Source organism: Pseudomonas sp. Sample_23 (genome assembly GCF_004307595.1).
Taxonomy (GTDB): domain Bacteria; phylum Pseudomonadota; class Gammaproteobacteria; order Pseudomonadales; family Pseudomonadaceae; genus Aquipseudomonas; species Aquipseudomonas atacamensis.
Genome location: NZ_RCNX01000039.1, coordinates 1 through 57,671, shown reverse-complemented (window position 1 = coordinate 57,671; position 57,671 = coordinate 1). Strand labels below are relative to the sequence as shown.

The 57,671-nt window shown below is 57.6% G+C and carries 52 protein-coding genes (1 of these 52 running past the window's edge); 42 read left to right on the top strand and 10 right to left on the bottom strand.

Going from position 1 to position 57,671, the window contains the following annotated elements; all coding sequences use genetic code 11:
* From gyrA to fabF, 28 genes are all read left to right on the top strand, one after another.
* On the top strand, positions 1–976 hold the end of the coding sequence (gene gyrA / locus D8U82_RS10255) for a DNA gyrase subunit A (protein WP_125926377.1). 1,679 nt of this gene lie to the left of the window's left edge; only the last 976 of its 2,655 coding nucleotides appear in the window; its start codon lies off the left edge, out of view; its stop codon occupies positions 974–976.
* A gap of 231 nt (positions 977–1,207) precedes the next feature.
* Positions 1,208–2,293 carry a 3-phosphoserine/phosphohydroxythreonine transaminase gene (serC, locus tag D8U82_RS10250; RefSeq protein WP_038860448.1) on the top strand — a complete coding sequence of 362 codons (1,086 nt, stop codon included), beginning with the start codon at positions 1,208–1,210 and terminating at the stop codon, positions 2,291–2,293.
* Positions 2,293–3,387, top strand: coding sequence for a prephenate dehydratase (gene pheA / locus D8U82_RS10245; RefSeq protein WP_016770924.1), 1,095 nt, complete (start codon positions 2,293–2,295; stop codon positions 3,385–3,387). The genes serC and pheA overlap by 1 nt, the downstream gene beginning before the upstream one ends.
* Before the next feature lie 13 nt (positions 3,388–3,400).
* Positions 3,401–4,513, top strand: a complete 1,113-nt coding sequence (gene hisC, locus D8U82_RS10240) for a histidinol-phosphate transaminase (protein ID WP_016770923.1) — start codon at positions 3,401–3,403, stop codon at positions 4,511–4,513.
* A 28-nt stretch (positions 4,514–4,541) separates the two neighbouring features.
* The gene (locus D8U82_RS10235) at positions 4,542–6,749 is read left to right on the top strand and encodes a bifunctional prephenate dehydrogenase/3-phosphoshikimate 1-carboxyvinyltransferase (protein WP_241668054.1); all 2,208 of its coding nucleotides are present in this window, start codon (positions 4,542–4,544) and stop codon (positions 6,747–6,749) included.
* Positions 6,746–7,435 (top strand): (d)CMP kinase, encoded by a 690-nt coding sequence (gene cmk, locus D8U82_RS10230; protein ID WP_024013869.1) that lies wholly within the window; start codon positions 6,746–6,748, stop codon positions 7,433–7,435. Before D8U82_RS10235 ends, cmk begins: the two co-directional genes overlap by 4 nt.
* A 119-nt stretch (positions 7,436–7,554) precedes the next feature.
* Complete coding sequence (gene rpsA, locus D8U82_RS10225; protein WP_016770920.1) at positions 7,555–9,240, top strand: 30S ribosomal protein S1; 1,686 nt, start codon at positions 7,555–7,557, stop codon at positions 9,238–9,240.
* A gap of 192 nt (positions 9,241–9,432) precedes the next feature.
* Positions 9,433–9,711, top strand: a complete 279-nt coding sequence (locus D8U82_RS10220) for a hypothetical protein (RefSeq protein WP_110646032.1) — start codon at positions 9,433–9,435, stop codon at positions 9,709–9,711.
* Positions 9,712–9,864: 153 nt separating this feature from the next.
* A complete protein-coding gene (ihfB, locus tag D8U82_RS10215; RefSeq protein ID WP_007950920.1) occupies positions 9,865–10,161 on the top strand; it encodes an integration host factor subunit beta in 297 nt (98 codons plus the stop codon).
* Between the two features lie 30 nt (positions 10,162–10,191).
* Positions 10,192–10,431: a LapA family protein gene (locus tag D8U82_RS10210; RefSeq protein ID WP_125926375.1), complete on the top strand. Its 240-nt coding sequence runs from the start codon at positions 10,192–10,194 to the stop codon at positions 10,429–10,431.
* 222 nt (positions 10,432–10,653) lie between these two features.
* On the top strand, positions 10,654–11,730 hold the full coding sequence (rfbB, locus tag D8U82_RS10205) for a dTDP-glucose 4,6-dehydratase (protein WP_125926374.1): 1,077 nt from the start codon (positions 10,654–10,656) through the stop codon (positions 11,728–11,730).
* Positions 11,727–12,620, top strand: a complete 894-nt coding sequence (rfbD, locus tag D8U82_RS10200; protein WP_125926373.1) for a dTDP-4-dehydrorhamnose reductase — start codon at positions 11,727–11,729, stop codon at positions 12,618–12,620. The genes rfbB and rfbD overlap by 4 nt, the downstream gene beginning before the upstream one ends.
* The gene (gene rfbA, locus D8U82_RS10195; protein WP_125926372.1) at positions 12,617–13,507 is read left to right on the top strand and encodes a glucose-1-phosphate thymidylyltransferase RfbA; all 891 of its coding nucleotides are present in this window, start codon (positions 12,617–12,619) and stop codon (positions 13,505–13,507) included. The genes rfbD and rfbA overlap by 4 nt, the downstream gene beginning before the upstream one ends.
* A 391-nt stretch (positions 13,508–13,898) precedes the next feature.
* Positions 13,899–15,341, top strand: coding sequence for a mannose-1-phosphate guanylyltransferase/mannose-6-phosphate isomerase (locus D8U82_RS10190; RefSeq protein WP_125926371.1), 1,443 nt, complete (start codon positions 13,899–13,901; stop codon positions 15,339–15,341).
* A 150-nt stretch (positions 15,342–15,491) separates the two neighbouring features.
* Positions 15,492–16,865, top strand: a complete 1,374-nt coding sequence (locus D8U82_RS10185) for a phosphomannomutase (RefSeq protein WP_125926370.1) — start codon at positions 15,492–15,494, stop codon at positions 16,863–16,865.
* 101 nt (positions 16,866–16,966) lie between these two features.
* On the top strand, positions 16,967–18,061 hold the full coding sequence (gene gmd, locus D8U82_RS10180; protein WP_125926369.1) for a GDP-mannose 4,6-dehydratase: 1,095 nt from the start codon (positions 16,967–16,969) through the stop codon (positions 18,059–18,061).
* Positions 18,062–18,071: 10 nt separating this feature from the next.
* A complete protein-coding gene (locus D8U82_RS10175; protein WP_125926368.1) occupies positions 18,072–19,157 on the top strand; it encodes a DegT/DnrJ/EryC1/StrS aminotransferase family protein in 1,086 nt (361 codons plus the stop codon).
* A gap of 107 nt (positions 19,158–19,264) precedes the next feature.
* Positions 19,265–20,047, top strand: a complete 783-nt coding sequence (locus D8U82_RS10170; RefSeq protein WP_125926367.1) for an ABC transporter permease — start codon at positions 19,265–19,267, stop codon at positions 20,045–20,047.
* Positions 20,044–20,796: an ABC transporter ATP-binding protein gene (locus tag D8U82_RS10165; protein ID WP_125926366.1), complete on the top strand. Its 753-nt coding sequence runs from the start codon at positions 20,044–20,046 to the stop codon at positions 20,794–20,796. Before D8U82_RS10170 ends, D8U82_RS10165 begins: the two co-directional genes overlap by 4 nt.
* 26 nt (positions 20,797–20,822) lie before the next feature.
* On the top strand, positions 20,823–23,078 hold the full coding sequence (locus D8U82_RS10160; protein ID WP_241663647.1) for a glycosytransferase: 2,256 nt from the start codon (positions 20,823–20,825) through the stop codon (positions 23,076–23,078).
* Positions 23,075–24,703 carry a glycosyltransferase gene (locus D8U82_RS10155; protein ID WP_232245539.1) on the top strand — a complete coding sequence of 543 codons (1,629 nt, stop codon included), beginning with the start codon at positions 23,075–23,077 and terminating at the stop codon, positions 24,701–24,703. The genes D8U82_RS10160 and D8U82_RS10155 overlap by 4 nt, the downstream gene beginning before the upstream one ends.
* A gap of 14 nt (positions 24,704–24,717) precedes the next feature.
* Positions 24,718–25,353, top strand: coding sequence for an acetyltransferase (locus D8U82_RS10150; RefSeq protein WP_125926364.1), 636 nt, complete (start codon positions 24,718–24,720; stop codon positions 25,351–25,353).
* Positions 25,350–26,459, top strand: a complete 1,110-nt coding sequence (locus D8U82_RS10145) for a glycosyltransferase family 4 protein (RefSeq protein ID WP_130902150.1) — start codon at positions 25,350–25,352, stop codon at positions 26,457–26,459. Before D8U82_RS10150 ends, D8U82_RS10145 begins: the two co-directional genes overlap by 4 nt.
* Before the next feature lie 97 nt (positions 26,460–26,556).
* Positions 26,557–27,525 carry an SDR family oxidoreductase gene (locus tag D8U82_RS10140; RefSeq protein ID WP_130902149.1) on the top strand — a complete coding sequence of 323 codons (969 nt, stop codon included), beginning with the start codon at positions 26,557–26,559 and terminating at the stop codon, positions 27,523–27,525.
* On the top strand, positions 27,522–28,544 hold the full coding sequence (locus D8U82_RS10135) for a glycosyltransferase family 4 protein (RefSeq protein WP_130902148.1): 1,023 nt from the start codon (positions 27,522–27,524) through the stop codon (positions 28,542–28,544). The genes D8U82_RS10140 and D8U82_RS10135 overlap by 4 nt, the downstream gene beginning before the upstream one ends.
* A gap of 109 nt (positions 28,545–28,653) precedes the next feature.
* Complete coding sequence (locus tag D8U82_RS10130; protein ID WP_125926421.1) at positions 28,654–30,648, top strand: nucleoside-diphosphate sugar epimerase/dehydratase; 1,995 nt, start codon at positions 28,654–28,656, stop codon at positions 30,646–30,648.
* Positions 30,649–30,758: 110 nt separating this feature from the next.
* A complete protein-coding gene (locus tag D8U82_RS10125; protein ID WP_056788395.1) occupies positions 30,759–31,094 on the top strand; it encodes a helix-hairpin-helix domain-containing protein in 336 nt (111 codons plus the stop codon).
* Between the two features lie 205 nt (positions 31,095–31,299).
* Positions 31,300–32,574, top strand: a complete 1,275-nt coding sequence (gene fabF / locus D8U82_RS10120) for a beta-ketoacyl-ACP synthase II (protein WP_130902147.1) — start codon at positions 31,300–31,302, stop codon at positions 32,572–32,574.
* On the opposite strand, the gene D8U82_RS10115 is transcribed toward fabF, so the two are convergent.
* From D8U82_RS10115 to eat, 3 genes are all read right to left on the bottom strand, one after another.
* On the bottom strand, positions 32,571–33,128 hold the full coding sequence (locus D8U82_RS10115; RefSeq protein ID WP_130902146.1) for a TetR/AcrR family transcriptional regulator: 558 nt from the start codon (positions 33,126–33,128) through the stop codon (positions 32,571–32,573). The genes fabF and D8U82_RS10115 overlap by 4 nt on opposite strands.
* Before the next feature lie 137 nt (positions 33,129–33,265).
* Positions 33,266–33,433, bottom strand: coding sequence for a DUF2897 family protein (locus tag D8U82_RS10110; RefSeq protein WP_016770901.1), 168 nt, complete (start codon positions 33,431–33,433; stop codon positions 33,266–33,268).
* A gap of 129 nt (positions 33,434–33,562) precedes the next feature.
* Complete coding sequence (eat, locus tag D8U82_RS10105) at positions 33,563–34,927, bottom strand: ethanolamine permease (RefSeq protein ID WP_130902145.1); 1,365 nt, start codon at positions 34,925–34,927, stop codon at positions 33,563–33,565.
* Positions 34,928–35,350: 423 nt separating this feature from the next.
* Between eat and kdpF the strand changes: the two genes are divergently transcribed.
* The 6 genes from kdpF to D8U82_RS10075 all read left to right on the top strand — a co-directional run bounded on the left by kdpF (position 35,351) and on the right by D8U82_RS10075 (position 43,518).
* A complete protein-coding gene (gene kdpF / locus D8U82_RS10100) occupies positions 35,351–35,440 on the top strand; it encodes a K(+)-transporting ATPase subunit F (RefSeq protein WP_007899818.1) in 90 nt (29 codons plus the stop codon).
* 8 nt (positions 35,441–35,448) lie between these two features.
* Positions 35,449–37,143 (top strand): potassium-transporting ATPase subunit KdpA, encoded by a 1,695-nt coding sequence (kdpA, locus tag D8U82_RS10095; protein ID WP_130902144.1) that lies wholly within the window; start codon positions 35,449–35,451, stop codon positions 37,141–37,143.
* 10 nt (positions 37,144–37,153) lie between these two features.
* Positions 37,154–39,211 carry a potassium-transporting ATPase subunit KdpB gene (gene kdpB, locus D8U82_RS10090; RefSeq protein ID WP_130902143.1) on the top strand — a complete coding sequence of 686 codons (2,058 nt, stop codon included), beginning with the start codon at positions 37,154–37,156 and terminating at the stop codon, positions 39,209–39,211.
* A gap of 230 nt (positions 39,212–39,441) precedes the next feature.
* Positions 39,442–39,987, top strand: coding sequence for a potassium-transporting ATPase subunit KdpC (gene kdpC, locus D8U82_RS10085; protein ID WP_041478316.1), 546 nt, complete (start codon positions 39,442–39,444; stop codon positions 39,985–39,987).
* Between the two features lie 144 nt (positions 39,988–40,131).
* Complete coding sequence (locus D8U82_RS10080; RefSeq protein ID WP_076563740.1) at positions 40,132–42,783, top strand: sensor histidine kinase KdpD; 2,652 nt, start codon at positions 40,132–40,134, stop codon at positions 42,781–42,783.
* A gap of 48 nt (positions 42,784–42,831) precedes the next feature.
* Positions 42,832–43,518 carry a response regulator gene (locus D8U82_RS10075; protein WP_130902142.1) on the top strand — a complete coding sequence of 229 codons (687 nt, stop codon included), beginning with the start codon at positions 42,832–42,834 and terminating at the stop codon, positions 43,516–43,518.
* A gap of 118 nt (positions 43,519–43,636) precedes the next feature.
* On the opposite strand, the gene D8U82_RS10070 is transcribed toward D8U82_RS10075, so the two are convergent.
* Entirely contained in the window at positions 43,637–44,674 is a 1,038-nt protein-coding gene (locus D8U82_RS10070; protein WP_039759961.1) for a patatin-like phospholipase family protein, read from the bottom strand.
* Between the two features lie 214 nt (positions 44,675–44,888).
* Here D8U82_RS10070 and D8U82_RS10065 point away from each other — a divergent pair, with 214 nt between their 5' ends.
* From D8U82_RS10065 to D8U82_RS10055, 3 genes are all read left to right on the top strand, one after another.
* Complete coding sequence (locus D8U82_RS10065; RefSeq protein WP_016770894.1) at positions 44,889–45,167, top strand: hypothetical protein; 279 nt, start codon at positions 44,889–44,891, stop codon at positions 45,165–45,167.
* A gap of 105 nt (positions 45,168–45,272) precedes the next feature.
* Entirely contained in the window at positions 45,273–46,034 is a 762-nt protein-coding gene (locus D8U82_RS10060) for a CHAD domain-containing protein (protein WP_130888503.1), read from the top strand.
* A gap of 236 nt (positions 46,035–46,270) precedes the next feature.
* Entirely contained in the window at positions 46,271–47,065 is a 795-nt protein-coding gene (locus tag D8U82_RS10055) for an acyl-CoA thioesterase domain-containing protein (RefSeq protein WP_073472411.1), read from the top strand.
* Position 47,066: 1 nt separating this feature from the next.
* On the opposite strand, the gene D8U82_RS10050 is transcribed toward D8U82_RS10055, so the two are convergent.
* The 3 genes from D8U82_RS10050 to D8U82_RS10040 form a co-directional block, all read right to left on the bottom strand.
* Positions 47,067–47,432 carry an Mpo1-like protein gene (locus D8U82_RS10050; RefSeq protein ID WP_016770891.1) on the bottom strand — a complete coding sequence of 122 codons (366 nt, stop codon included), beginning with the start codon at positions 47,430–47,432 and terminating at the stop codon, positions 47,067–47,069.
* A 202-nt stretch (positions 47,433–47,634) separates the two neighbouring features.
* On the bottom strand, positions 47,635–49,116 hold the full coding sequence (locus tag D8U82_RS10045; protein WP_130902141.1) for a methyl-accepting chemotaxis protein: 1,482 nt from the start codon (positions 49,114–49,116) through the stop codon (positions 47,635–47,637).
* Positions 49,117–49,323: 207 nt separating this feature from the next.
* A complete protein-coding gene (locus D8U82_RS10040; protein WP_130902140.1) occupies positions 49,324–50,130 on the bottom strand; it encodes a TatD family hydrolase in 807 nt (268 codons plus the stop codon).
* A gap of 234 nt (positions 50,131–50,364) precedes the next feature.
* Between D8U82_RS10040 and D8U82_RS10035 the strand changes: the two genes are divergently transcribed.
* The 3 genes from D8U82_RS10035 to D8U82_RS10025 all read left to right on the top strand — a co-directional run bounded on the left by D8U82_RS10035 (position 50,365) and on the right by D8U82_RS10025 (position 52,892).
* A complete protein-coding gene (locus D8U82_RS10035; RefSeq protein WP_125926352.1) occupies positions 50,365–51,786 on the top strand; it encodes a transglycosylase SLT domain-containing protein in 1,422 nt (473 codons plus the stop codon).
* Between the two features lie 113 nt (positions 51,787–51,899).
* A complete protein-coding gene (locus D8U82_RS10030; RefSeq protein ID WP_125926351.1) occupies positions 51,900–52,334 on the top strand; it encodes a DoxX family protein in 435 nt (144 codons plus the stop codon).
* A gap of 249 nt (positions 52,335–52,583) precedes the next feature.
* Complete coding sequence (locus D8U82_RS10025) at positions 52,584–52,892, top strand: class I SAM-dependent methyltransferase (RefSeq protein ID WP_130902139.1); 309 nt, start codon at positions 52,584–52,586, stop codon at positions 52,890–52,892.
* 6 nt (positions 52,893–52,898) lie between these two features.
* Here D8U82_RS10025 and greB read toward each other — a convergent pair whose 3' ends face one another.
* From greB to D8U82_RS10010, 3 genes are read right to left on the bottom strand one after another with little or no spacing between them, the layout of a single operon-like run.
* The gene (gene greB / locus D8U82_RS10020; protein ID WP_130902138.1) at positions 52,899–53,396 is read right to left on the bottom strand and encodes a transcription elongation factor GreB; all 498 of its coding nucleotides are present in this window, start codon (positions 53,394–53,396) and stop codon (positions 52,899–52,901) included.
* 34 nt (positions 53,397–53,430) lie between these two features.
* A complete protein-coding gene (locus tag D8U82_RS10015; RefSeq protein WP_130902137.1) occupies positions 53,431–55,935 on the bottom strand; it encodes an ABC transporter permease in 2,505 nt (834 codons plus the stop codon).
* Positions 55,935–56,618 (bottom strand): ABC transporter ATP-binding protein, encoded by a 684-nt coding sequence (locus tag D8U82_RS10010; protein ID WP_130888508.1) that lies wholly within the window; start codon positions 56,616–56,618, stop codon positions 55,935–55,937. Before D8U82_RS10010 ends, D8U82_RS10015 begins: the two co-directional genes overlap by 1 nt.
* A 10-nt stretch (positions 56,619–56,628) precedes the next feature.
* On the opposite strand from D8U82_RS10010, the gene D8U82_RS10005 reads away from it, so the two are divergent.
* Complete coding sequence (locus D8U82_RS10005) at positions 56,629–57,234, top strand: arylesterase (protein WP_177434126.1); 606 nt, start codon at positions 56,629–56,631, stop codon at positions 57,232–57,234.
* A 57-nt stretch (positions 57,235–57,291) separates the two neighbouring features.
* Positions 57,292–57,585, top strand: coding sequence for a hypothetical protein (locus tag D8U82_RS10000; protein ID WP_016770881.1), 294 nt, complete (start codon positions 57,292–57,294; stop codon positions 57,583–57,585).
* Positions 57,586–57,671 lie beyond the last annotated feature (86 nt).

The window sequence follows — 57,671 nt, the reverse complement described above, 5'->3', positions numbered from 1 at the left end:
TCAGCGTCGTGGCGGCAAAGGCAAATCGGCTACCGGCGTCAAGGACGAGGACTACATCGCTCACCTGCTGGTTGCCAACAGCCACACCACGCTGCTGCTGTTCTCCAGCAAGGGCAAGGTGTACTGGCTCAAGACCTACGAAATTCCGGAAGCATCCCGCGCGGCCCGTGGTCGTCCGCTGGTCAACCTGTTGCCGCTGGATGATGGTGAATACATCACCACCATGCTGCCGGTCGAGGAATACACCGAAGGTCACTACATCTTCATGGCCACCGCCAACGGCACCGTGAAGAAGACCCCGCTGGAATCCTTCAGTCGTCAGCGCAGCGTCGGTCTGATCGCGCTGGAGCTGGACGAAGGCGACGTGCTGATCTCTGCAGCCATCACCGATGGCGAGCGCGAAGTGATGCTGTTCTCCGATGGCGGCAAGGTCACCCGTTTCAAAGAGTCCGACGTGCGTGCCATGGGCCGTACCGCTCGCGGCGTGCGCGGCATGCGTCTGCCGGAAGGGCAGAAGCTGATTTCCATGCTGATCCCGGAAGAAGGCAGCCAGATCCTCACCGCTTCCGAGCGTGGTTATGGCAAGCGCACCGCGATCACCGAGTTCCCTGAGTACAAGCGTGGCGGTCAGGGCGTGATCGCCATGGTCAGCAACGAGCGTAACGGCCGTCTGGTCGGCGCGGTACAGGTACTCGACGGCGAAGAAATCATGCTGATCTCCGATCAGGGCACCCTGGTGCGTACCCGTGTCGACGAAGTGTCGAGCCTGGGTCGTAACACTCAGGGCGTGACGCTAATCAAGCTGGCCAAGGATGAAACCCTGGTCGGCCTGGAGCGGGTTCAGGAGCCTTCGGAAATCGAAGGCGAAGAACTCGACGGTGAAGAGGGCGAGGAAATCGCAGGCAGCGTCGGTATCGACGAAGCGGGTGAAGACCAGCAACTCGACGCCGCAGCAGACGAAGAGCCGCAGGAATAAGCGGATAAACGAGGGGGCGGATGAGAATTCGCCCCCTTGTTATTTGTCCGGTATGAATTTTCGACATCATGGAGATCCCCTGTGGGAGCGAGCCTGCTCGCGAAAGCAGGCGCTGCGGTACCTCTGAAGCACCGCGGTGATGCATTCGCGAGCAGGCTCGCTCCCACAGGACCATGTTGATCGGTAGTGTGATTTATTGCGTGATACCACCAAATCAGAGCGAGATTGGATGTGAGCAAGCGAGCCTATAACTTCTGCGCCGGTCCGGCGGCGCTGCCTGAAGCTGTCCTGCAGCGCGCCCAGGGTGAACTCCTTGATTGGCACGGCAAGGGTCTGTCGGTCATGGAAATGAGCCATCGCAGCGATGAGTTCGTGTCCATCGCTACCCAGGCCGAGCAGGATCTGCGTGACCTGCTGAATATCCCGTCGAACTACAAAGTGCTGTTTTTGCAGGGCGGCGCGAGCCAGCAGTTCGCACAGATCCCGCTGAACCTGTTGCCTGAAGGCGGCTCGGCCGACTACATCGACACCGGTATCTGGTCGCAGAAAGCCATCGAAGAAGCCTCGCGCTACGGCCACGTCAACGTTGCTGCCACTGCCAAGCCTTACGACTATTTCGCCATCCCAGGCCAGAACGAGTGGAACCTGTCGAAAGACGCCGCGTACGTTCACTACGCGCCGAACGAAACCATCGGCGGTCTGGAATTCCAGTGGATCCCGCAAACCGGTGACGTACCGCTGGTGGCGGACATGTCTTCGGACATCCTCTCGCGCCCGGTCGATATTTCGCGTTTCGGCATGATCTACGCCGGCGCGCAGAAGAACATCGGCCCGAGCGGCATCGTCGTCAACATCATCCGCGAAGACTTGCTCGGCAAGGCCCGCTCGCTGTGCCCGACCATGCTCAACTACAAGGTCGCGGCTGATAACGGCTCGATGTACAACACCCCGCCGACGCTGGCCTGGTACCTGTCCGGTCTGGTGTTCCAATGGCTGAAAGAGCAGGGCGGCGTCGAAGCGATCGCCAAGCTCAACGACGTCAAGCAGCGCACCCTGTACGACTTCATCGACGCCAGCGGTCTCTACAGCAACCCGATCAACAAGTCGGATCGCTCGTGGATGAACGTGCCGTTCCGTCTCGCTGACGATCGTCTGGACAAGCCGTTCCTCGCCGGTGCCGACGAGCGCGGTCTGCTCAACCTCAAGGGGCACCGTTCGGTGGGCGGTATGCGCGCCTCCATCTACAACGCCGTCGACATCACCGCAGTTAACGCGCTGGTGGCCTACATGGCGGAATTCGAGAAGGAACACGGCTGATGTCCGAGCAAGAACTCAAGGCACTGCGCGTTCGCATCGACGCTCTGGACACCAAAGTCCTGGAGTTGATCAGTGAGCGTGCGCGTTGCGCCCAGGAAGTCGCCCGCGTGAAGATGGCCTCGCTGGCCGAAGGCGAAGTGCCGGTGTTCTATCGTCCCGAGCGCGAAGCTCAGGTGCTCAAGCGTGTGATGGAGCGCAATCAGGGGCCGCTGGGCAACGAAGAAATGGCGCGGCTGTTCCGCGAGATCATGTCGTCGTGCCTGGCGCTGGAGCAGCCACTGAAAGTGGCGTACCTCGGCCCTGAAGGTACCTTCACCCAAGCGGCGGCGATGAAGCACTTCGGCCACGCAGTGATCAGCAAGCCGATGGCGGCGATCGACGAAGTGTTCCGTGAAGTCGCCGCCGGTGCGGTGAATTTCGGCGTGGTGCCGGTGGAAAACTCCACCGAAGGCGCGGTCAATCACACGCTGGACAGCTTCCTCGAACACGACATGGTGATCTGTGGCGAAGTCGAGCTGCGCATCCACCATCATTTGCTGGTCGGCGAAAATACCAAGACCGACAGCATCAGCCGCATCTATTCCCACGCGCAGTCGCTGGCCCAGTGCCGCAAGTGGCTGGACGCGCATTACCCGAATGTCGAACGCGTCGCGGTATCGAGCAACGCCGAAGCGGCCAAGCGGGTCAAGGGTGAGTGGAATTCGGCGGCGATCGCTGGCGACATGGCGGCAGGGCTGTACGGCCTGACGCGTCTAGCCGAGAAGATCGAAGATCGCCCTGACAACTCGACGCGCTTCCTGATGATCGGTAACCAGGAAGTGCCGCCTACCGGCGACGACAAGACCTCGATCATCGTGTCGATGAGCAACAAGCCCGGCGCGCTCCATGAGCTGCTGGTGCCGTTCCACGACAATGGCATCGACCTGACCCGCATCGAAACCCGTCCGTCGCGCAGCGGCAAATGGACCTACGTGTTCTTCATCGACTTCGTCGGCCACCACCGTGATCCGTTGATCAAAGGTGTGCTGGAAAAGATCAGTCAGGAAGCAGTAGCACTCAAAGTGCTGGGTTCCTACCCGAAAGCAGTTCTCTAAGGGGCGGTAGCAAATGAGTGGCAACTTCCTCGCTCTGGCACAGCCGGGCGTGCAACAACTTTCGCCGTACGTTCCGGGCAAGCCTGTGGACGAACTGGCGCGCGAGCTGGATCTGGATCCGGCAAAAATCGTCAAACTGGCGAGCAACGAAAACCCGTTGGGCGCCAGCCCGAAGGCATTGGCGGCGATTCGCGAAGAGCTGGCCGAGCTGACCCGCTACCCGGACGGCAATGGCTTCGCCCTGAAATCGCTGCTCGCCGAGCAGTGCCGTGTCGAGCTGAATCAGGTCACGCTGGGCAATGGCTCCAACGACATTCTTGAGCTGGTTGCGCGTGCCTATCTGGCGCCGGGCCTGAATGCGGTGTTCAGTGAGCACGCCTTCGCGGTGTATCCGATCGCGACTCAAGCAGTTGGCGCTCAGGCCAAAGTAGTTCCGGCCAAAGACTGGGGCCATGACCTGCCGGCCATGCTCGCAGCCATCGATGCCAACACTCGCGTGGTGTTTATCGCCAACCCGAACAACCCGACCGGCACCTGGTTCGGCGCCGAAGCGCTGGACGAATTCCTGCAGGACGTTCCCGAGCATGTGCTGGTAGTCCTCGACGAGGCTTACATCGAGTACGCCGAAGGCAGTGATTTGCCGGACGGTCTCGACTTCCTCGCTGCGTACCCGAACCTGCTGGTTTCGCGCACCTTCTCCAAGGCCTATGGCTTGGCTGCGCTGCGCGTCGGTTATGGCTTGTCGACGCCTGTGGTGGCGGACGTGCTGAACCGCGTTCGTCAGCCATTCAACGTCAACAGCCTCGCCCTGGCGGCGGCGTGTGCGGCGCTGAAGGACGAGGAATATCTGGCGCAAAGCCGTCAGCTCAACGAATCCGGCATGCAGCAGTTGCAGGCCGGTTTCCGTGAGCTGGGGCTGGGCTGGATCGAATCCAAAGGCAACTTCATCTGCGTCGATCTCGGCCAGGTGGCGGCGCCAATTTTCCAGGGCTTGCTGCGCGAAGGCGTGATCGTGCGTCCGGTGGCCAATTACGGCATGCCGAACCACCTGCGGGTGACCATCGGTCTGCCGGCAGAAAACAGCCGTTTCCTCGAAGCGCTGCGCAAGGTTCTGGCTCGTGGTTGATGTCACTGCGCTGCAACCTGCTGCACCTATGATCGGTCGCCTTGTGGTGGTCGGTCTGGGGTTGATCGGTGGTTCGTTTGCCAAGGGTTTGCGTGAAAGCGGCCTGTGCCGTGAAGTGGTCGGCGTCGATCTCGACCCGCAATCACGCAGGCTCGCGGTCGAATTGGGTGTGGTCGATCGCTGTGAAGACGACTTGGCGGCTGCTTGCGTCGGTGCCGATGTGATTCAGCTGGCGGTGCCGATTCTGGCCATGGAAAAGCTGCTCGCGCGTCTGGCTGTCATGGATCTGGGGCAGGCGATTCTCACGGATGTCGGTAGTGCCAAAGGCAACGTGGTGCGCGCCGCGACTGAAGCGTTCGGCGGCATGCCGGCGCGCTTCGTCCCGGGGCACCCGATTGCCGGTTCCGAGCAGAGCGGGGTGGAAGCCTCGAATGCCGAGCTGTTCCGCCGGCACAAGGTGATCCTGACGCCGCTTGAGCAGACCGATCCTGCCGCCTTGGCGGTGGTCGATCGCCTGTGGCGCGAACTGGGCGCCGATGTCGAGCACATGCAGGTCGAGCGTCACGATGAAGTGCTTGCCGCGACCAGCCATCTGCCGCACCTGCTGGCCTTCGGTCTGGTCGATTCATTGGCCAAGCGCAATGAAAATCTGGAGATCTTCCGTTACGCTGCCGGTGGTTTTCGCGATTTCACAAGAATCGCCGGAAGCGACCCGGTGATGTGGCACGACATCTTCCTCGCCAACCGCGAGGCTGTCCTGCGCACACTCGATACATTTCGCAGCGACCTCGACGCCTTGCGCGACGCGGTCGATGCAGGGGATGGGCACCAATTATTGGGCGTTTTCACGCGCGCCCGGGTTGCCCGCGAGCATTTCAGTAAAATCCTGGCCCGCAGGGCCTATGTGGACGCTATGAATTCCAACGATCTGATCTTCCTGGCTCAACCTGGTGGCCGCCTGTCCGGTCGGATTCGCGTACCGGGTGACAAATCGATTTCCCACCGTTCGATCATGCTCGGCTCGCTGGCCGAAGGCGTCACCGAAGTCGAAGGCTTCCTCGAGGGCGAAGACGCCCTGGCGACCTTGCAGGCGTTTCGCGACATGGGCGTGGTCATCGAAGGCCCGCATCACGGCCGCGTGACTATCCACGGTGTTGGTCTGCACGGCCTGAAACCTGCGCCGGGCCCGATCTATCTGGGCAACTCCGGCACCTCGATGCGTCTGCTCTCTGGCCTGCTGGCGGCGCAGAACTTCGACAGCACCTTGACCGGCGACGCTTCGCTGTCCAAGCGTCCGATGAACCGCGTGGCCAATCCGCTGCGGGAAATGGGCGCGGTCATCGAAACCGCTGCTGAAGGTCGTCCACCGATGACCATTCGCGGTGGCCACAAGCTCAAGGGCCTGACCTACACCATGCCGATGGCCAGTGCCCAGGTGAAATCCTGCCTGCTGCTTGCCGGTCTCTATGCTGAAGGCAAGACCACCGTCACCGAGCCGGCACCGACCCGCGATCACACCGAGCGCATGCTGCGTGGCTTCGGCTACCCGGTCAGCGTCGACGGCGCCACGGCTTCGGTCGAGTGCGGCGGCAAGCTCACCGCGACTCACATCGAAGTGCCGGGCGATATCTCGTCGTCGGCGTTCTTCCTGGTTGCAGCCTCGATTGCCGAGGGTTCCGAGCTGGTGCTCGAGCACGTCGGCATCAACCCGACCCGTACTGGCGTGATCGATATCCTGCGGCTAATGGGCGCCGATATCACTCTGGAAAACCAGCGTGAAGTGGGCGGCGAGCCAGTGGCTGACTTGCGCGTGCGGGCAGCTAAACTCAAAGGTATCGAGATTCCGGAGGCGCTGGTGCCGCTGGCGATCGACGAATTCCCGGTCCTGTTCGTGGCTGCTGCGTGCGCCGAAGGGCGTACCGTGCTCACCGGAGCTGAAGAACTGCGGGTCAAGGAATCCGACCGGATTCAGGTCATGGCGGACGGTTTGCTGGCGCTGGGCGTCAAGTGCGAACCGACCCCGGACGGCATCATCATCGACGGCGGCCAGATCGGCGGCGGTGAAGTGCATGGTCACGGCGACCACCGTATCGCCATGGCTTTCAGCGTCGCCTCGTTGCGCGCTACCGCACCGATCCGCATCCATGATTGCGCCAACGTCGCGACCTCGTTCCCCAACTTCCTCGCGCTGTGCGGGCAAGTCGGCATTCGTGTGGCACAAGAGGCTCAGTCGTGAAAAACATTGCACCGGTCATCACCATCGATGGGCCAAGCGGCTCCGGCAAAGGCACGGTCGCCGGGATTCTGGCCAAGCGTCTGGGCTGGAACCTGCTGGATTCCGGTGCGCTTTATCGCTTGCTCGCGTTTGCTGCGCACAACCATGGCGTCGACCTGACCAATGAAGAGCTGCTGAAGACATTGGCCGCTCATCTGGATGTGCAATTCATCGCCGCGACCGAAGGTCAGCTGCAGCGGATCATTCTCGAGGGCGACGAAGTCAGCGATGTCATTCGCACCGAAAGTGTCGGTTCCGGCGCCTCGCAAGTGGCTGCGCTGCCCGCTGTGCGCGAGGCGCTGCTGCAGCGCCAGCGTGCGTTCCAGGAAGCGCCGGGGCTGGTGGCCGACGGCCGCGACATGGGTACGGTGGTTTTTCCGGATGCACCACTGAAGATTTTCCTCACCGCCAGTGCCGAGGAACGGGCGCGCCGTCGATATTTGCAGTTGAAGGGCAAAGTCGAGGGTGTTAGTCTGTCGAGTCTGCTAGATGAGATCCGTGCACGCGATGAGCGTGACACCCAGCGCGCAGTAGCCCCGCTCAAGCCGGCGGCCGACGCGATTCAGCTGGATTCAACGGAGCTTTCCATCGATCAGGTGCTTGAACGCATCATGAGCGAGATCGCCATTCGCGATATCGCCGGGTGACCAAGAGGGCCGCAGGGGACCAGTCATAGTCCTGCGGTGCTTCTTTTAAATGAAACTAACCCACACCGTCTGGGGTGTGGAGATGGGCGTTTACTTCGCCCTCATCTACAGGAATTAAAATGAGCGAAAGCTTTGCGGAACTCTTTGAAGAAAGCCTGAAAACCCTGAACCTTCAGGCAGGCTCCATCATCACCGGTGTTATCGTTGATATCGATTACCAGGCTCGCTGGGTAACCGTTCACGCTGGTCTGAAGTCTGAAGCACTCATCCCGCTTGAGCAGTTCTACAACGATGCTGGCGAACTGAACATCAACGTTGGTGATGAAGTTCACGTTGCTCTGGATTCGGTTGAAGACGGCTTTGGCGAAACCAAGCTGTCCCGTGAAAAAGCCAAGCGCGCTGAATGCTGGATCGTTCTGGAAGCAGCCTTCGCAGCCGAGGAAGTGGTCAAGGGCGTTATCAACGGTAAGGTTAAAGGCGGCTTCACTGTCGACGTTAACGGCATCCGTGCGTTCCTGCCAGGTTCCCTGGTTGACGTCCGTCCAGTGCGCGACACCACGCACCTGGAAGGCAAAGAGCTGGAATTCAAGGTCATCAAGCTGGACCAGAAGCGCAACAACGTTGTCGTTTCCCGTCGCAGCGTCCTCGAAGCCGAGAACTCCGCCGAGCGTGAAGCTCTGCTGGAATCCCTGCAGGAAGGCCAGCAAGTCAAAGGTATCGTCAAAAACCTCACCGATTACGGCGCATTCGTCGATCTGGGTGGCGTGGACGGCCTGCTGCACATCACCGACATGGCCTGGAAGCGCATCAAGCATCCTTCCGAGATCGTCAACGTTGGTGACGAAATCGACGTCAAGGTTCTGAAATACGATCGCGAACGCAACCGTGTTTCCCTGGGCCTGAAGCAACTGGGCGAAGATCCATGGGTTGCTATCAAAGCCCGTTACCCAGAAGGCACTCGCGTTACCGCTCGTGTAACCAACCTGACCGACTACGGCTGCTTCGCTGAGCTGGAAGAAGGCGTTGAAGGTCTGGTACACGTTTCGGAAATGGACTGGACCAACAAGAACATCCACCCTTCGAAAGTCGTACAAGTCGGCGACGAAGTGGAAGTCATGGTTCTGGACATCGACGAAGAGCGTCGTCGTATCTCCCTGGGCATCAAACAGTGCAAGTCGAACCCATGGGAAGACTTCTCTGGCCAGTTCAACAAGGGCGACAAGATCTCCGGCACCATCAAGTCGATCACCGATTTCGGTATCTTCATTGGTCTGGACGGCGGCATCGACGGTCTGGTTCACTTGTCCGACATCTCCTGGAACGAAGTGGGCGAAGAAGCCGTACGTCGTTTCAAGAAGGGCGACGAGCTGGACACCGTCATCCTGTCGGTTGACCCAGAGCGCGAGCGCATCTCTCTGGGCATCAAGCAACTGGAAAGCGATCCGTTCTCCGAGTACGTCTCGGTTAACGACAAGGGCGCTATCGTGACCGGTACCGTGAAAGAAGTTGACGCCAAAGGCGCCATCATCGTTCTGGCCGACGACATCGAAGCTACCCTGAAAGCCTCCGAAATCAGCCGTGACCGCGTTGAAGACGCGCGCAACGTTCTGAAAGAAGGCCAGGAAGTTGAAGCCAAGATCATCAGCGTTGACCGCAAGAGCCGCGTAATCCAGCTCTCGATCAAGTCGAAAGACGACGCTGAAGAGAAAGAAGCCATCCAGAGCCTGAAAGCAGCTCCGGAAGGCGAAGCAGCTGACACCACTATGGCGGCACTGCTGCGTCAAGCAATGGCCAAACAGAACTGAGTTCTGGTTGATCATTAAAAAGGGCGACTTCGGTCGCCCTTTTTTGTGCCTGCGATTTGGTCTTTGTACGTCCGTGCATGAAACCAATAGCTTCGGCTGCGGGTCTGTTTCTTTAATCGGATCAATCGCCTATTCGCGACTAAGCTTGATCTTGAGCATTAGTCGTCAGGCTTGCCTGGCATAAGGAAGTGGATGAACAAGTTACTTGTTGTTGCAGTGGTCTTGGCGCTGGCAGGGTGCACCACCAGTGCGAAAACCCATGCGGTGCGCGGCGTCAGTGGTATCGAGGTCGATTGCTCTGGGCTTGGTTCCGGTTGGGAGAAGTGTCAGAAGCGTGCGGCCAAGGAATGCAAAGGCAAGGGCTACAAGGTCATCACCCGCTCTGACGATGCCAAAGATGAAGACGAATACCCGTTTGGCTTCAATCCGGCGGGCTTCGTGACCCGGACCATGCTGGTGATGTGTCGTTAGGGCAGCGGCGATCCGACTCGCCACTGGAGTGCCCTGAAAATGGGCGTTTTGACCCCGGGAAAGATATGTCAATCCCTGGGCTGTTCAAAATCTTCCGGGCATGCTAAAACCTTTCAAGCGCTGATCTAGCTGCTTGAAAAAGAAGGGAAAAATATGACGAAGTCGGAGTTGATCGAACGAATTGTCACCCATCAAGGGCTACTCTCATCCAAGGATGTGGAGCTGGCCATCAAGACCATGCTTGAACAAATGTCTCAGTGCCTCGCCACTGGTGATCGTATCGAGATCCGTGGATTTGGCAGCTTCTCCCTGCACTACCGCGCACCGCGCGTTGGTCGCAATCCAAAGACCGGCCAGTCGGTAAGTCTGGACGGTAAATTCGTTCCGCACTTCAAGCCGGGTAAAGAATTGCGTGACCGCGTGAATGAGGAAGAGGAGGAGGGCGCTTGATCTTCGCTATTCAAATTCAAGGGGGCGTGAATGCGTAACCTGAAACGCATACTGGTTGGCGTTTTTCTTCTGCTGGTGGTTCTGGTTGTCCTAGCGTTTGTGCTGGAAAACCAGCAATCGGTTTCGCTTTTGTTTCTGGGTTTTTCCGGCCCGCAGTTGCCGGTGTCGGTTGTTGCGGTGCTGGCGTTGCTGATCGGCATGCTCATCGGTCCAATTTTGGGCTGGTTTCTTGGACGTTCGTCCAGAGCGGGACGCAAGCGACTGGTCTAAAGGCGACAGGCGCACGGCATCTGTCGAAATTGCGCCTCAGCCTGTCTTTATCCATTAGTAAAAGCATCATTAAGCTGTAAAAATGCGTCTCTTGTCGATCGAGTCTGATGCATATTGATTCAGCCTGACTCTGACGGATGCCAACTGATGGTGGCTTTTGCATTCATGGATTAGACCGCGCTTGCTGGCAGCGCTGTTCGCAGCTCAAGGGTATCGTTTTACGTGAAAATTCTCGTTACCGGCGGCGCCGGGTTCATAGGCTCGGCAGTCATCCGTCACATCATCGCCAACACTTCCGATGCGGTGGTTAACGTTGATAAGCTGACGTACGCTGGTAATCTGGAGTCTTTGGCAGAAGTCAGCCAGAATTCGCGTTACGCCTTCGAGCGCGTCGACATCTGCGATCGTGATCAGATCGACCGTGTCCTGCGTGAACACCAGCCCGATGCCATCATGCACCTCGCGGCAGAATCCCACGTCGATCGCTCGATCTCCGGCCCGTCCGAGTTCATTCAGACCAATATCATCGGGACCTACACGCTGCTCGAAGCTGCGCGCCACTACTGGGCTGCGCTGGAAGACACGCGCAAAGCCAACTTCCGCTTCCACCATATTTCGACTGACGAAGTTTACGGAGACCTGGAAGGTCCGGAAGACCTGTTCACCGAAACCACGCCTTACCAGCCAAGCTCGCCTTACTCGGCCAGCAAGGCAAGCTCCGACCACTTGGTTCGTGCCTGGGCCCGCACTTATGGCCTGCCGACACTGGTTACCAACTGCTCGAACAACTACGGCCCATGCCACTTCCCTGAGAAACTGATCCCGCTGATCATTCTTAACGCACTCGAAGGCAAGCCGCTGCCGGTGTATGGCAAAGGCAATCAGGTTCGTGATTGGCTGTACGTCGAAGATCATGCCCGCGCACTTTACAAGGTTGTGACCGAAGGCGTAATCGGCGAGACCTATAACATTGGCGGTCATAATGAGAGGCAAAACATTGAAGTGGTGCATACCCTGTGTGCGCTGCTCGACGAACTGCGTCCAGACTCCGCTCATTGTCCACACGCCAGCCTGATCACTCACGTACAGGATCGCCCGGGTCACGACCAGCGTTACGCTATCGACGCCAGCAAAATTCAACGCGAGCTGGGCTGGACGCCGGAAGAAACTTTTGAAACCGGTATCCGCAAAACCGTCGAGTGGTATCTCAACAATGCTGAGTGGGTGGCTCACGTGAAGAGTGGCAGCTACCAGCAATGGATCAACCAGAACTACATGACTCGTTCGGACAATGCATGAAAATCCTGTTGTTGGGAAAAAACGGCCAGGTGGGCTGGGAGCTGCAACGCTCCCTTGCGCCGCTTGGCGAGTTGGTCGCGCTGGACCGTCACCCAGTTGATGGTTTGAGTGGCGACCTGTCTGACCTCGATGCACTGCGTGCAGCGATCCGACAGGTGAAACCCAAGGTCATCGTCAACGCTGCGGCCTACACCGCCGTCGATAAAGCTGAATCCGAGACAGAGCTGTCCGACCGAGTGAACGTCCAGGCAAGTCAAGTCATGGCTGAAGAGGCTGCCTCTTCAGGCGCCTGGTTGATTCACTACTCCACCGACTACGTGTTCAGCGGTGAAGGCCTGAAGCCATGGCAAGAGACCGATGCCGTCGCCCCGGTGAATCACTACGGCGCGAGCAAACTGGCCGGCGAGCAAGCGATCGCTGTCTCAGGCTGCAAGCACCTGATCTTTCGCACCAGCTGGGTCTATGGCGCGCGCGGCAACAATTTTGCCAAGATCATGCTGCGTCAGGCCAAGGGGCATGCCACCTTGAATGTCATCGCCGACCAGATCGGCGCCCCGACCGGCGCAGATCTGATTGCCGACGTGACGGCGTTGGCCATTCAGCAAGTCTTGCAGCGCCCTCAACTGGCAGGCCTGTATCACCTGGCCGCCGCCGGCGAAGTATCCTGGTACGGCTACGCCAGCCATGTGATCGGTTTTGCCAGGGCCAATGGCGAAGAGCTCGCCGTCACGGAGATCACCCCGATAGTCACAGCGGCTTACCCAACAGCGGCCCGTCGTCCTCTGAACTCCCGGTTGAATACTCAGAAGCTGCGTGACAATTTTTCTCTACATTTGCCGGATTGGCGAATTGGTGTCACCCGAATGCTTATGGAAGTGCTGCATAAATGACCACGTTAAATCGCAAAGGCATCATCCTCGCTGGCGGCTCGGGCACTCGTCTGCATCCGTTGACCCTCGGCGTGTCCAAGCAGATGCTACCGATCTACGACAAGCCGATGATCTTTTATCCGCTGTCGGTGCTGATGCTCGCCGGTATACGCGAAATCCTGATTATTTCCACGCCGGAAGACTTGCCAAATTTTCAAAAATTGCTGGGTGACGGCAGTCTGTACGGCATCAAGCTGGCCTACGCCGAGCAGCCTAGCCCGGACGGTCTGGCACAAGCCTTCATCATTGGCGAGGAATTCATCGGCAAGGATCCTTGCTGCCTGATCCTGGGAGACAACATCTTCTACGGCCAGCATTTCTCGGACAATCTGCGTTCCGCCAGTGCTCAAGAACACGGCGCGACCATATTCGGCTATCACGTTTCCGACCCGGAGCGCTTTGGTGTAGTCGAATTTGACGCTTCCGGCCGAGCCTTGAGCATCGAAGAAAAGCCGCTGAAGCCTAAATCCAGCTACGTGGTCACCGGCCTGTACTTCTACGACAACCAAGTGGTCGAGATCGCTAAAAATATCAAGCCCTCTGCGCGCGGCGAGCTGGAAATTACTGACGTCAACCGTGCGTACCTCGAGCAGCAAGCCCTCAACGTCGAAATACTCGGTCGCGGCTTCGCCTGGCTGGATACCGGTACTCATGATTCATTGCTGGAGGCGAGCCACTTTGTGCATACCATTGAGAAGCGTCAGGGTCTGAAAGTTGCCTGCCTGGAAGAGATCGCTTACAGCAGCGGGTGGATTTCCGCCGCTGAGTTGGCTGCTCAGGCACAGCGCCTCGGAAAGACCGGCTATGGGCATTACTTGGGGAAACTGTTGGAGCTAACCGGCCGTTGAGATCTGATTGATATTGGTGGTGATGTTATTTTGATGTGTTGCGCTTGAAACACTTGCTTCATTTCAAAGGATTTTTGTCTTCGGTCCCCTGCATGAGTTATTAAATCCCGGTATTACCTGTAGAATGGCGTGCAGAATTATCAGACCCAATCCATCATCGCACCTGAATGTCGATTGACCCGTTTTACCTTTCAAGGAAAGGCTTCCGACAAGTGGTAAATGAGGTCAATCCAAGAGGCGCCAGGTATAAAGCCGATGGGTTCAGGTCGAAGTTGAACTGCCACCCTGCAGTCGTTTCCAACAAAAAATTGTAACGATTACGATGCAGGGAAACATAAATGAGCCCCGCTTTCTGGACATGTCTGCCAGGAGGGGATTAAGGATATAGAGCATGGAACTGATTCCCGTAATTTTGTCTGGCGGAGTGGGTAGCCGGTTGTGGCCCGTTTCTCGAGAGGCCCATCCAAAGCCGTTCATGGATCTGCCAGATGGCCAGAATCTGATCCAGAAAACCTTCCTTCGAGCTTCGCGTCTGGAAGGGGTTGTGGAGGTTCTTACGGTGACCAACCGAGAACTCCTGTTCAAGACCGAAGACGAGTACGGCGCAGTCAGTACGCTTAAACACTCCCAGGGTTTCATTCTTGAGCCTTTCGGACGCAATACAGCTGCCGCCGTTGCTGCCGCAGCGCTTCAACTGGAAGCCACCCATGGCCCGGATGCCCAAATGCTGGTGCTGGCGGCAGACCACCTGATAAAAGATGAAACAGCATTCGCTGCGGCAGTAGCCAATGCGGTAGTGCTTGCCGCCGAAGGCTGGCTGGTAACCTTCGGTATTCAGCCGACCTATCCTGAAACAGGGTTCGGGTACATCGAAGCGCAGAAAGATGCACCTCTGAAAGATGGCCTGAAGGTAGCGCGCTTCGTCGAAAAGCCCAATCTTGAAACCGCTGAAGGCTACGTCAGTGCAGGCAACTACTACTGGAACTCCGGAATGTTCTGCTTCCGGGTCGGCACTGTTCTGGAAGAACTTCTTCAGCATGCCCCGGACGTATTGGCAGCCGTCAGCAAAACCATTGAACGTTCGCGCCTCACTTCCTCTGACAAATATCGTTGCCTGGCACTCGATGCTGATGCATTCGCAGAGGTTCCGGACATCTCCATCGATTACGCATTGATGGAGCGCTCCTCCAAAGTAGCGACCATTCCTTGTGATATCGGTTGGAGTGACATCGGTTCCTGGAACGCTGTCAGTGAGCTGACCGAGGCTGATGAAAACGGCAACCGTTTTGAAGGCGAGGTGTTGTCCCACAATTCCCGCAATAACTACGTGAACAGTGAAGATCGGCTGACTGCGCTGGTGGGTGTTGAAGACTTGCTGGTCATCGATACCCCGGACGCGGTGATGATCGCCCATAAAGATCATGCCCAAGATGTAAAACATATCGTCAATCAGCTCAAGGCGGCCAGCCACACGGTTCATTTGCTCCACCGTACCGTGCATCGCCCTTGGGGAACCTACACAACCCTGGAGAACGGCGAGCGCTTCAAAATCAAACGCATTGTGGTGAAACCGAAGGCTTCGTTGTCCTTGCAGATGCATCATCACAGAAGCGAACACTGGATCGTCGTCAGTGGGATGGCCAAGGTCATCAACGACCAGCAGGAGTTGATGCTGAACACCAACGAGTCCACGTTCATTCGTGCTGGTCATCAGCACCGTTTGATGAACCCCGGCGTCATAGACCTGGTGATGATTGAAGTGCAAAGTGGTGACTATCTTGGCGAGGACGATATCGTTCGTTTCGAAGATAATTACGGCCGCGTCGATAATTAACAGTACTTCGGCATAGGCAAGTCAGGTCGGTGAGGTTTCCATCGGCCGGGCTTTTTTGCATTCGGCCTGGTTCTGATTCATTTTCATCGTGGCGAGCGTGCGTAGCCGTTAAATGGGCTTCGCCCCCACATACCTCAGCAAGAGAGCGGTATGAATATCCCGATCAATACCCAGTGTTTCAAAGCCTATGACATTCGTGGCCAGGTGCCGTCGGACCTCAATGCCGATGTGGCTTACCGAATAGGCCGGGCGATGGTTAGCGAGCTGCAAGGCCAAAGCATCGTGCTGGGGCGTGATATGCGGCTCGAAAGCCCAATGCTGGCAGAGGCGATGACGCGTGGATTGCTGGATGCGGGTGCGAACGTCATCGATATCGGGTTGTGCGGAACTGAGGAAGTCTACTTTGCAACCAGCGCGTTCAAGGCGGATGGTGGAGTGATGATCACTGCCAGTCACAATCCCAAGGGTTACAACGGGATGAAGCTTGTAAAGTCTGAATCTCGACCGATCAGCGGCGATACAGGACTCAATGCCATACGTTCCCGTGTGGAAAGTGGCGATTTGGGAGCTCTGGCTGCAACTGCGGGCGAACTGCGTTTCGAACTGGATAAGACAGCCTACGTCGAACATCTTTTAAGTTATGTAAATGTGGCGGATCTCAGCCCGCTGAAAATACTTGCTGATCCCGGCAATGGCGCTGCGGGCCCCGTGCTACAGGAATTGGTGAAAAAATTGCCATTCGAATGGGTGATCATCAACGCCGAGCCAGACGGTCATTTCCCCAACGGTGTACCCAATCCCCTTCTTCCGGAAAACCGCACGCTGACACGCCAAGCGTTGTTGGCAAACGGCTGTGATTTGGGAATCGCGTGGGATGGTGACTTCGATCGTTGCTTTTTTTTCGACCAGGAAGGGCGCTTCATTGAGGGCTATTACCTGGTTGGTCTGCTGGCAGAAATGCTGCTCAAGAAACACCCCGGCTCGAAGATTATCCATGATCCGAGGTTGACCTGGAACACGATCGATCAGGTTCGATTGGCGGGCGGCGTTTCAGTACAATGCAAGACCGGCCACGCCTTCATAAAAGAGCGCATGCGTATGGAGGATGCAATCTACGGCGGTGAGATGAGCGCGCACCATTACTTCCGGGATTTCGCCTATTGTGACAGCGGCATGATTCCCTGGCTGTTGGTAACCGCATTGATGTCTGCGTCGGGAAAAAACCTGGCCCAGCTTGTTGATGAGCGCGTCGCCGCCTATCCGTGTAGCGGTGAAATCAATTACCGAGTCGATGATGTATCTGCGGCGCTGGAGGAGGTTCTCGCACATTATTTGCCTCAAGGGCCTCATCTTGATCAAACCGATGGCGTCGGTCTGGAGTTTTCCGACTGGCGATTTAATCTCCGAGGTTCGAACACAGAACCTCTGTTGAGGTTGAATGTGGAAAGCAGAGGGGATCCAGCGCTTGTGGCGTTGAAAGTCAAAGAAATCGAGGGGCTGCTGAACAGTAGATATATGGAATGATAAAACGATTCTCACTTCCAGAAGGAAGGTGAGGGGCAGCAATAAGTTGGCTCTCTGATAGAGACATACTGTTCGATTGATTAATTTAAATTGGTGAAAAAATGAGCGACAAGAAAGTAGCGTTGATTACGGGTATTACTGGTCAAGATGGTGCTTACCTTGCTGAGTTCCTGCTTAAGAAAGGTTATTCGGTACACGGTATCAAGCGCCGTGCTTCGTTGTTCAATACTCACCGTATTGACCATCTTTACCATGACCCGCATAAGAAAGGCTATGATCTGAATCTGCATTACGGCGACCTGACCGATTCGAGCAGCTTGATTCGCATCGTGCAAGAAGTACAGCCAGATGAAGTTTACAATCTCGGGGCGCAAAGCCACGTAGCTGTTTCGTTCGAATCACCTGAATACACTGCTGACACTGATGCCATGGGTACACTGCGCATCCTTGAAGCCATCCGAATCGCCGGTCTTGAAAAGAAGACCAAGTTCTATCAGGCATCCACCTCCGAGCTTTATGGTCTGGTGCAGGAAATTCCTCAGAAAGAAACCACGCCTTTCTATCCCCGCTCTCCATACGCCGTCGCCAAGATGTACGCCTATTGGATCACCGTGAACTATCGTGAGTCTTATGGCATGTATGCCTGTAACGGTATTCTCTTTAATCACGAATCTCCGATCCGCGGCGAAACCTTCGTAACTCGTAAGATCACACGCGCCTTGGCACGTATCAAGGTCGGTCTGCAAGACTGCCTGTACCTCGGTAACATGGATGCCCTGCGTGACTGGGGTCATGCCCGTGATTACGTGGAAATGCAATGGCTTATGCTCCAGCAAGAAACGCCCGACGACTTTGTGATCGCGACCGGTGAACAGCATTCCGTTCGGGAGTTTGTTGAAGTTGCAGCGAAAGAGATCGATATCAAGATTCGCTGGGAAGGCCAGGGTGTAGACGAGAAAGGGTACGACGTCGCAACCAACAAGTGCATCGTTGCCGTCGACCCACGTTATTTCCGTCCGGCCGAAGTCGAGACACTTTTGGGTGACCCAAGCAAAGCCAAAGAAAAATTGGGCTGGGTACCACGTACAACCTTCGCTGAGCTGGTAGAGGAAATGATGCGTGAAGATCTAAGTGAAGCCAAACGCGACAAACTGGTCGCTGAACACGGCTTTAAATATTTCAAGGGCCAGGAATAAGGGGGCTGGGATGATACCGGTATATCAGCCCTTTCTGGGCGGTCGCGAAAAGGAATATGTAAACCAGTGTCTTGATTCGACTTGGATTTCCTCCCGCGGAGAATTTATCTCCCGCTTTGAAAACGAGTTTGCCCGATACATCGGTGCCGAACATGCGACCACGGTGAGCAATGGCACTGTTGCCCTGCACTTGGCAATGGCGGCTTTGGGGCTTGGGCCTGGTGATGAGGTGATTGTTCCAACGCTCACTTACGTGGCGTCGGTCAACACCATCATGCAAACCGGGGCCAGCGTCGTTTACGCTGAATCCCTGGCGGATACCTGGAACGTCAGCGTCCCTGACATCCGAAGCCGCATTACACCTAAAACCAAGGCCGTCATGGTCGTGCACTTGTACGGTCTGGCATGTGACATGGATGAGGTGGTTGCTCTGTGCAAAGAGCATAATCTGCTGCTGATCGAAGACTGTGCAGAGGCCTTCGGCTCTCTCTACAAAGATCAGCATGTAGGGACTTTTGGAGATGTCGCTACGTTCAGTTTCTTCGGAAACAAGACTATCACCACCGGCGAAGGTGGAATGGTGGTGTCCAAGAACAAGGATATTCACGAGCGAGCTTGTCATCTTAAAAGTCAAGGCGTGTCCAAAACCCGCGAGTACTGGCATGACGAGTTGGCCTTCAACTATCGGATGACCAACATCTGCGCAGCCATTGGCCTTGCCCAACTGGAGCGTGCAGACGAGATCATCACTCTTAAGCGGCAGGTTGCGGATTGGTATCGCGAAGCGCTCGAAGGGCTTCCGCTGCAGATGCATGCAGAGCAGCCAGGTACCCGTCACTCCTACTGGATGTGTTCAGTACTGTTGGATGATCCGAGTCAGCGTCAAGCATTGCGGGACCATTTGAAGAACAAGGGCATTGAGACACGCCCTCTTTTCGCTCCTGCTCATAACATGCCGCACTGCAAGACGGAGGAAACCTTTGCGGTAGCGCAGGACCTTAGCTCGCGAGGAATGAACCTTCCGAGTTACCCGACCCTGAGCCGCGATCAGGTGCAGCAGGTAGCGGACGAAATTCGAAGCTACTTCGCCGACTAAAATGCGGGAAATCGGGGTTGGGAATCCAGCCCCGATTGCCAAATGAAATTCAGAAAATCAAGTTCAAACTGAATTTTTGAATTTAATATATTTACTCAGGTAAAGTGATGTTTTCCTATTTTTCTCGTGTATGGGCTGCCCGGTATTTCTGGATTCACCTTTCTCTGGCTGATCTTAGATCAAGGTGGAGGCGTTCTTTTTTCGGGATGACCTGGTCAATTATCCAACCGCTCGGGTTGACCTTGCTGCTGACGCTAGTGTTTAGCAAGCTTTTTAATACAGACATTGTTACCTACGCACCATATATTCTCTCCGGGATCATAGTCTGGGAATATATTTCCGCCAATACAGTTGCAGGCTCATTGTCATTTGTTCAGGCGGATGCTTATATCAAGCAGTGTAACCATCCGTTGGCAATATATACTCTCAGAACCGTGGTCGGGAGTGCCATTGTTTTGATGTTGGCCAGTATCTCGTTGTATGGCTGGGTCGCCATAGTTCTTCCGCAAAATATTGGTTGGAGTTGGTTGGCCTCATTTACCATATTCCCCATTCTTGCGCTCATCGCTTGGCCTGTATCTACATTGTTGTCTTATGTTAGTACCCGGTTTCGTGATATCCCGCATGCGCTAGGGTTGGTGATGCAGTCGTTGTGGTTCATCTCTCCGGTATATTTCGAAGCCAAGATGTTCAAGAATGGCGGGCTGCATGCATTGGTCGATTACAATCCGATATATCACCTGTTGCAGTTGATACGCGCTCCGTTACTGCAGGGCGAGTGGCCGACGTGGCAAAACTACGCGTTCAGTATTGGTACTGCGATTTTCTTTGGCGCATTAGCTATCATTATCGGCAGCAAGGCTGAACGGAAAGTGATTTTTTACCTATGAAAAATAACCGAATCTTGCTTGAAAACGTTAACTTACATTATGCGTCGGTTGCCTATAAAGAGCGTTCATTAAAGTCTCTTATGGCTAGCGTGTTTAGCAGAAAGACAAACAACTCAAGTGTTGCAGATATCCATGCACTGAAAAATATCAGTGTTGAAATCAAAAGTGGTGAGCGCGTCGGGTTGCTCGGGCACAACGGAGCAGGAAAAAGTACCTTTCTGAAAACCGTTGCCGGGCTTTATCCGGTTTCGAGTGGTCTTCTGAAAGTCGAGGGCCAGGTTCGTTCATTATTTGATTTGAGTCTTGGTTTTGAGCCTGACGCGACGGGCAGAGAAAATATCCTGTACCGAGGATTGTTGTTGGGCCTTTCCCCCCGCTTTATGCGTGAAAAGGCAGACGAAATCGTTGATTTCGCAGGACTGGGTGAATTCATAGACTACCCGATAAAAACCTATTCTGCGGGCATGCAGGTCAGATTGGCTTTCGCGATCTCTACCACGGTGGGTGGAGATATTCTGCTCCTTGATGAGGTGATCGGTGCAGGTGATGCGAATTTCATGGCGAAGGCCAAGGAGCGTATTACAAGCCTTATTGAACAAGCGGAAATTTTAGTTTTGGCAACACACGATTTCGGTGCATTACGTTCGATATGCAACCGAGGACTGGTTTTTCATCACGGTGACTTGGTTTTTGATGGGCCATGTGATGAGGCAGTTGCTGAATATAAAGCTATAAATGGACTGGATTAATTTTGAAGACGCTAAGAGTCCTTTGGTTGCTTAACCATACAACATTACGAAAATTCGAAGTCGACCAGCTGAAAGCGTTAGGCGTGAATGAAATATTCATGCCCAAAAGCTTTCCTTATGACGAAGGGAATCTTTCAGCGAATGTTGACTCTAGTTTTGATGCCGGTTTAACGATACCGAAGTCGGAATTGGATATTCTTAATGCGCAGGATTGGTATTCCAGTCCAAGTGAGGAGGCTTGGCGAATCGCTAATCTCCACTTTGATGTCGCAATCATTGGGTTCTTTCCACTTCAAATTCATAGTGCTGTGCGACACTTTAACGGTGCCATTATACTTCGGGTTTTTGGCCTATCGAAAGGCTACTCTTATTCGCAATTGTTTTACGAAGAGGCCGGTGAGGCACTGGTTCGTAATGTAAAATCTATTGGCTCGCGTTTTTGGTTTGGCGCTGGCTATGCGCATCTGAAAGACTCTGAGCAGAACTTTTTAGCCAGTCGGGATTGCTTTCTTCCGGTAGGTTTGAAAGGGGATGCTACTCCCGAACTGTGGGAGGGTGGACTTAGAAAGATTCTTTTCGTTTGTCCTCGAATTGGTACTTCCCCCTATTTCGAAACTATCTATAAAGACTTCGTGCGTGACTTTTCGGATATCGGCTATACGATAGGTGGAGCACAGCCTGTTGCTGTTCCTGATGAAAATGTTCTCGGTTTTGTGTCCGGTGAAGAACATGAATATAATATGAGGCAGCATAGAGTGATGTTTTATCATTCTACTGAGCCCAATCATATTCATTATCATCCATTCGAGGCGATTCGCGCGGGCATGCCCTTGTTATTTATGGCCGGGGGTATGCTTGATAAAATGGGAGGGATTGGTCTACCTGGTCGTTGCAAAACTGTTGCGGAGGCGAGAGCCAAGGCAGAGCAACTGATGAGTGGCGACCAAAGGCTTATAAAGAGTATCCGTGAATCACAAATGATTTTGCTTGAGCCTATGAAAGCACAAAACTGTGCGGAGGCTTGGCAGAACGGATTTAAAAAAGTCCTTGCAGAGCTTGAATCGGTAAAAAAGGATAACGTCAATCGTCCCGTTCGTCGTAAGCAAATTGCAGTCATTGTTCCTGTTGAATATAGAGGCGGAAGCCTTCGAGGCGCAAAACTATTAGCAAATACTTTATATCGAGGAAGTCGCGAGGCGGGTGAGCCCACCGATATTGTCTTTCTCCACCTGGACAAGCCCGAGAGCTATCCTGCCGAAGAGTTTACAGATCTTGTAGATGAGATCAAAGTACGCCCATTTAATTGGAAGTCGCTGGATGCAGCAACGGCTCGTAGGGCTATGCGATATTCTGGACACGAAGGCTGGGAACCTAAAGGCAACCGATATATGGTTGTCGATGACGGCATAAATCATCTTCAAGACTGCGATGTTTGGCTCATCGTATCTGATCGTCTGGAAGCGCCGTTACTACCAATGCGGCCGTCGGTACTCATGATCTATGATTACCTTCAGCGATACGTACCGATACTTCCGTTCGGTGCGGATCAATCATATTTAGATGCCGCGAGGTCAGCTTCAAAAATTTTGGTGACAACTGAATTCACCAGGCAAGATGCTCTGAATTATGCGGGTATTGCAGCTGATAAAGTTTTCAAATTACCGATGATTGCTCCCGATTTTTCCAACTTGAAAGGTGGGCATGCGGAAACGTCCAATTATTTCATCTGGACAACTAATACTGCGATCCACAAGAATCATGTTAATGCTCTGAAAGCATTGAAATTTTATTATGAGGAGCTGGACGGCACACTGCAATGCAAAATTACGGGAGTCAATACCAAGGAGTTGTTCAACAGTTCTTCGCAGCATCTCAAGTCTTTAGCTGATTTGCTCGGGCAAAGTCGGTTGTTGAAGAGAAACATCAAGCTTGTAGGTGAGCTGCCAGATCGAAATTACCAGAGTACGTTGGCCAGCGCCGCGTTTTTGTGGCATGCGGGCGCGATAGATAATGGTACTTTTAGCGTGATTGAAGCTGCTGGTCTGGGTGTTCCCTCATTGAGTAGTGACTACCCTGCCATGAGGGAAATCGATCAACAGTTCTCCTTGAATTTAAGTTGGATGAAATCAGACCAACCAAAGCATATGGCAAGTCAGCTCAAAGAAATGGAACTTGCACATTTGGAGCGTCGCAATTTATTGCCGTCTGGTGAAGTGCTGGGCGAGCAAAGTACAGATAAATTAGCGAGTGCCTATTGGCAGGTCATAAGGGAGTGCTTATGAAAAAGTTCGGAATCTACTTGGCATACGCTCCAGGAGTGAACCTCCGAAATGAAGGTCTAGGTCGGTACCTGGCTGCATTTCTTAACGGCGCGGCTGGGCGGGACGACGTAAAGTTTGTTTTGGTATGCCCGAGCTGGTCAAAACAGGCACTTCAAGACCTTTTTCTGAGTGAAGGCGTTCAACATAACTTGTTTGAACTTATCTCTCCACCAAAGTCGCCTATGCTCTTGCAGATTTACGAGGCCTATACTGCCAGAAAAAGAAAAATCAAAGGTCTGAGTATCAAGCAGCGACTTGCGAAAAAGTTATTGACCTGGCAAATAAAGCTGACGAGTCATTTCGAGAATCGTTTGATTTCTCTCGATTCCTATAGCGGGGTGTTTCGACTTGGGAGCGAAGCGGCGGCTCTGTTCTTGTTGGCTCTTTTATTGAGTCCGTTGCTGATCCTTGTTCCGATTTATGCTCTTGTATTGAAGTTGAAAACTGTCGCACGCCGCGCTTTGCGACCGGTAATGAGGAAAGTTAACCGCTTGCGTGCGGCTATCGGTGCCCCTAAGGAAGACGAATTTGTGCTTCGTTTGTATCGTGGTTTGGAGCAAGTCGAGTCTGATCGCATGCAACAGCTCATTGCTAAAATGGCGGATGTAAAAGCATGGTATTGTCCAACAGCATTCTGGCCGGAGTTTAACAAAATTCAAGCTCCACGCTTGATGTGTGTGCCCGATGTAGTACTTTCGGATTTTCCTATCGGATTTTCTAAGGTAGGGGGTGAAAGGTTTCTGCAAGTCTATGAAAGAGTAGAGGCTGCAATTCATGGAGGGGAGCATTTTGTCACTTATAGTGAAAGTGTCAAATGGGATACTCTCGTTGAAAGGTATGCTGTAAAACCTTCGAATATTTCAGTGGTTTATCACGCGCCTAATGATTTAAGTAGTTGGGTAACCGTCAATGGCTTTTCCGATGTAGAAATCACCTCTAAAAACTATTGCAAAACCCTTTTCAAGCGGGTGATGAAAAAGTCGTCTAATTATTCATATTCATCGACTTTTTCCAATGCTGATGCAAAGTTTATTTTCTATGCTAGCCAGTTTCGGCCGAATAAAAATGTAATTTCCTTGCTGAAGGCTTACAAGTACCTTATTCGTAACGATTTTATTCGCCATAAGCTGATACTGACGGGCCATGCTGATGGTTTTCCGGAGGTCAGGGAATTCATTCGGGATAATTACCTGGAGAATGACGTTCTTTGCGTGCATGGATTGACCGTTCAGGAGTTGGCAGCGTGTTACAAGTTAGCAGATCTGGCTGTTAATCCGAGCTTGAGCGAAGGAGGATGCCCATTTACTTTCAGTGAGGCGCTGTCTGTCGCCACGCCCGTGGTCATGGCTCGTATCCCTGTTACGGAAGAAGTGTTGGTAGACTCTGATCTACAAAAATTGACCTTTTTCAATCCCTATGATTGGAAGGATATCGCTGACCGCATTCAGTGGGGTATTCTGAATCGTGATGAGTTGCTCGATGTTCAAAAAGGAGTTTATGAAGCGCTGTCCAAACGTAATTGGACAGACGTTGTAAACGAACATATCGATGTGTTAGACAAAATTTCGAGACCGGAAGTTTCTTGATAGGAATGAGGCCCATGACTACTCTATCTGGTTTACTCATCCTTGGCTTTGGTGGCCATGCTCGCGCAGTGGCTGATGTCGCATTGGTGTCAGGTATAAGACAACTTCGCTTCATAGACAGCAATGCTCGCCCAAATGAAACTTTTGGTGAGTTTGCTGTACTACGGAGGTGGGACGAAGATCTGCCAGAAGGGTGGTTTGTCATGCCAGCTTCAGGCGATGGTCTTAGCCGGCAAGCACAGTACGAATGGGCAAAAGGTCGTGGCTGGCCTTTGGCTACGCTCATTTCGCCTACAGCTACGATAGGTGTCGGCGCGAAAGTTGGTCTTGGAACCTTTGTAGCACATCACGCTCATGTCGGCCCTATGGCCTCTGTGGGAATCGGGTGCATTGTAAATACCGGAGCCATTGTAGAGCATGAGTGCGTCGTGGATGATTTCACTCATGTTTCTATAAAAGCGGCTGTAGCAGGAAGAACCTGTATAGGGCGTTTTTGCTTTATTGGCGCTGGCGCGACTGTTATTGACGGCATCAAAATTTGTGATGACGTGACGTTAGGCGCAGGAGCTTGCGCGCATCGTGACTTGGAGACGCCGGGAGTTTATGTAGGAGTGCCGGCAAAAAAAATGATAGGGAAAATAGAAAATTGAAGGTTCTCCATTTCTTTAAAACCTATTATCCGCAAACGATGGGAGGGATTGAACAGGTCATCTTTCAACTTGCGGAAGGAGGACGAGAACACGGGGTTACTGCGCAAGTACTGTCTTTGAGTGCCCAAGGGGCTGCACGTAACGTAAAAGTTGGTGAGCACTTCGCTCACACGTCAAAGCTGGATCTGCACTTAGCATCCACCGGCTTTTCGTTGTCAGCCTTCAAGGATTTTACGGACTTGGCCAAGGAGGCTGATATTATAAATTATCATTTTCCATGGCCATTCATGGATGTTGTACATTTTGCCTCACGCGTACGTAAGCCAACGGTCGTTAGTTATCATTCAGATATCGTTAAGCAAAAGATGTTGTTGAAGTTGTATCAGCCTTTGATGAACAATTTTTTGGGAAGCGTAAACCGTATCATTGCGTCATCTCCAAAGTATATAGAAAGTAGTTCGACGCTCCAAAAATTCAAGGATAAAGTAACTGTCATTCCGATCGGCTTGGATAGGAATACTTACCCGCCTGTTTCATCGGAAAGGTTGAGTTATTGGAAGGAGCAACTCGGCTCGCGCTTTTTTCTTTTCATAGGCGCGTTACGCTACTACAAAGGATTGGATTATTTGCTTGAAGCGGCTCGTACGGCTCGATTTCCAATCGCTATTTTGGGGCAGGGGCCTATGGATGCCGAGTTGAAGGCCAAGGCCGTCAGATTAGGTCTTTCCAATATTTACTTTCTGGGCGGTTTGCCCGACGCTGATAAAACTGCGTTATTAATGTTGTGTTATGGTTTGGTTTTTCCCTCTCATCTTAGGTCTGAAGCGTTTGGGATTTCACTTCTTGAAGGAGCGATGTTCAGTAAGCCTCTTATCTCCTGCGAGATTGGTACGGGCACAACTTATATAAATATTGCTGGTGAGACAGGGTTGGTCGTCCCGCCCTGTAATTCTGATGCGCTGGCGCAGGCGATGATTACGCTATGGGAAAATCCTGAAGAGAGTAGTGCGATGGGGCACAGGGCAGCATTGCGTTTCGAGCAGGTATTTACAGCAGAGCGAATGGTTGACTCTTATACGCAAGTGTATCGTTCGTTGTTGAAGTGAGTCGAAAGAGGCTCTAAACACGACGGGTCTTTAGAGCCTTGAATGTAGGGTAGTCACCACTTTCGTTATTTCTCATTTACACATCTTCGAGTTCCAAATGATCCCCAAGTCTATTCTGGTTACTGGTGGTTCCGGCTTTTTAGGGAAAGCTGTTGTTCAGCGTCTTGCATTGATGGGGGCATGTGATCTCATTGTGCCTCTCCGAACGCTTGACAGGGAACTGCCTGAGGGGATTAAAACCGTAAAAATTTCTGGTATAGATGGTCAAACCAACTGGGAATCACTCGATAACGTGGACGTTGTGGTGCATGCTGCCGCAAGGGTACATAAGCTGCATGACCAGGCTGCTGATGCCCTTGCTGCGTTTCGCACAGTGAATGTCGAGGGCACGTTGAATCTCGCTCGACAAGCCGCTCATCGGGGAGTCAAACGCTTCATTTTCATCAGCTCCATCAAGGTCAATGGAGAGACGACGTTGATGGGCAAGCCTTACACTGCCGATGATGTCCCTGCCCCCAAGGATCCCTATGGCATCTCGAAATTTGAAGCGGAGCAAGGTTTAAAAGCTCTTGCAACGGATGCCGGAATGGAAGTCGTGATTATACGGCCCGCCCTTGTCTACGGCCCCGGAGTAAAAGCCAACTTTCTAAGCATGATGCGCTGGCTTGATAGAGCTATTCCGTTGCCTTTTGGTGCTGTTCGAAATCGTCGTAGTCTGATTTACCTGGATAATCTTGTAGATTTCATAGTGACCTGCCTTAAGCATCCTGCAGCGGCCAACCAAACATTTTTGGCGAGTGATGGTGACGATGTTTCAACTTCTGAATTAATGCGCAAGATTGCCGAGTGCCTGGGAAGACCGGCACGCCTGTTGCCCGTACCTGTTTGGGTGTTGAGCAGAGTGGCAACTATTCTTGGCAAGCGGGCCTTGGCTCAACGTCTTTTCGGCTCTTTGCAGGTCGATATCAGCAAGAATCGACAATTGTTGGGTTGGATTCCTCCCGTGAGTCTTGACCGGGGTTTGAGTCTCACGACGAAGCATTTTCTGGACTCTCGAAAATCATGAATTACGTTTGGTGTATTCCGATAGTTGCTGGCATTTCTTTTTTACTGACTTCACGGCTGCGTAACTATGCTTTGTCCCGTAGCTTGATGGATGTCCCCAATGCTCGTAGTTCTCACTCGACACCTACTCCCCGAGGTGGTGGGGTTGCCATTGTCGTAGCTTTTCTTTTTGCGTCGGGTCTTTTGTTATATGTTGACGAGATTTCATTAGCCAACTTCCTTGGTATGACTGTTGCAGCTACAGCCATCGCGGTTATCGGATTCATGGACGACCACGGACATATCGCCGCCCGCTGGCGTTTGTTGGGACATTTTACAGCGGCGGTCTGGTTGCTGGGCTGGATGGGAGGGTTTCCTCCAATCGTGCTGTTTGGCGTCTATGTCGACATGGGCTGGGCAGGTCATGTGCTGGCAGCTTTGTATCTGGTGTGGCTACTCAATCTCTACAACTTCATGGACGGAATCGATGGCATCGCCAGCGTAGAAGCGATATGTGCCTGCTTGGGAGCCTGTTTGCTTTACTGGTTGGCAGGTCTGGATAGCCTCATCGGGGGACCGCTGTTGCTCGCCGCTTCTGTGGCAGGTTTCCTTTATTGGAACTTCCCACCCGCAAAGATTTTCATGGGCGACGCCGGAAGTGGGTTTCTCGGCGTCGTGTTGGGGGGGCTGTCGCTGCAGGCGGCGTGGGTGAGTGCACCCATGCTATGGGCCTGGTTGATTTTGCTTGGGGTATTCATCGTCGATGCAACATTTACGCTGTTTTGCCGTTTGTTTAGAGGGGAGAAAGTCCATGAAGCACATCGCAGTCATGCCTACCAATTCGCCTCCCGTCGCTACGGCAGGCATTTACCCGTAACGATCGCTGTCGGCATGATCAATCTTTTCTGGCTATTGCCAATAGCCTTATGCGTGACGCGTTTTGGTCTGGACGGAGTTTTTGGGGTCATTTTTGCTTATATGCCACTTATTTTCCTGGCAATAAAATTTCGCGCTGGAAATAAGGAAGATTCAGCGGTATAGAACTAAGCAGCAACCACTCTGTCATTAGGTTTAGAGTGGTTGCGACACGCCTTTGAGGCTTCAGGTGAGGGGGCGGCAGAGAGGAGCGACTTAGGTGTTTGAAGAGTTTATGGATAAAATCAGAGCGTATTTGGTAGGCCTCCCTCGGCGTCGAAAAAGGTTGATTCAGGTCGCTACAGACATCGTGCTGGTCTGGGCCGCCCTGTGGCTGGCGTTTATCGTGCGTCTGGGCCTGGATGATATGTACAATCCCTTGAGGGTTCATTTCTGGCTCTTTGCCTGTGCTCCAATAGTCGCAGTTCCCTTGTTCATACGTTTTGGCATGTACCGTGCCGTCATGCGCTATTTCGGTAATGATGCCCTCATTGCCATTATCAAGGCCGTCAGCCTTTCGTCGCTTATTCTGGCTGTCGTTGTCTATTGGTACAGCAATCACGAAGCAGTGGTGCCACGATCGATCATATTCAACTACTGGTGGCTGAGCCTCGTTATCATTGGGGGGCTACGGCTGGTTATGCGGCAATACTTCATGGGGGACTGGTTTACTGCCGCCCAGCACGTTCCTTTTGCCAGTCGCGACGATGGACTGACGAAGGTTGCAATCTACGGGGCCGGTGTCGCGGGAAATCAACTGGTCGCAGCACTGCGAATGGGGCGAGCCATGCGACCGGTGGCTTTTATCGACGACGATCCGGGTATCTCGGATCGCTCTATTTCGGGCCTTCAGGTTTATAAACCCAAGCATATTCAGCAGATGATCGACGTAACGGGAGCTCAGGAAATACTGCTTGCGCTGCCATCTTCAACGCGCGCGCGTCGTAGAGAAATACTCAACCTGCTGGAAGGTTTTCCGTTGCACATTCGCAGCGTGCCAAATTTTTCCGATCTGGCGAGTGGCCGGGTAAAGGTCGAAGACATTCAGGAAGTGGACATTGCGGACTTGCTGGGTCGTGATGCTGTCCCGGCCCAACCTGATTTGCTGGAGCGTTGTATCAAAGCGAAGACGGTAATGGTCACGGGGGCCGGGGGATCGATTGGTTCGGAACTGTGCCGACAGATCTTTGCTCTGGCACCAACAACACTTCTGCTGTTTGAACACAGTGAATTCAATTTATACAACATTCTTTCGGAACTGGAGCAGCGCAGCTCACGGGAGTCTGTTTCTGTCCGTTTGCTGCCGATACTGGGATCCATACGTCATCAGGACAAACTGCTGGATGTGATGAAGACTTGGAAAGTTGACACGGTCTATCACGCCGCAGCCTACAAGCATGTGCCGATGGTCGAGCACAACATTGCGGAAGGCGTATTGAACAATGTTATCGGGACGCTTAACACGGCTCAGGCCGCCGTGCAGGCGGGTGTCTCAAACTTCGTTCTGATATCCACTGACAAGGCTGTGCGCCCGACCAATGTCATGGGCAGTACCAAACGTCTTGCCGAACTGACGCTGCAGGCGCTTAGCCGTGAAATTGCACCGGTTTTGTTTGGCGACAGGGCAAACGTCTCGCGCGTCAACAAGACCCGCTTTACCATGGTCAGATTCGGCAACGTACTAGGCTCTTCGGGCTCAGTCATTCCGCTATTCCACAGCCAGATCAAATCCGGCGGGCCACTGACAGTCACCCACCCCAAAATCACTCGTTACTTCATGACCATTCCCGAGGCCGCTCAGTTGGTAATACAGGCTGGCTCGATGGGGCAGGGCGGTGACGTATTTGTTCTCGACATGGGCGAGCCGGTAAAAATCGTCGAACTTGCGGAGAAAATGATTCACCTGTCCGGACTGAGCATCCGATCGGAGCGCAATCCTCAGGGCGACATCTCCATCGAGTTCACCGGTTTGCGCCCGGGCGAAAAACTCTACGAGGAATTGCTCATCGGGGATAACGTCGCAGCGACATCGCATCCGATGATCATGTGCGCCAATGAGGATCACCTTTCTTGGGACGTTCTGAAAACCCGATTGAACGAACTGCTCAAAGCCGTCGAGGCCGACGACTACATCCGCGTCCGCCAGCTCCTGCGCGAAACCGTCTCCGGCTACACCCCCGACGGCGAGATCGTTGACTGGATCTACCAGCAACGTCGTCTCGAGCCGTGATTGTTTCACATCCTGTAACGCTCGCATTTTTGACTTCCCTCCATCATGACCTACGTTTGGAGAGCAGCTTGGGAAAAGCTGCTTTCTAAAACGATGATGGAGCGTCACTTATGCGTACCGGTTATTTCTACTCGCTGATTTTTGCTTTCCTCACCAGCGCCTCGATTGCTGCGATTGCTGCCCCTGTAGCGCCCACCGAGACAACAAAGGCGCCTTTGCTGATGGATGCGGCTGCGCCCTCGGCAAGCGCGAAGGTCGATCTCAACGGCGCTGATGCGGCGACGTTGCAAAAGGAGTTGGCGGGTGTGGGGGAGGCGAAGGCGCAGGCGATTGTTGCGTATCGCGATACTAATGGGCCGTTCGCGTCGGTGGATGAGTTGCTGGAAGTGAAGGGGATTGGCAAGGCGATTCTGGATCGCAATCGTGAAAAGCTGGAAGTGAACTAAGCTGACAGTTCAACGCCGAGAGGCCGGTCTTTGACCGGCCTTTTTATTGGGTGCTGATCGGGTGGATGCCTGAACGCTGAAAATTACGGGTATCATATTGCGCTTTGATTATGCCTATAATAATTTCGCCCGGGACTGATTCAGCAGTCGAATCGCAGCACACCGGTGCACGTCGAATTTTGAATTGATAAGGGGTAACCACGGTATGAACCAACGTCGAGTCGTCGTCACGGGCATGGGCCTGGTTTCACCCTTGGGCAGTGATGTTGAAATTGTCTGGCAGCGTTTGCTGGCCGGTCATTCCGGATTGCGCAATTTGCCCGATGCGGTTGTGGCTGATCTGCCGACGCGGGTCGGCGGGAGTGTGCCGACGGTGGAGGAGGATGCCGAGGCCGGGTTTGATCCGGATCGTGCGACGCCGCCCAAGGAACAGAAGAAGATGGATCGCTTCATCATGTTCGCCATGGAAGCGGCGCGGCAGGCGCTGGAGCAGGCCGGTTGGCATCCAGCGGACGCTGAAAGCCAAGAGCGCACTGCGACGATCATCGGCTCGGGAGTCGGCGGTTTCGGTGCGATTGCCGATGCGGTGCGTACCACCGACAGCCGTGGCCCTCGGCGTTTGTCGCCGTTCACCATTCCATCGTTTCTGGTCAATCTCGCGGCGGGTCATGTGTCGATCCAGCACGGCCTCAAAGGGCCGTTGGGCGCACCGGTTACCGCCTGTGCCGCCGGGGTTCAGGCGATCGGTGATGCGGCGCGGTTGATTCGTGCAGGGGAGGCGGACATCGCAGTATGTGGCGGTGCTGAAGCTTCGATCGATCGCGTCAGTCTCGCCGGTTTCGCGGCGGCGCGGGCGCTGTCCAGCGGCTACAACGACACCCCGGAAAAAGCTTCGCGTCCCTTCGACAGTGGGCGCGATGGTTTCGTGATGGGCGAGGGCGCCGGTCTATTGGTCATCGAGTCGCTGGAGCATGCGCTCGCACGCGGCGCGACGCCGTTGGCTGAACTGGTCGGTTACGGCACCACCGCCGATGCCTATCACCTGACCGCCGGGCCAGAAGACGGCAGCGGCGCACGCCGGGCGATGCAATTGGCACTGGCTCAGGGCGGTGTGAAGCCGGAGCAGGTGCAGCATCTCAACGCTCATGCGACGTCGACGCCGGTCGGTGACCTGGGCGAGTTGGCGGCGATCAAGGCGTTGTTTGGCACGCAGAACAAGATCGCCGTGACTTCGACCAAATCCGCTACCGGTCATTTGCTCGGTGCTGCCGGCGGGCTGGAGGCGATTTTCACGCTGCTGGCGATTCGTGATCAGCTAGTACCGCCGACGCTCAATTTCGAAAACCCCGATCCGGCGAGCGAAGGGGTGGACATCGTTCATGGCGAAGCGCGATCAATGGCGATTGAATATGCCTTGTCCAACGGCTTCGGTTTTGGCGGGGTCAATGCGAGCGTGTTGTTCAAGCGCTGGGAGGGTTAATCGCTCGATTGCTTGAGGTGCTCGCGGGTGACGTCGAGGATGCGCTGGGCGAAGTCGGCATCCGCGACGCTGCGTGACAGCAGAAGAGCGCCGGCCAGGGTGGCCATGATGACAATGCTGCGATCGCCGATGTTCTCGCCTTCGAGCGTGCCCTGAATTTGTTCGAGGCGAGCATTGAGGACTTCGTCGCTGGTGGGGCTTGGCTGGCCGCGCAGGCCCAGCTCGGAGGAAATGGTCAGCAGTGGGCAGCCTTCGTGGGGCGAGGTCTGATGCCACTCTGACAGGTAGGTGTCGATGAATACTTGCAGCGGGTTTTCCTGCGCGAAGATTTCTTCGCACAGGCCCGCGACTTGCTCGCCGGCCTCTTGCAGGGCTTTTTCGACCAGTTCTTCCTTGGATCTGAAGTGCGAGTAGAAGCCGCCATGGGTCAAGCCCAGGGCTTTCATCAAAGGCTGCAGGCCGGTGGCGCCGATACCGTCCTTGCGAAATCGGGCGGAAGCTTCCTTGATGATGCGTTGATGGGTCTGGGCTTTGTGATCTGGCGAGTAACGCATGTGGAGCTCTCCGCGACGATGCTGCCATCTTAACCACGGAAGATTAAATGGTGACTGTACTTCTAAAATCTAAACAGCCTGCGGGTAAGTCCGATCGTGCTGAAAAAACAAACCCCGCCATTGCGGCGGGGCTCGTATCAGCGGTCTTGTGCATCCTTGGCATCCGCTTCGGCATTGCGCTGTGCGACGCGCTTGCGTTCTTCATCGGTCAGTTCGACCTTGTTGGCGGTGTCGCGCAACATCATCAATCCGCCAACAATCGAGCCGATCGCAACGACCAGAATCAACCAGGCATACCAGGGCATAACGGCTCTCCTTAATGGCAGTTCGACGGGCGAGGACTTCGCCGTGCGATGCTGCATACCACCTTTGAGCGAAACGACTTCGCGGTGGTTCCATTCTAGGCCGCTTATGCCCGGTACACCTGAACCGTGTTACAGACCGGTCAACATGGCATCCGCCGGCGCATCGGCGCGCAGTTGCCCGGTGAGCATGAAGTAGCAGAACCCCACCGCCATGAAACCGAGGAAAATCAGCCCGATCAGTGTGTTGAACCACGCCATCGCCACCAGGCAAACCACCGCCAGCACCAGCGCGATCAGCGGAACCAGGGGATAGCACGGCGCGCGGAAAGTACGCTCCAGATTCGGTTCCGATTTACGCAGTTTGAACAGGCTGAGCATGCTCATGATGTACATCACGATCGCGCCGAACACGGCCATGGTGATCATCGCTGCGGTGAGTGTCATGCCGCCGAGGTTGATCAGGCCGTCGCTGTAGATCGCCGCAATGCCGATAAGGCCGCCAGCGATGATTGCGCGGTGCGGGGTCTGGAAGCGCGACAGTTTTGCCAATGAGGCAGGCAGGTAACCGGCGCGGGCGAGGGCGAAGAATTGTCGTGAGTAGCCGAGGATGATGCCGTGGAAACTGGCAACCAGGCCAAACAGGCCGATCCACACCAGCATGTGCAGCCAGCCGGAGTTGTCACCAACCACGGTTTTCATCGCCTGCGGCAGTGGGTCGTTGATGTTGGACAAGGTGCGCCAGTCGCCAACACCGCCCGCGAAGAACATCACGCCCATGGCCAGCAGCACCAGGGTCAGGATGCCGCTGATGTAGGCTTTCGGGATCGTGCGTTTCGGGTCCTTGGCTTCTTCGGCGGCCATGGCGGCGCCTTCGATGGCGAGGAAGAACCAGATCGCGAAGGGAATCGCCGCGAACATGCCGGCAATCGCCGACGCGCCGAAGACGTCGGAACCGGCCCAGCCATTCAGGGCAAAGTTGCTGAAGCTGAATGCCGGCGCGACCACGCCCATGAACACCAGCAACTCAGCCACCGCCAGCACGCAGACGATCAGCTCGAACGTCGCCGCCAGTTTCACGCCGAGGATGTTCAGGCCCATGAACACGATGTACGCGCCGACCGCCGCGTGTTTCGGGTCCAGTGCCGGAAATTGCACATTCAAGTAAGCGCCTATCGCCAAAGCAATCGCTGGCGGGGCGAAGACGAATTCGATCAGTGTGGCCAGTCCGGCGATCAATCCGCCTTTTTCGCCAAACGCGCGGCGGCTGTAGGCAAACGGCCCGCCGGCATGGGGAATCGCGGTGGTCAGTTCGGTAAAGCTGAAGATGAAGCAGGTGTACATGGTCGCGACCATGAATGAGGTCACCAGAAAACCCAGCGTACCGGCCACGCCCCAGCCGTAACTCCAGCCGAAATATTCCCCGGAAATCACCAGCCCCACGGCAATGCCCCACAGGTGCAACGTGCCCAGCGTGGGTTTGAGTTGTGTGTTCATGCGCTTGCTCCCGCAATGGTTGGAAAGCTCGGGAGAGGGCGTGTGCAGTGGGCGTGCCATTACGCTGAAACAAGTCGTAATGAGTCCAAAGCTGTCGCAGCGGGGATGTTCGCAGCTGGATGAGCGTTTTTTTTGCGCCAGTTAGGAGCAGCGGAGTCTGTTATGCCGCCTTCGCGAGCAGGCTCGCTCCCACAGGTTTCTGCGTCGTCCACTCAATTTGATTCCACCGCATAACCTGTGGGAGTCGGGCTTGCCCGCGATGAGGCCCGACCTGACGCTGCAAAAACCTGCTGTAACGCCGGCATAAACCCACTCTTTACGCTTTCTTTATGACCCACGCCGCGCCTCGCTCTCGTTCCTTTACAGCCTCCTTCCCGACAATCCCTCCACACACGGCAATACGCCGTTACACGGAGATTTTCCATGAGCGTTCTGGACGGGGTGTCACTGCTGTTGGCAGTGGGGCTGTTCATTTATCTGTTGGTTGCGCTGTTGCGCGCGGACCGGAACTAGGAGCGGCTATGCACAGTTATGACTATTGGCTGATCCTCGGGTTTTTTGCGCTGGTTCTGCTGCCGGCGCCGTTCCTTGGGCGCTTCTATTACAAGGTGATGGAGGGCCAGCGCACCTGGCTGACGCCGATTCTCGGCCCGGTCGAGCGCGGTTGCTATCGCCTTGCCGGGGTCGATGCGCAGGCGGAGCAGAGCTGGCAGAAGTACACGCTGGCGCTGCTGGCGTTCAACCTTGCCGGTTTCCTGCTGCTGTTTGCGATTCTGCTGTTCCAGGATCACCTGCCGCTGAATCCGCAAAATCTGCCGGGCCAGGAATGGACCCAAGCGTTCAATACCGCGGTCAGTTTCATGACCAACACCAACTGGCAGTCCTACAGTGGCGAAGCGACCCTCAGCTACCTGAGCCAGATGGTCGGTCTCACCGTGCAGAACTTCGTCAGCGCCGCCACCGGCCTGGCCGTGCTGGTCGCGCTGTGCCGTGGCATCGGCCGTAAGTCGGCGCAGACCCTCGGCAACTTCTGGGTCGACATGACCCGCGCCACCCTCTATGGCCTGCTGCCGCTATGCCTGCTGCTGGCGCTGTATCTGGTCTGGCAGGGCGTGCCGCAAACCTTCGCTCAGTATGTGAACGCGGTGACGCTGCAGGGCGTCGATCAGATGATCCCGCTTGGCCCGGCCGCCAGCCAGATTGCGATCAAGCAGCTGGGCACCAACGGTGGCGGTTTCTTCGGGGTCAACTCGGCGCATCCGTTCGAGAACCCGACCGCGTGGAGCAACCTGTTCGAAGTCGCTTCGATCATCCTGATCCCGGTGGCGCTGGTGTTCACCTTCGGCCATTACGTCAAGGACCTGCGTCAGAGCCGCGCGATCATCGCCTGCATGCTGGCGCTATTCCTGATCGGCGGTGCGACATCGTTGTGGGCTGAGTATCAGCCGAATCCGACCCTGAACAACGCCGCTGTCGAGCAGACTGCGCCGCTGGAAGGCAAGGAAGCGCGCTTCGGTACCACCGCGACGGTGCTGTGGTCGGTGACGACCACGGCGGCTTCGAACGGCTCGGTCAACGGCATGCACGATAGCCTCAACCCGCTGAGCGGCATGGTCGCGCTGGTCAACATGATGGTCGGCGAAGTGATCTTCGGCGGTGTCGGCGCCGGGCTCTACGGCATGTTGCTCAACGTGCTGATCGCGGTGTTCCTCGCCGGTCTGATGATCGGTCGTACGCCGGAATACCTCGGCAAGAAACTCCAGGCCCGCGAAGTGCAATTGCTGGTGGTGACGCTGCTGGTGATGCCCGTCGGCGTGCTGGTGCTCGGCGCCATTGCCGCCACGGTTCCCAGCGCTGCGGCAACCATCAGCAACCCCGGCGCGCACGGTTTCAGTCAGTTGCTCTACGCCTACACCTCGGCCAGCGCCAACAACGGTTCGGCATTCGGTGGCCTGGGCGCGAACACGCCGTTCCACAACCTGATGCTCGGCCTGGGCATGTTGATCGGCCGTTTCGGCTACATCCTGCCTGTGCTGGCACTGGCCGGTAGCCTGGCGATGAAGAAAAGCGCACCGGTTGGCCAGAACAGCTTTCCGACTCACGGCCCGCTGTTCGTGACCCTGTTGACCGTGACCATTTTGCTGGTGGGCGGCCTGACGTTCCTGCCGACGCTGGCGCTCGGTCCTGTCGCCGAACATTTAAGTATGGGCTTCTAAGGAATCCATCATGAATATGCCTGCAATCAAACCCGCCGCCGTCAAAGCGCCGGAACAAGCCAAAACCGCGATCTCGGCCCTGTGGCGTCCGGCGCTGGTGCAAGCCTTCGTCAAGCTCGACCCACGGCAATTGGCGCGTTCGCCAGTGATGCTGGTGGTCGAACTGACGGCGATTTTCACCACCGTGCTGTGCTTCCTTCCGGATGCCGACGTGCCGACCTTCGTCGCCGCGCAAATCGCCCTGTGGCTGTGGTTCACCGTGCTGTTCGCCAACTTCGCCGAAGCCTTGGCTGAAGGTCGTGGCAAGGCTCGCGCCGACAGCCTCAAGGCCGGCAGCGAAGGCCTCAGCGCCCGTTGCCGCCAAGCCGATGGCAGCTTCAAGATCGTGCCGGCTGCCAATCTGCGCAAGGGCGACGTGGTGCGAGTCGAAGCCGGGGAAATGATCCCCGGTGACGGCGAAGTCATCGAAGGCATCGCGGCGGTCAACGAAGCGGCGATCACTGGCGAATCGGCGCCGGTGATCCGCGAGTCCGGCGGCGACCGCTCGGCCGTCACCGGCAACACGCGGCTGGTGTCCGACTGGCTGCTGGTGAAGATCACCACCAACCCTGGTGAATCGACCCTCGACCGCATGATCGCCCTGGTCGAAGGCGCCAAGCGTCAGAAGACCCCGAACGAAGTCGCGCTGGATATTCTGCTGATCGGCCTGACCCTGATCTTTCTGCTGGTGGTCGTCACCCTGCAACCGTTCGCGCATTTCGCCAACGGCAGCCTGCCGCTGGTGTTCCTCGTGGCGTTATTGGTCACGCTGATTCCGACCACCATTGGCGGTCTGCTGTCGGCCATCGGTATCGCCGGGATGGATCGGCTGGTGCGCCTCAACGTCATCGCCAAATCCGGCCGGGCGGTGGAAGCGGCGGGTGACGTGCACGTGCTGTTGCTCGACAAGACCGGCACCATCACCTTCGGCAACCGTCGTTGCAGCGCGGTGTATGCCGCGCCGGGTGTGACCGGCCGTGAGCTGGCCGAAGGCGCGCTGTTTGCCTCGCTGGCCGACGAAACCGCTGAAGGCAAGTCGATCGTCGAGTTCCTCCGTGGCCTGCATCCACAACCGGAGCCGGCCCCGGAAACCCTGATCGCCGTGCCGTTCAGCGCGGAAACCCGTTTGTCCGGCGTCGATTATCAGGGCCGCGTGTATCGCAAAGGCGCGGTGGATTCGCTGCTGGCGTTTCTCGGTCAACAGCGTAGCGATCTGGCCCCGGCGCTGGCGCGGGAAATCGACAAGATCGCCCAGAGTGGTGGCACGCCGTTGCTGGTCTGCGCTGACGGCAAATTGCTTGGCGCGATCCATCTCAAGGACGTGGTCAAACCAGGCATCCGCGAGCGTTTTGCCGAGTTGCGCAAACTGGGGATCCGCACGGTGATGGTCACCGGCGACAACCCGCTGACCGCTGCTGCGATCGCCGCTGAAGCAGGCGTTGATGATGTGCTCGCCGAAGCCACGCCGGAGAAAAAACTCGCGCGGATTCGTCACGAGCAGAACGACGGTCGCCTGGTCGCCATGTGCGGCGACGGCGCCAACGACGCCCCGGCGCTGGCTCAGGCCGACGTCGGCATGGCGATGAACGATGGCACGCAAGCGGCACGCGAAGCGGCGAACATGGTCGATCTCGACAGCGACCCGACCAAGCTGCTCGACGTGGTGCAGATCGGCAAGGAGTTGCTGGTGACCCGTGGCGCGCTGACGACCTTTTCCATCGCCAACGACATCGCCAAATACTTCGCGATTCTGCCGGCGCTGTTCGCCTCGATTTACCCGCAGTTGGGCGTGCTGAACATCATGCATCTGAGCAGTCCGCAGAGCGCGATACTCTCGGCCATCGTCTTCAACGCGCTGATCATCGTTGTGCTGATTCCACTGGCATTGCGCGGCGTGCGGGTGCAGGCAGCGAGTGCGGCGGCGTTGCTGCGGCGCAATCTGCTGATCTATGGCGTCGGCGGGATTGTCGTGCCGTTCGTGGGGATCAAGGTGATCGACATGCTGCTTACGGCGTTGCATCTGGTGTGAGGCTGAAAAGAGCCCCTCACCCTAGCCCTCTCCCGGGGGGAGAGGGGACTGACCGAGGTGTTTGTGCGAGGTTCGCCGACCTGAAATTCCGAGCCGAACTCAGGTCTTGAACAGCATGAAGATCGGCTCCCTTTCTCCCTCGCCCCCTTGGGGGAGAGGGCTGGGGTGAGGGGGAAAAGATCTCCCTGACACCCGGCAAAAGTTTGTCCAACGAATTCGAGGATCTTGAAATGTCCACAATGATACGCCCGGCCCTGACCCTGTTGGCGCTGATGACCCTGATCACCGGCGTCGCCTATCCACTCGCGGTTACCGGCATCGCCCAAGTCGCTTTCCCGGCTCAGGCCAATGGCAGCCTGATCCACGACGCTGACGGCAAAGTCCGAGGCTCGGCGCTGATTGCTCAGGATTTCAGCGGCGACAACTGGTTCCACCCACGGCCGTCCGCCGGGGCTTTTGCCACCGTCGCCAGCGGCGCCAGCAACCTCGCGCCGAGCAATCCGGCCCTCGCGACCCGCGTAATCGAAGACGCGCAAAAACAACAAGTCGCTGGGCAGGGGCCGGTGCCATTGGCCTTGCTGACCACCTCCGCCAGCGGCCTCGATCCGCACTTGCCACCGGCGGCAATTGCCTATCAACTGGCGCGTGTCGCGGCGGCGCGCAACCTGCCGGTGTCGACCTTGCAGCAATTGCTCGATAAGCACATCGAACAGCCACTGGTAGGACCGCCGGTGGTGAATGTGCTGGAGCTGAATCTGGCACTGCAAAACCTGTAATTCAGTTGATACCGATCGTTCCCACGCTCTGCGTGGGAATGCATCAATAGACGCTCTGCGTCTGCTTTTATGGGACGCAGAGCGTCCCGGGCTGCATTCCTACGCAGAGCGTGGGAACGATCATCAGGAAGAGAGACATCAAGCATGAGTGACTCCGGCCGCGCCGACGCATTGTTAGCAGACCTGCCCCGCGATGGCCGTGGCCGGCTCAAGGTTTTCCTCGGTGCCGCCCCCGGGGTCGGCAAGACCTACGCCATGCTTCAGGCCGCCCACACGCAGCTGCGCCAGGGCGTAAAAGTCCTGGCCGGCGTGGTCGAAACCCATGGCCGCGCCGAAACCGAAGCCTTGCTCGGTGGCCTGCCGCAGCAACCACTGGTGCGCAGCGAATACCGTGGCGTGCTGCTTGAGGAAATGGACCTCGACGGCATTCTCGCGGCCAAGCCGAAGCTTGTGCTGGTGGATGAACTGGCCCACAGCAACGCCCCCGGCAGTCGTCACGCCAAGCGCTGGCAAGACATTCAGGAACTGCTCGCCGCCGGCATCGACGTATTCACCACGGTCAACGTCCAGCACCTGGAAAGCCTCAACGATCAGGTGCGCGGCATCACTGGCGTGCAAGTGCGCGAAACCCTGCCGGACTGGGTCCTGCAGGAAGCTTTCGAGCTGCTGCTGATCGACCTGCCGCCGCGCGAATTGCTCGAGCGTCTGCGCGAAGGCAAGGTCTACGTGCCGGAACAGGCCCGCGCTGCGATCGATGCTTTTTTCACCCAGACCAATCTCACCGCACTGCGTGAACTGGCAATGCAGACCGCTGCCGCGCAGGTCGACAACGATCTGGCCCAGGGCTATCGCCAACTCGGCCAGGCCGCGCCGGCGGTGCGCGGGCGTTTGTTGGTCGGCATCGATGGCGATGCGCAGGCCGAGCGGCTGGTGCGTCACGCCAGCCGCGTCGCCCAGCGCCGGCATCTGCCGTGGAGTCTGGTACATGTCGACAACGGCAGTGCCCGTGACGAGCAATCGCGGTTGCGCCTGCAAAGCGCCCAGCAACTGGCCGAACGCCTCGGTGGCGAAGTGGTGCTGTTGCGGGCCGGCGAAGTGGCGAAAACCCTGATTCAACACGCCGCCGAACGCCGTGCCAGTCTGTTGCTGGTCGGCCAGTCGCGGCCACGGTTGCGCCGTCGACTGTTCGGCGGTGGTCTGGCGGCGCGCCTGCTGCGTCAGGCTCACGGTCTGGAAATAAACGTGCTCGACAGTGATCACGAGCAGCACCAACCGCGCCCGCGCAATTCAGTTACGCTGGTGTGGTTCGACTACGCGCTGGCGCTGGTCGCGACGTTGTTGGCCACGGCCCTGGCCTGGGCGGTGTCGAGTGTGTTGCCGCTGCCGAACATCTCGCTGGTGTTTCTCGCGGCGGTGTTGCTGGTGGCGGTGCGCAGTAGCCTCGGCCCGGCGCTGGCCTGTGCGGCGCTGTCGTTTCTCACCTACGATTTTCTGTTTATCCCGCCGAATTTCTCGTTCAGCATTCAGCGCGAAGAAGACGTGCTGACGCTGCTGTTCTTCCTGTTGATGGCGGCCCTAACCGGCAACCTAGCGGCGCGTCAGCGGCGGCAATTGCAGGCTTTGCGCGATACCCAGGAAGAAACCAGCGAACTGCTCGACCTGTCGCGCAAGCTCACCGCCGCGACCGACCGCCAGGCCGTGATCAGCGCCGCCGCGCAACACCTCGAAGGCTGGAGCGACGTGCAATTGTGCTTGCTCAACCGCGACGGGCAGGGCGGCTGGAAAGTCGAAACCGGCGGGCCACTGCAATTTACCGAGGCCGAACGCGCCGCCGCCGATTGGGCCTGGCAACACGATCAACCGGCGGGCAAGGGCACCGGTACCTTGCCGCTGGGGCGTTGGTGGTGGTGGCCGTTGTCGGTCGAGGACGGGCCGCTGGCGTTGCTTGGTGTTTGCGCCAAGGAAGGCCAGAGCTTGAGCGGTCAGCGCCGACGTTTGCTCACTGCGCTGAGCCAGCCGTTGGCGCAAGCCTTGGCTCGTGCGCAGTTGGCCGATGACCTCGAAGCGGCGCGTCTGCACGGCGAAACCGAACAGTTGCGCAGCGCCTTGCTGGCCTCGGTGTCCCACGATTTGCGCACGCCGCTGACGGCCATGCGCGGCAGCATCGACAGCCTGTTGGCCCTCGGCGAAGCGATCCCGCTGGAGGATCGCCGCGAGCTGCTCGAAGGCACCCGCGATGAGGCCGAACGCCTCGACCGCTACATTCAGAACCTGCTCGACATGACCCGCCTCGGCCACGGCGCCTTGAAGCTGGCGCGGGACTGGGTTTCGCCAGCCGATATCGTCGGCAGTTCGCTCAATCGCCTGCGCGCCGTGCTGGCGCCGCTGCAGGTCAGCACCGAAGTGCCGGCCGAGTTGCCGTTGCTCTATGTGCACGCGGCGCTGATCGAGCAGGCGCTGGTTAACGTGCTGGAGAACGCCGCGCGATTTTCGCCCAGCCATGGTCGCCTGCAACTGCGCGCCGGTGCCGATGAGCAGGAGATTTTCTTTTCGGTCAGCGATGAAGGCCCGGGGATCCCTGAAGAGGACCGAGCGAAGATTTTCGACATGTTCTACACCGCCGCGCGCGGTGATCGCGGCGGGCAGGGCACGGGGTTGGGGCTGGCGATCTGTCAGGGCATGGTCGGCGCCCACGGCGGGCGTATCTCCGTGGCTGACGGCATCGACGGGCGTGGCACCTGCATCACCTTGCATCTGCCGTTGCAGGCGCAACCGGGGATGGACGGTGAAGCTTGAAGTCGACTGCGCTACTCTCTTGCCAATCTATTGTGTTGATGTGAATTCATGAGCCAGACCGCGACCATTTTGATCATCGACGACGAACCGCAGATCCGCAAATTCCTGCGCATCAGCCTCGCTTCACAAGGCTACAAAGTGCTCGAAGCCGGCACCGGCGCTGAAGGCCTGGCGCAAGCTGCGCTGAGCAAACCGGACCTGGTGGTGCTTGATCTCGGCCTGCCGGACATGGACGGTCAGCAGGTCCTGCGCGAACTGCGCGAGTGGGCGACCACGCCAGTGCTGGTGCTGTCGGTGCGCGCCAGTGAAGGGCAGAAGGTCGAAGCGCTGGATGGCGGCGCGAACGACTACGTGACCAAACCGTTCGGGATCCAGGAATTCCTCGCCCGGGTTCGCGCGTTGTTGCGCCAGGCACCGGCGGGGGAGGCGCAGCCGGCGGCGCTGAGTTTCGGCCCGTTGACCGTGGATCTGGCCTATCGGCGCGTGCTGCTCGATGGCGCCGAAGTCGCCCTGACCCGCAAGGAATATGCGGTGCTGGCGCAACTGGCGCGGCATCCGGGGCGGGTGATCACCCAGCAGCAATTGCTCAAGGATATCTGGGGGCCGACGCACACCGAGGACAGTCATTACCTGCGCATCGTGGTCGGGCATCTGCGGCAGAAACTGGCGGATGACCCGACCCGGCCACGGTTTATCGTGACTGAGGCGGGGGTGGGGTATCGGTTGTTGAGTTAAGCTGGCTGAGCTGACGCTTTCGCGAGCAGGCTCGCTCCCACAGGGGAATGCATTTCAAATGTGGGAGCGAGCCTGCTCGCGAAGAGGCCATCAAATACTCCGAAAAATCCGCATCAGATCAACCCTGCTCCTGCTCATACCGATCCAGCGTATCACTGGCAATTTCCCGCCCCAGAGCGATCAACTCCGGCGCCTTGTAGAACTCGAAAAACCGGCACACCCGCTTCGGCACGTTGATCAGGATATCCGGCGGATACCCGGCGATCTTGTACTGCGCCAGTGAGGTCTGCATCACCTCGAAACTCTGGTTGATCAGATCCAGCAACGACGCTGGCCCGACGTTATCGATGATGAACGAACCTGTAGCGGATTTCGGTGCGCCTTCGCGTTCCGGGGCGGCGGCCGGTTGCTGGCTTTCCGGTTCGACGCCTTCGAGCCACGGATTGATCTCCGCTGCCTCGGCGCGCAGGGCTTCCTGTTCCAGCTTCAACAATTGCTCGGCCTGTTTACGCCGGAACGGCAACTTCGAACCCATGGATTTGATCAGGCTGTCGAAGCGCGAACGGAACGCCGCCGGTCGCTCGATCACCGGCAACTTGTACTGGCGCTGATTGGTGGCGTTGAGGTTGACCGCGATGATCAGGTCGCAATGGCTCGATACCACCGGAACGATCGGCAACGGATTGAGAATGCCGCCGTCGACCAGCATGCGGTTGCCCTGCATCACCGGGGTAAACAGGCTGGGAATCGCCGCCGAGGCGCGCATGGCCTGATGCAGGCAGCCTTCCTGAAACCAGATTTCCTGCTGGTTGGTCAGATCGGCGGCGACGGCGGTGTAGGGGATGCGCAGGTCTTCGATGTTGATCTCGCCGACGATCTTGCGGATCTGCCCGAAGACCTTTTCGCCGCGAATCGCGCCGAGACGGAAACTCACATCGACCAGGCGCAGCACGTCGAGGTAATCAAGGCTTTCGATCCAGCGCCGGTACTCATCCAGTTTGCCGGCGGCATAGATCCCGCCGACCACCGCGCCCATCGAACAACCGGCAATGCAGGCGATGTCGTAGCCGCGTTTTTCAATTTCTTCGATAACGCCGATATGGGCATAGCCCCGGGCGCCACCTGAGCCCAGCACCAGTGCGACACGCTTTTTCATCAAACTTCCTCCCGACAAGCCTGCACAATGCACGCATCGGCCAAGCGGCTCAATCGCCAAGGTCGTTGCGCGAAGCGGTGACGTCGTTTTTCGTTCGCGGCGCACGCTTGCGCGCTATGCTCTGCGCCACGTGGTTTGACCGGTCAGCGAGGCACTTTTTCGCCGCTTGACCGTCTTACCTGCACGACTGTTGACCTACCTTGAGGTGTGAGTGATGAAAGCCTGGATCTGTGTACCGTTGATGGCTCTGGTTCTGGCCGGTTGCGCCGGCAAAACCGCGTACCGCGACAGCTGCGGCAGCCAACTCGACGCGGCCTGGCACGAACTGGACCTGGCCAAGGCTGAAGGCTTCGCCGGCACCGTCAGCTATTCCAAAGCGCTGTCGCTGCTGACCGCCGCCAAGACCCAGCAACAATTCGAAGGCTTTGAAGGCTGCAGCAAGAAAGCCGAAAAAGCCCGCTTCTACATCCGCGAATCCCGCGCAGGACGTTAAAAAAGCAGCTGCAAGTTTCAAGCTGCAAGCGGCAAGCTCAAAGCGACCCCATTCAGCTTGAAGCTTGTAGCTAGAAGCTTGCAGCTGTCTACGGAGTAGACCCCCATGATCGATCGCTTGGTGGCTCATGTTTTGAGCCTGGATGTGCGGCTGCTGGCATGTCAGGCGCGCTTGACTGCGCGCACTGATCCCGAGGCGCTGCATGATTTGCGCACTACGGTGCGGCGCTTGCGCAGTCTGTTGCGGCCGTTGCGCGGCTTGCCGGGAGTCGAGCAACTGGAGGCGGCGGCTTCGGCAGTGGGTGATCTGACCACGCCGTGGCGTGATCGCGAAGTGTTGGCGGCGTATCTGCTCGAGCATGAACAACCCGAGGCTGCGCAGCGGCGTCTGGCGCAAATGGCCGAGGCGTATCCGGCGCTGGCGGCGAGTGCGGAACTGGCTTCGCTGCTGATGATTCTCGACGCCTTTCCACGATTCTTGCGCGCGTCGCAGCGTCAGGGTCTGCTCAAGGATCTGGATAAACGCATTGAAAAACGCTTGGGCAAACAATGGCAGAAGCTCGATGCGGCGCTGCACGATCCCGCCCATGACCGCCATCGTCTTCGCCTGCTGATCAAGCGCGTGCGCTATGGCATCGAAGCCTATCCCGAGTTGGATCGCTTGCCGAAACCGGCTTACAAGCGCCTGAAATCGGCGCAAGGCGCACTGGGCGACTGGCACGATTGCTGGCAATGGCTGGCCCGCGCCGAACAGGAAGCCGATCTGCAACCGTGCGTGGCCACCTGGCAGGCGGGGTTGATCAAGGCAGAGCTGAAGGCCGATCAAGTGCTGGAAAAGCTCAGCGCGACGTGTTTCAAACACTCCTGAAGATGGCTCTGTTCCCCTGTGGGAGCGAGCCTGCTCGCGAAGGGGCCGTGTCAGTCGCAATCGTTGTCGACTGATCGACCGCTTTCGCGAGCAGGCTCGCTCCCACAAGGTGATTTGTCGCTTGAAGGAATCGGGCCAAGGCCTATCTGTCAGCCCATTTGACCGGAATAGACGCTGCGCCGCCGCCCGGGGCTGGGTAAGATCCGCGCATTCCTTTCTCGTTTTCCGAGGTTGCCATGCGCTTTTGCGATCTGCTCGATGCTGTCCGCCAACAACCTGAAGTGACAATCCCCGCCGAATGGGGGCAGGGCCGCGCCAGTTTTGGCGGGCTGGTGGCCGCGCTGCAATTTGAAGCCATGCGCGCCAGGGTGCCGACGGAGCGCCCCGTGCGTTCGCTGGCGATTACCTTTGTCGGCCCGGTCGAGCCGGAGGTGCCGGTGAGTTTCGAAGTCGATGTGCTGCGTGAAGGCAAAGCGGTCAGCCAGGTGTTGGGCCGCGCCATGCAGAATGGTCAGGTGGTGACGATCATTCAGGGCAGCTTCGGTGCCTCGCGGCCTTCGGAAGTCGCCGTCGAAGCCTACCCGGCGCCAACGATGAAGCACTGGGACGAATGCCAGGAGCTGCCCTACATCAAAGGCGTGACCCCGGAATTCATGCGCCATCTGGCGATGCGCTGGAGCGTCGGCGGTATTCCGTTCTCCGGCACGGCCTCGCGCTTGATGGGCGGCTGGGTGCGGTTGCGTGGGGATGTCAAAGAGGAGCCGGTCAACGAGGCGCATCTGCTGGCGCTGGTGGATGCCTGGCCGCCGGCGCTGTTGCCGTATCTGAAGAAACCGGCACCGGGTAGCACGCTGACCTGGACCATCGAATTCGTGCAGCCGTTACACGACTTGAGCACGCTGGATTGGTGCCAATACTTGGCCGACATCGAGTACGCAGCCGACGGCTACGGCCATGTCGCGGCGAAGTTGTGGAGTGCGAAAGGGGAGTTGATTGCCATGAGTCGGCAGACCGTGACGATCTTCGCCTGACTCAATGCCGACGGTGGCGCTCACGCCAGGCGCGCCACCAGCCACCGCTGAGAAAGAACCGTGGGAACGTCAGAAACTGCTCGACCAGCAAACGTGACACGGCATCTTTGCGATCACTGAACGGCTCGGAGGCTTGCGCCTCCAGGCCGTGACCGTGGCGCTGCAGACCCAGCGCCGCGATGATACCGATCACGCCGATGGCGACGCTGGCCAGGCTCAGGCTGAACACCCCCGACACTATCAGCAGAAACGCCACGATGAACAGCGGCACGGCAATCAGGTGCAGGACCAGATTGGTCGGATGCTGATGGTTGCCCGGGTAGGCGCGCCATTGCCACGCGGGAAGGTTGGGGTGACGTTTGCCCATGTTTGCTACTCCTCGATCCATGTTGAACACATGCTTGAAGAATAGGCCCGGGCGAGGAGGGCGGCGAATCAAGGTTGGCTATTGAAGTGATAGCCGTCATCGCAGGATTCGATGTAGATGCCTCTGACGCCTTCGCGAGCAGGCTCGCTCCCACATTGATTCAATGGTGCATGTGGGAGCGAGCCTGCTCGCGAAAGCGGACTCACAATTTCAACTGACCTATCGCCTTGTTCAACTCCCCGGCCAATGTAGCCAGCTCATTACTGGTCGTCGCCGAATCCACCGTCTGCTGCACGGTATTTTCAGTCACGTCACGAATACTCACCACCGCCCGGTTCATCTCCTCGGCGACCTGACTCTGCTGTTCCGCCGCCACGGCAATCTGCGTGTTGCTTTCGCGCATCTGCGCCACCGCTCCGGTGATTTCCGCCAGCGCCGCGCCAGCCTCCTGCGCCTGCTGCACGCAGTCGTCGGCCTTGTAAGAACTCTCCTGCATGAAATCCACCGCATCGCGGGTGCCGGCCTGCAACGCGGCGATCATGCTGGTGATCTCGTCGGTGGACGCCTGCACGCGCTTTGCGAGGTTGCGCACTTCATCGGCGACCACGGCAAAGCCGCGCCCCATCTCCCCGGCGCGGGCCGCTTCGATCGCCGCATTCAGCGCGAGCAGATTGGTCTGTTCGGCAATGCTGTGAATCACACTGACCACGCCGTTGATCTTCTGACTGTCCTCGGCCAGGCGTTGAATCATTTCTGCCGTCTGCTGCACGCCGCTGGACAAACCGGCAATCGACTGCTGCACCCGCGCCACCACCTGCTGACCGCTGCCAGCGAGACCATCGGCGGCTTTCGACAGATCGCGGGTGGCGCCGGCGTGTTGCGCGATGTGATAAACGGTGGCGGTCATTTCGTTGATCGCAGTGGCGGCCTGATCGGTTTCGCTTTGCTGGCCAAGCATGCCGTGGCGCACATCATTCATGCTCGAGGCCAGCCGCGCAGCGCCGTCATCCAGTTGTCGAGCGGTGCTGGCAACGGTGGTTACGACGCGTTGATAACCGGCCTGCATGGCGTTGAAGGCATTGGCCATCTGCCCGACTTCGTCCTTGCCCACCAGCGGAACACGAGCAGAAAGATCGCCGGTTTTTTCAACGTGCAGCATCACGTCTTTCAACGTGTTGAGCTGGCTGAGCAGAAAGCGGATCAGCAGTTGCGAAGCGCCGAGCATCGCCAGCATCAGGACGAAGACCGCCAATGCATAGTTGGCGAAACGCTCGCTAAACACCTGGCTCAGGCTCGGGGCATAGGCGATGACCGCCACTTGCTCACCGTCGGCACGGCTGAACACTTCGGCGCCCAGCAACGGGTCGTCACCGAACAGTGGCATTTCATTGATGGCATTCCAGCCGTTGCTGCCGCTGATTTCCAGCAGCGGTTGATCATTGAGACGCGGCGCTTCACCGCGCTTGAAGGTCAGCACCTGAGCGGACTTGGGCAACGATTGCCCGGTCGGCCAGGCCTTGAGCAACTGCGCCTGCGCCTGCGCGGACTCCTGCGCGGCATGGCTGCGGGCCTGTTGTTCGAGATGCACGGCGTACAAAACCAACAGCAGGGTGGTGACAAAGGCGACCGCGTTGACCGCCCAGAATTTATATTTCAGCGAGATGTTGCTAAGCCAGGCACCCATGGAGGTCTTCTCTGATAGCGGAAACAGTTTTGGCAAGGTGCCATTATTGTGCCGCTATGCAGATTCGGGAGTTTTGATATGAATCAACAGATGCCGAGATCTATTGTGGGAGCGAGCCTGCTAGCGAAAGCGCTGCGTCATTCAGCCCATTTGTAGCCGATCCACAGCCTTCGCGAGCAGGCTCGCTCCCGCGGGGGACGTGTGCAGTCAGGGGAGAATGGGGAGTTTAAAAAACGCCCGGGCACACGCGGTGGTATGCGCGGCCAGCGCTTCCTCGGTCTCGCCGCGATGCAACGCCACTTCGCGCAGCACTTCGCTCAGATACGCCGGTTCATTGCGGCCGTTTTTCGGCTTCGGCCGCAATGTGCGCGGCAGCAGATACGGCGCGTCGCTTTCCAGCATCAGCCGTCCCGCTTTGATCTCTTTGACCAGCGGATGCAGATGCGTGCCCCGGCGTTCGTCGCAGATCCAGCCGGTGATGCCGATGTGCAGATCCAGATCGAGGTAGCTGAACAAGGCCTTTTGCTCGCCAGTGAAGCAGTGCACCACCGCCGCCGGCAGTTGATCGCGGAAGTCCTTGAGGATCTCCAGCAGCCGCTGGCTGGCATCGCGCTCGTGCAGGAACACCGGCAATTGCAGTTCGACGGCCAGCGCCAGGTGTTCTTCGAGAACCTTTTCCTGTTGCGGGCGCGGGGAGAAGTCGCGGTTGAAATCCAGCCCGCATTCGCCCACCGCGACGACGCTGGATTCGTTCAACAGACTGCGCAGGCGACGAGCACTGTCAGCGTTCCAGTCGCTGGCCGAATGGGGGTGAATACCGGCGGTGGCGAACAGCCGTTGGCCGCTTTCATCCAGTTGCTGGCACAGTTCCAGCGCCTGCTCGCTACCCTCGACGCTGGTACCGGTCAGCACCAGTTGGCAGACGCCGGCGGCGAAGGCGCGGTCGAGCACGGCCTGGTGTTTGTCGGCGAAACTGGGGTTGGTCAGGTTGACGCCGATATCGATGAGTTGCATGGTGCTACCTCGGGCCGAAGGCCGGAAAGCATATCAGAGCTGTAGATTTATAAGAAAAGCCAAGAACTACAACGACTTATGGCTGTCTGTTGAGGCCGCGAAGGACTCCGGGGTGGCGACGATGCCATCACTGTGCCAGTCTCTCGCACTTTACCAGCGCTCAAAGCGCTCTGTTTTCGTCGGTGATGTCGTCTTTTTTGCGACGAATCGCCCCGTATTCTTTTCGGAGAGTGGATGCATCGTCCCTCGGTTCTGCTGCTGTTGTGTGCTGCGTTGCTGCTGCCGATGACGGCGGTCGCGCGCCTGCCCGGGCCGCTGCAAGCCGTGCCGGCGAGCAAGGTTCGCGACCTCTCGGACATTCGCAGCAGCCGCGTGTTGCGGGTGTTGGTCAATCAGAGCCGCAACAGCTCCGGCGAGGTCCAGGGCCAGGCCATCGGTGTCGAGTACCACCGACTGCGCGCGTTCGAGCAATACCTCAATGGCCATGCTCGTGACGGCCAGGAAGTCACCCTCAAGATCATTCCCAAAGCCAAGGATCAATTGCTCGGCGCCTTGCAGCGCGGCGAAGGCGATATGGTCGCGCCCGGTGAATTGCTCGACCTGCCTTCTGGCTACGCGGTCGCCAGCAGTGAACCGATTGCCAGCAACGTGCCGCTGGTGCTGGTCGGCATCAAGGGCCAGCGCCGTTACACCAAGGTCGAGCAACTGTCCGGCAAAACCCTGGCGCTGCCCACCGGTAGTGCGGCGGGGGAGGTGGTCAGTCAGCTCAACCAGAAACTGGCGCTGCACAAACTCGCGCCGATCAACATCGAATGGGTCGATCCGACGCTGGCGGTCGAAGATGTGCTGGAGATGGTTCAAGGCGGGATTTTCCACCTGACCATCGTCGAGCAACCGATTGCCGAGCGTTGGGGCAAGATCCTGCCGAAGCTGCGCCTCGATCGGCAACTGAGCCTCGGCGAGCCGGGCGAGGAGCATTGGTTCGTGCGTCGCGATGCATCGATGTTGCGCGCGAGCATCGATCGCTTCCTCACCGATTACAAGAAACCGTCGGACGAAGACGCGGCCTTTCTGCGCATCTATCGACGCCTGTATCAAGTACACAATCCGCTGGCCAAGGCCGATCGCCAGCGTCTGGAAAAACTCCGTCCGACCCTGCAAAAGCACGCCGATGCGCAGAACATGGACTGGCTTAACCTGGCGGCGCTGGCGTTCAAGGAGTCGCGTCTGCAGCCCAACGCTCGCAGCGGCAGCGGTCCGACCGGGCTGATGCAGATCACCCCGTCCGCCGCGCAGCGGGTCGGCGTGAGCAATATCCAGAATCTCGATGCGAATGTGCAGGCCGGCGCCAAGTACCTGGCGATGATCCGCCGCAAGTTCTTCAGCAGCCCGAAACTCAACGAGCGTGAGCGCATGGCCTTCACCCTCGCCGCGTACAACATCGGCCCCGAGCGCGTGCAGGGCATGCGCGCGGAAGCCCGCCGCCGCGGCCTCAATCCCAACCAGTGGTTCTTCCAGGTCGAGCGCATCGCCATGGAGCAGGTGGGGATGGGCGCCGTCAGCTATGTTAATAGCGTGAACAAGTATTACCTGGCATTCGACCGGGAGCGTGAGTCGCTCGAGCCCCGGCAGCAGAAAGTGGTCACACGGAAATAATCTAACAATTCGATTGTTATGGCGAAATTTTTGCGCTTTAAACATGAAATAAACTGATTAATATAGCGACCAACCCAAACACACAAACACTTCTGCACAACAAGGAATGCACCATGAGCTCTCTGATCAACAAGGTTCTGTTCACCCGCGCCGGTTACGGCCTGACTGTCCTGCGCATTGCTGTCGGCGTGATCTTCGCCGCCCACGGTTCGCAGAAACTCTTTGGTCTGTTCGGTGGTTACGGCCTGGCCGGCACCGCGCAATGGATGGAAAGCATCGGCCTGACCCCGGGCTATCTGATGGCCGCGCTGGCAGGTGGTACCGAGTTCTTCGCCGGTCTGGCGCTGATCATCGGCCTGCTGGCACGCCCGGCGGCACTCGGTCTGGCGTTCCTCTCGCTGGTGGCGATCTTCTCGGTGCACATCGGCAACGGTCTGTTCATGGCCAACAACGGTTATGAGTTTGCTCTGGCTCTGCTGGCCGGCAGCATCGCGGTACTGATCGAAGGTGCCGGCAAGCTCTCCGCGGATCGCGCCATCGCCGGTTGAAGGCTCTGGCTCAAGGCAAAGGCCCGCATTGTGCGGGCCTTTTTTTGTTGCGGGGGATTATTGACACTGGTCGGTCACCTTCTCTAGGATGTTGCCCATGCGCCGATTTAAACAGCTACTTGCGGGGCGCCAGGTGACTTCTACAGTTACCGTCAGAAGCCGGAACAGGGCTTCGAAATACCGCTAAAGCGCTGGTTCGGTGTTGCCTCTCACCTGCCATGCAGACTTTTGAGGCAGAGACACGACACGATGAACGCACTACGCCCTCCAGCACGTCCCGCGCCGATCACGGCACATGTCACCCAGCACAACCCGAAAATCCTTCTTGGCGGCAAACACCAGCCGACGCTGTTGCGTTATCTCGATGGCTGGCCACGTCGCAGCGGCGGTCCTGCCGCGTTCCTGATCCAGTTTGTCGATGACGGCGAGTCGCTGGCGCGTTTCGCGACGGACAGCTTTGATCTGGCGGTGATTCAGGCGCCGAGCGCAGACGATGCGCCGGAGATGATCAAGCAACTCACCCGCGTTGCACGGCAGGGTCTGATCACTCGGCGCTGATGGTGCTTACGGGTATTCAATCGCAACGATGTAAACGAACTGCTCGCCGGTCGGCGTCTGCACCCGCACTTCCGCGTCGAGTGCCTTGCCGATCAGCGCGCGTGCCAGCGGCGAGTCGATGCTGATCAAACCCTGTTTGAGTTCCAGTTCATCGGGGCCGACGATGCGGTAGCGCGACTGCTTGCCGTCCTCGTCTTCGATGGTTACCCAGGCGCCGAAATAGACTTTGTTCGGGTCGCTGGGTTTTTCGCTGACCACCTTGAGCGCTTCCAGGCGTTTGGTGAGAAAACGCACGCGACTGTCGATTTCGCGCAGCATCTTCTTGCCGTAGGTGTACTCGGCGTTTTCCGAACGATCGCCCTGCGCCGCCGCTTCACTCACCGCCTGGGTGACCTGCGGGCGACGCACATGCCACAACTCATGGAATTCGGCGCGCATCCGCGCTTCACCCTCGGGGGTGATCAGCGCGGTGCCGGCGGTGCGGGGAGGGCGATAACGGCTCATGGCGACTTCTTGTGATTAAGACCGCTTGAGTCTATCAACCCTCGCGCAACACTGTCAGCGGGCTGGCGTTCAGCGCCCGACGCGTGCCGAACACACCGGCGCCACCAATCAGCGCGGCGCCAATCAGCGGTAGCACCAGCAGCCATGGATGCGGATGCCACGGCAAATCGAAGGCGAAGCGGTACAGCACCAGACTGACCACCTCCGAACCGATCGCCGCGAGCAGACCGCTGACCGCACCCAACAAACCGAATTCGATACGCCGCGCCTTGATCAGCAACTGCCGCTCGGCGCCCAGCGCGCGTAATAGCGCACCCTGGCGGATTCGTTCATCCAGCGTCGCTTGCAGACCGGAGAACAGCACGGCCATCCCCGCAGCCAGAACAAACAACAACACATATTCCACCGCCAGGGTGACCTGAGCGAGGATGCTGCGCAGCTGTTCGAGCAACGCTTCGACCTGCAGGATGGTCACCGCCGGGAAGGTCCGCGACAGCTCGACGATCTGCTGATCATGCCCTGGCGCCAGGTAGAAACTGGTCAGGTAGGTCGCGGGCAGATCCTTCAAGGTGCCGGGCTGGAAGATCATGAAGAAGTTCGGCTGGAAGTTGTCCCAGTTGATTTCGCGCAGGCTGGTGACCTTCGCTTCGCGATTGACCCCGCCGACGCTGAATACCATGTGATCGCCGAGTTTGAGTTTCAGGCTTTCGGCCACCTTGCCTTCCACCGAAACCCCCGGCACGTCGTCGGACGGCTGGCCGCTCCACCACGAGCCGGCGGTGAGCTTGTTGCCCGCCGGCAGATCTGCCGCCCAGGTCAGGCTCAGGTCACGCTGGATGGCGCGGTCACCGGCCGAGTCCTTGCTGACGATTTGCTGCACCGCCTCGCCATTGATGCTGATCAACCGACCCGGCACCACCGGATACAACGGCGCCGCTTGCGCCGACACCTTGATCAGGTGATCGGCGAAGGCCTGCTTGTCAGCCGGGAGGATATTCAGCGCGAAATAGTTCGGCGCGTTTTTCGGTAGCTGGTTTTGCCAGGTGTCGAGCAGTTCGCCGCGCAGCAGTGCGATCAGCGCCATCGACAACAGGATCAGACCGAACGCCAGCGACTGCCCGGCCGCCGCCAATGGATGCCGCAACAACTGGCCAAGGCCCAGACGCCATGGCAACGAGGCGCGGGCGAGCATGCGGCGCAGGCTTTGCAGCAGCAACAACAGCAGGCCGCCCAGCACCAGCGCGGCGACCACGCCACCGCCGAGCAGGGCGAAGGTCAGCAGCAGGTCGAGGCTCAGACGCCACATGATCAGGCCCAGCGCACCCAGCGCCGCGCCGTAGACCATCCATGTGCTCGAGGGGATCGGCAGCATGTCGCGGCGCAACACCCGCAGCGGCGGCACGCGACCCAGTGCAGCCAATGGCGGCAAGGCAAAACCCGCCAGCGCCACCAGCCCGGTGCCAATCCCGGCCATCGCCGGAAACAGCCCGCCCGGCGGTACGTCACTTGGCAGCAAATCATGCAGCAGGGCGAACAGCCCCAGTTGCGCCAGCCAGCCGAGCAGCGCGCCACTGATGGCGGCAACCAGGCCGAGCACGGTCAGTTGCAGGCTGAACAGCACCATGGTTTCCCGGCGCGACAAGCCGAGGCAGCGCAGCAAGGCACTGGCGTCGAAACGTCGACTGGCGAAACGGTTCGCCGACAACGCCACGGCTACGCCAGCCAGCAATACCGCAACCAGACTGGCCATGTTCAGGTAGCGCTCGGCCTTGCCCAGCGCGCCGCCAATCTGTCGGTTGCCGTCGCGGGCATCCTGGATTCGCTGGTTTGCAGCGAGGCCCGGTTTGATCAACTCACGATAGGTTTCCAGCGTCTGCGGTTCACCGCGCCACAGTTCTCGATAGCTTACCCGGCTGCCCGGTTGCACCACGCCGGTGGCGGCGAGGTCGTCAAGATTGATCAGCACCCGTGGCGTCAGGCTGTAGAAGTTGCCAGCGCGATCCGGCTCGTAGGTCAGCACGCGGGTCAGCTTCAAGGTCTTCATGCCGACGTCGATGCTGTCGCCGATCTTCAGATCCAGCGCGGTCAGCAGACGTGCCTCGACCCAGGCTTCCCCGGATTGCGGTTCGCCGCCGACTTCTTCCTGGGCAAAGGGTGCGGGCGCGCTCTTCAGCTCGCCACGCAGTGGATAGGCGCGGTCGACGGCTTTGATGCTGGATAACTGAATGCCGTTGTCGGTGGCAATGACGCTGGAAAACTCCACCACTTGTGCATGATTGAGGCGCAGTTCGGTGCCGCTGCGGATTTGCTCCTCGCGGGCCGGCGAGCTGCCTTCAAGGACCAGATCGGCACCGAGAAACTCGGTAGCGCGCAGCATCATCGCGCCGTTGAGGCGGGCGCCGAAGTAGCCGATCGCGGTGCTCGCCGCGACGGCCACCACCAGCGCAAAGAACAACACGCGCAACTCACCGGCGCGGGCATCGCGCATGAGCTGGCGCAGGGCAAGGCTGAACAGACGCAACAGCGGCAGACGTGCCATCAAGGCTCCAGAGGGGCGACCAGCAGCCCGGCTTCAAGACGGATCAGGCGCCGGCAGCGATGGGCCAGGCGTTCGTCGTGGGTCACCAGCACCAGGGTGGTGCCGCGTTCCTTGTTCAATTCGAACAGCAAGTCGCTGATGCGCTCGCCGGTGTGGCTGTCGAGGTTGCCGGTCGGCTCGTCGGCGAACAGCACGTCCGGTTCGGCAGCGAAGGCGCGGGCGATGGCCACGCGCTGCTGTTCACCACCGGAGAGCTGGCGCGGCGAGTGGGTCAGGCGCTGGCCGAGGCCGACGCGCTGGAGCAATTGCGTGGCGCGCTCGCGGGCATCTTTGCGGCCATCGAGTTCGAGCGGCAGCATGACGTTTTCCAGCGCATTGAGGCTGTCGAGCAACTGGAACGACTGGAAGACGAACCCGACGTGCTCGGCGCGGATTCGTGCGCGCTGGTCTTCATCGAGATTGCTCAGGCCCTGGCCGGCGAGGGTGACTTCGCCGCTGCTCGGCAGGTCGAGGCCGGCGAGCAGGCCGAGGAGGGTGGATTTGCCGGAACCGGACGCGCCGACGATGGCCAGGCTGTCGCCCTTGTTCAGTTCCAGGCTGAGTTCGTGCAGGATAGTCAGTTCACCTTCCGCGCTAGGGACCACTTTGTTGAGGTTCTTCGCGGTGAGAATGCTTGCGCCCATGGAGAATCCGATGCGTGTATGGTTTTTGAGTGCTGGCCTGGCCTTGATGTGCATGGCCCAGAACGCAGCGGCGGGTACTGTCCTGATCGTTGGCGATAGTATCAGCGCCGGTTTCGGCCTGGATACCCGTCTGGGGTGGGTGTCGCTGCTCGAGCAGCGGCTCAAACAGGAGGGTTTCGACGATAAAGTGGTCAACGCCTCGATCAGTGGCGACACCAGTGCCGGAGGCCAGGCGCGGCTGCCGGCGCTGCTTGCAGAGCATAAGCCTGAGCTGGTAATCCTCGAGTTGGGTGGCAACGACGGCCTGCGCGGGATGCCGCCAGCGCAATTGCAACGAAATCTTTCCTCGATGATCGACAGCTCGCGGCAGAGCGGCGCGAAAGTGCTGCTGCTCGGCATGCAGTTGCCACCCAATTATGGCAAGCGCTACACCGATTCGTTCGCCGAGGTTTACGGCAAGCTCGCCGAAGAGAAAAACATCCCGTTGGTGCCGTTTTTTCTCGAAGGTGTCGGTGGTCATCCGGAGCTGATGCAGGCCGACGGTCTGCACCCGGCGGCCGGTGCTCAGAGCAAGTTGCTGGAAAATGTCTGGCCGACGCTAAAACCGCTGTTATGAGGCTTTTCTAGAGGCAGGCTTTCGGCTAATGTGGCGCCCCCTAATTTGGAGCCCCCGATGCCGCGTCCTGCCTGGTCCCTGTTTGCCTACCAACTGATCGAGCCTGACGAGCAGCTGGATCTGTTCGCCTGCCAGGAAGTGCGGGTGCATCTGGTGACGCGGCAGCTGGAACTCGGTGGCTCGGCCGATCGCACGCTCTGCGGCACTCTGCTGCCGGCGCAACCGCGCTGGTCGAATGTTGATCGGCGGGTGTTCCAGGATCAGCGCCTGTGCTCGCTGTGCCGGGCGATTCTCGAATCGCAGAAACGCGGTACGTCGCCGATCTGGCCCGAGCTTCGATTCGAACTTTAAGATCAAAAGATCGCAGCCTCGTTGCACTCGTCAGCTCCTTGTATGTTCCCCACACACCAGCATGAATGAGATCTAAGCTCGCTGGT

What these genes read in the sequence shown, in the direction of transcription:
- rpsA (WP_016770920.1), top strand. Translation starts at nt 7,555, where the DNA reads ATGAGCGAAAGCTTTGCGGAACTCTTTGAAGAAAGCCTGAAAACCCTG.
- D8U82_RS10000 (WP_016770881.1), top strand. Translation starts at nt 57,292, where the DNA reads ATGCCGCGTCCTGCCTGGTCCCTGTTTGCCTACCAACTGATCGAGCCT.
- D8U82_RS10135 (WP_130902148.1), top strand. Translation starts at nt 27,522, where the DNA reads ATGAATTACGTTTGGTGTATTCCGATAGTTGCTGGCATTTCTTTTTTA.
- fabF (WP_130902147.1), top strand. Translation starts at nt 31,300, where the DNA reads ATGAACCAACGTCGAGTCGTCGTCACGGGCATGGGCCTGGTTTCACCC.
- D8U82_RS10010 (WP_130888508.1), bottom strand. Translation starts at nt 56,618, where the DNA reads ATGGGCGCAAGCATTCTCACCGCGAAGAACCTCAACAAAGTGGTCCCT.
- D8U82_RS10050 (WP_016770891.1), bottom strand. Translation starts at nt 47,432, where the DNA reads ATGGGCAAACGTCACCCCAACCTTCCCGCGTGGCAATGGCGCGCCTAC.
- D8U82_RS10235 (WP_241668054.1), top strand. Translation starts at nt 4,542, where the DNA reads ATGATCGGTCGCCTTGTGGTGGTCGGTCTGGGGTTGATCGGTGGTTCG.
- D8U82_RS10210 (WP_125926375.1), top strand. Translation starts at nt 10,192, where the DNA reads ATGCGTAACCTGAAACGCATACTGGTTGGCGTTTTTCTTCTGCTGGTG.
- rfbD (WP_125926373.1), top strand. Translation starts at nt 11,727, where the DNA reads ATGAAAATCCTGTTGTTGGGAAAAAACGGCCAGGTGGGCTGGGAGCTG.
- D8U82_RS10040 (WP_130902140.1), bottom strand. Translation starts at nt 50,130, where the DNA reads ATGCAACTCATCGATATCGGCGTCAACCTGACCAACCCCAGTTTCGCC.
- D8U82_RS10150 (WP_125926364.1), top strand. Translation starts at nt 24,718, where the DNA reads ATGACTACTCTATCTGGTTTACTCATCCTTGGCTTTGGTGGCCATGCT.
- D8U82_RS10130 (WP_125926421.1), top strand. Translation starts at nt 28,654, where the DNA reads ATGGATAAAATCAGAGCGTATTTGGTAGGCCTCCCTCGGCGTCGAAAA.
- D8U82_RS10170 (WP_125926367.1), top strand. Translation starts at nt 19,265, where the DNA reads ATGTTTTCCTATTTTTCTCGTGTATGGGCTGCCCGGTATTTCTGGATT.
- kdpF (WP_007899818.1), top strand. Translation starts at nt 35,351, where the DNA reads ATGAGCGTTCTGGACGGGGTGTCACTGCTGTTGGCAGTGGGGCTGTTC.
- D8U82_RS10175 (WP_125926368.1), top strand. Translation starts at nt 18,072, where the DNA reads ATGATACCGGTATATCAGCCCTTTCTGGGCGGTCGCGAAAAGGAATAT.
- hisC (WP_016770923.1), top strand. Translation starts at nt 3,401, where the DNA reads ATGAGTGGCAACTTCCTCGCTCTGGCACAGCCGGGCGTGCAACAACTT.
- D8U82_RS10115 (WP_130902146.1), bottom strand. Translation starts at nt 33,128, where the DNA reads ATGCGTTACTCGCCAGATCACAAAGCCCAGACCCATCAACGCATCATC.
- D8U82_RS10005 (WP_177434126.1), top strand. Translation starts at nt 56,629, where the DNA reads ATGCGTGTATGGTTTTTGAGTGCTGGCCTGGCCTTGATGTGCATGGCC.
- D8U82_RS10055 (WP_073472411.1), top strand. Translation starts at nt 46,271, where the DNA reads ATGCGCTTTTGCGATCTGCTCGATGCTGTCCGCCAACAACCTGAAGTG.
- D8U82_RS10190 (WP_125926371.1), top strand. Translation starts at nt 13,899, where the DNA reads ATGGAACTGATTCCCGTAATTTTGTCTGGCGGAGTGGGTAGCCGGTTG.
- D8U82_RS10035 (WP_125926352.1), top strand. Translation starts at nt 50,365, where the DNA reads ATGCATCGTCCCTCGGTTCTGCTGCTGTTGTGTGCTGCGTTGCTGCTG.
- D8U82_RS10125 (WP_056788395.1), top strand. Translation starts at nt 30,759, where the DNA reads ATGCGTACCGGTTATTTCTACTCGCTGATTTTTGCTTTCCTCACCAGC.
- gmd (WP_125926369.1), top strand. Translation starts at nt 16,967, where the DNA reads ATGAGCGACAAGAAAGTAGCGTTGATTACGGGTATTACTGGTCAAGAT.
- D8U82_RS10025 (WP_130902139.1), top strand. Translation starts at nt 52,584, where the DNA reads ATGAACGCACTACGCCCTCCAGCACGTCCCGCGCCGATCACGGCACAT.
- kdpC (WP_041478316.1), top strand. Translation starts at nt 39,442, where the DNA reads ATGTCCACAATGATACGCCCGGCCCTGACCCTGTTGGCGCTGATGACC.
- D8U82_RS10045 (WP_130902141.1), bottom strand. Translation starts at nt 49,116, where the DNA reads ATGGGTGCCTGGCTTAGCAACATCTCGCTGAAATATAAATTCTGGGCG.
- D8U82_RS10060 (WP_130888503.1), top strand. Translation starts at nt 45,273, where the DNA reads ATGATCGATCGCTTGGTGGCTCATGTTTTGAGCCTGGATGTGCGGCTG.
- D8U82_RS10110 (WP_016770901.1), bottom strand. Translation starts at nt 33,433, where the DNA reads ATGCCCTGGTATGCCTGGTTGATTCTGGTCGTTGCGATCGGCTCGATT.
- pheA (WP_016770924.1), top strand. Translation starts at nt 2,293, where the DNA reads ATGTCCGAGCAAGAACTCAAGGCACTGCGCGTTCGCATCGACGCTCTG.
- D8U82_RS10080 (WP_076563740.1), top strand. Translation starts at nt 40,132, where the DNA reads ATGAGTGACTCCGGCCGCGCCGACGCATTGTTAGCAGACCTGCCCCGC.
- D8U82_RS10140 (WP_130902149.1), top strand. Translation starts at nt 26,557, where the DNA reads ATGATCCCCAAGTCTATTCTGGTTACTGGTGGTTCCGGCTTTTTAGGG.
- D8U82_RS10015 (WP_130902137.1), bottom strand. Translation starts at nt 55,935, where the DNA reads ATGGCACGTCTGCCGCTGTTGCGTCTGTTCAGCCTTGCCCTGCGCCAG.
- greB (WP_130902138.1), bottom strand. Translation starts at nt 53,396, where the DNA reads ATGAGCCGTTATCGCCCTCCCCGCACCGCCGGCACCGCGCTGATCACC.
- D8U82_RS10185 (WP_125926370.1), top strand. Translation starts at nt 15,492, where the DNA reads ATGAATATCCCGATCAATACCCAGTGTTTCAAAGCCTATGACATTCGT.
- D8U82_RS10165 (WP_125926366.1), top strand. Translation starts at nt 20,044, where the DNA reads ATGAAAAATAACCGAATCTTGCTTGAAAACGTTAACTTACATTATGCG.
- D8U82_RS10070 (WP_039759961.1), bottom strand. Translation starts at nt 44,674, where the DNA reads ATGAAAAAGCGTGTCGCACTGGTGCTGGGCTCAGGTGGCGCCCGGGGC.
- D8U82_RS10075 (WP_130902142.1), top strand. Translation starts at nt 42,832, where the DNA reads ATGAGCCAGACCGCGACCATTTTGATCATCGACGACGAACCGCAGATC.
- ihfB (WP_007950920.1), top strand. Translation starts at nt 9,865, where the DNA reads ATGACGAAGTCGGAGTTGATCGAACGAATTGTCACCCATCAAGGGCTA.
- D8U82_RS10220 (WP_110646032.1), top strand. Translation starts at nt 9,433, where the DNA reads ATGAACAAGTTACTTGTTGTTGCAGTGGTCTTGGCGCTGGCAGGGTGC.
- D8U82_RS10065 (WP_016770894.1), top strand. Translation starts at nt 44,889, where the DNA reads ATGAAAGCCTGGATCTGTGTACCGTTGATGGCTCTGGTTCTGGCCGGT.
- kdpA (WP_130902144.1), top strand. Translation starts at nt 35,449, where the DNA reads ATGCACAGTTATGACTATTGGCTGATCCTCGGGTTTTTTGCGCTGGTT.
- D8U82_RS10030 (WP_125926351.1), top strand. Translation starts at nt 51,900, where the DNA reads ATGAGCTCTCTGATCAACAAGGTTCTGTTCACCCGCGCCGGTTACGGC.
- D8U82_RS10155 (WP_232245539.1), top strand. Translation starts at nt 23,075, where the DNA reads ATGAAAAAGTTCGGAATCTACTTGGCATACGCTCCAGGAGTGAACCTC.
- eat (WP_130902145.1), bottom strand. Translation starts at nt 34,927, where the DNA reads ATGAACACACAACTCAAACCCACGCTGGGCACGTTGCACCTGTGGGGC.
- kdpB (WP_130902143.1), top strand. Translation starts at nt 37,154, where the DNA reads ATGAATATGCCTGCAATCAAACCCGCCGCCGTCAAAGCGCCGGAACAA.
- rfbA (WP_125926372.1), top strand. Translation starts at nt 12,617, where the DNA reads ATGACCACGTTAAATCGCAAAGGCATCATCCTCGCTGGCGGCTCGGGC.